At 70.3% G+C, this 57,671-nt stretch carries 50 protein-coding genes (1 of these 50 running past the window's edge); 34 read left to right on the top strand and 16 right to left on the bottom strand.

The features are described from left to right. Both galK and galE read right to left on the bottom strand, forming a co-directional pair. Positions 1–503, bottom strand: partial view of a galactokinase gene (galK, locus tag AFR_RS39820; RefSeq protein ID WP_023562514.1) — the 5' end (the start) only. 634 nt of this gene lie to the left of the window's left edge; 503 of the gene's 1,137 nt are visible here — the first part of the coding sequence; its start codon is at positions 501–503; its stop codon lies off the left edge, out of view. A gap of 13 nt (positions 504–516) precedes the next feature. Beyond that, positions 517–1,494 (bottom strand): UDP-glucose 4-epimerase GalE, encoded by a 978-nt coding sequence (gene galE, locus AFR_RS39815; RefSeq protein WP_023562513.1) that lies wholly within the window; start codon positions 1,492–1,494, stop codon positions 517–519. A gap of 152 nt (positions 1,495–1,646) precedes the next feature. Here galE and trpS point away from each other — a divergent pair, with 152 nt between their 5' ends. The 4 genes from trpS to AFR_RS39795 all read left to right on the top strand — a co-directional run bounded on the left by trpS (position 1,647) and on the right by AFR_RS39795 (position 4,620). After that, positions 1,647–2,672 (top strand): tryptophan--tRNA ligase, encoded by a 1,026-nt coding sequence (trpS, locus tag AFR_RS39810; protein ID WP_023562512.1) that lies wholly within the window; start codon positions 1,647–1,649, stop codon positions 2,670–2,672. A gap of 5 nt (positions 2,673–2,677) precedes the next feature. After that, a complete protein-coding gene (locus tag AFR_RS39805) occupies positions 2,678–3,211 on the top strand; it encodes a 2'-5' RNA ligase family protein (RefSeq protein ID WP_023562511.1) in 534 nt (177 codons plus the stop codon). A gap of 85 nt (positions 3,212–3,296) precedes the next feature. Beyond that, the gene (locus AFR_RS39800) at positions 3,297–4,217 is read left to right on the top strand and encodes a YihY/virulence factor BrkB family protein (RefSeq protein ID WP_041843342.1); all 921 of its coding nucleotides are present in this window, start codon (positions 3,297–3,299) and stop codon (positions 4,215–4,217) included. 7 nt (positions 4,218–4,224) lie between these two features. Beyond that, positions 4,225–4,620 (top strand): hypothetical protein, encoded by a 396-nt coding sequence (locus AFR_RS39795; protein WP_023562509.1) that lies wholly within the window; start codon positions 4,225–4,227, stop codon positions 4,618–4,620. Here the strand turns inward: AFR_RS39795 and AFR_RS39790 are convergent. Next, a complete protein-coding gene (locus AFR_RS39790; protein WP_023562508.1) occupies positions 4,606–5,190 on the bottom strand; it encodes a TetR/AcrR family transcriptional regulator in 585 nt (194 codons plus the stop codon). The two genes, AFR_RS39795 and AFR_RS39790, sit on opposite strands and share 15 nt — an antisense overlap. Before the next feature lie 100 nt (positions 5,191–5,290). Here AFR_RS39790 and AFR_RS39785 point away from each other — a divergent pair, with 100 nt between their 5' ends. From AFR_RS39785 to AFR_RS39745, 9 genes are all read left to right on the top strand, one after another. Beyond that, the gene (locus tag AFR_RS39785) at positions 5,291–6,265 is read left to right on the top strand and encodes a hypothetical protein (RefSeq protein ID WP_023562507.1); all 975 of its coding nucleotides are present in this window, start codon (positions 5,291–5,293) and stop codon (positions 6,263–6,265) included. 64 nt (positions 6,266–6,329) lie between these two features. After that, on the top strand, positions 6,330–6,599 hold the full coding sequence (locus tag AFR_RS39780) for an SCO4848 family membrane protein (protein ID WP_041843341.1): 270 nt from the start codon (positions 6,330–6,332) through the stop codon (positions 6,597–6,599). Between the two features lie 195 nt (positions 6,600–6,794). Then, positions 6,795–7,889 carry a BMP family lipoprotein gene (locus tag AFR_RS39775; RefSeq protein ID WP_041841487.1) on the top strand — a complete coding sequence of 365 codons (1,095 nt, stop codon included), beginning with the start codon at positions 6,795–6,797 and terminating at the stop codon, positions 7,887–7,889. Positions 7,890–8,062: 173 nt separating this feature from the next. After that, positions 8,063–9,610, top strand: coding sequence for an ABC transporter ATP-binding protein (locus AFR_RS39770; protein ID WP_023562504.1), 1,548 nt, complete (start codon positions 8,063–8,065; stop codon positions 9,608–9,610). An 86-nt stretch (positions 9,611–9,696) separates the two neighbouring features. Next, positions 9,697–10,899: an ABC transporter permease gene (locus tag AFR_RS39765; protein WP_148308347.1), complete on the top strand. Its 1,203-nt coding sequence runs from the start codon at positions 9,697–9,699 to the stop codon at positions 10,897–10,899. A gap of 5 nt (positions 10,900–10,904) precedes the next feature. Further along, positions 10,905–12,173, top strand: a complete 1,269-nt coding sequence (locus AFR_RS39760; protein WP_041843339.1) for an ABC transporter permease — start codon at positions 10,905–10,907, stop codon at positions 12,171–12,173. A 44-nt stretch (positions 12,174–12,217) separates the two neighbouring features. Next, the gene (locus AFR_RS39755) at positions 12,218–12,931 is read left to right on the top strand and encodes a cytidine deaminase (protein WP_023562501.1); all 714 of its coding nucleotides are present in this window, start codon (positions 12,218–12,220) and stop codon (positions 12,929–12,931) included. After that, positions 12,928–14,205 (top strand): thymidine phosphorylase, encoded by a 1,278-nt coding sequence (locus tag AFR_RS39750; protein ID WP_023562500.1) that lies wholly within the window; start codon positions 12,928–12,930, stop codon positions 14,203–14,205. Before AFR_RS39755 ends, AFR_RS39750 begins: the two co-directional genes overlap by 4 nt. Before the next feature lie 6 nt (positions 14,206–14,211). Continuing rightward, positions 14,212–14,889, top strand: a complete 678-nt coding sequence (locus AFR_RS39745) for a DUF4272 domain-containing protein (protein ID WP_023562499.1) — start codon at positions 14,212–14,214, stop codon at positions 14,887–14,889. A 101-nt stretch (positions 14,890–14,990) separates the two neighbouring features. Here the strand turns inward: AFR_RS39745 and AFR_RS39740 are convergent, their stop codons facing one another. After that, the gene (locus AFR_RS39740; RefSeq protein WP_023562498.1) at positions 14,991–15,800 is read right to left on the bottom strand and encodes a putative RNA methyltransferase; all 810 of its coding nucleotides are present in this window, start codon (positions 15,798–15,800) and stop codon (positions 14,991–14,993) included. Positions 15,801–15,826: 26 nt separating this feature from the next. On the opposite strand from AFR_RS39740, the gene AFR_RS39735 reads away from it, so the two are divergent. From AFR_RS39735 to AFR_RS39710, 6 genes are all read left to right on the top strand, one after another. Further along, complete coding sequence (locus AFR_RS39735) at positions 15,827–16,894, top strand: adenosine deaminase (RefSeq protein WP_023562497.1); 1,068 nt, start codon at positions 15,827–15,829, stop codon at positions 16,892–16,894. A 445-nt stretch (positions 16,895–17,339) separates the two neighbouring features. Then, positions 17,340–21,014, top strand: coding sequence for a sensor histidine kinase (locus tag AFR_RS39730; protein WP_023562496.1), 3,675 nt, complete (start codon positions 17,340–17,342; stop codon positions 21,012–21,014). Next, entirely contained in the window at positions 21,011–21,415 is a 405-nt protein-coding gene (locus tag AFR_RS39725; protein ID WP_014447580.1) for a roadblock/LC7 domain-containing protein, read from the top strand. The genes AFR_RS39730 and AFR_RS39725 overlap by 4 nt, the downstream gene beginning before the upstream one ends. A 92-nt stretch (positions 21,416–21,507) precedes the next feature. After that, complete coding sequence (locus tag AFR_RS39720; protein ID WP_041843338.1) at positions 21,508–21,882, top strand: DUF742 domain-containing protein; 375 nt, start codon at positions 21,508–21,510, stop codon at positions 21,880–21,882. A gap of 1 nt (position 21,883) precedes the next feature. Beyond that, on the top strand, positions 21,884–22,471 hold the full coding sequence (locus tag AFR_RS39715) for a GTP-binding protein (protein WP_023562494.1): 588 nt from the start codon (positions 21,884–21,886) through the stop codon (positions 22,469–22,471). 534 nt (positions 22,472–23,005) lie between these two features. Further along, positions 23,006–23,524, top strand: a complete 519-nt coding sequence (locus AFR_RS39710) for a DUF4240 domain-containing protein (RefSeq protein ID WP_023562493.1) — start codon at positions 23,006–23,008, stop codon at positions 23,522–23,524. 1,003 nt (positions 23,525–24,527) lie between these two features. On the opposite strand, the gene AFR_RS39705 is transcribed toward AFR_RS39710, so the two are convergent. The 5 genes from AFR_RS39705 to deoC all read right to left on the bottom strand — a co-directional run bounded on the left by AFR_RS39705 (position 24,528) and on the right by deoC (position 31,080). Then, positions 24,528–26,816: a hypothetical protein gene (locus AFR_RS39705; RefSeq protein ID WP_041841486.1), complete on the bottom strand. Its 2,289-nt coding sequence runs from the start codon at positions 26,814–26,816 to the stop codon at positions 24,528–24,530. A gap of 24 nt (positions 26,817–26,840) precedes the next feature. After that, complete coding sequence (locus tag AFR_RS39700) at positions 26,841–27,758, bottom strand: SatS C-terminal domain-containing protein (RefSeq protein ID WP_023562491.1); 918 nt, start codon at positions 27,756–27,758, stop codon at positions 26,841–26,843. A 92-nt stretch (positions 27,759–27,850) separates the two neighbouring features. Continuing rightward, positions 27,851–28,705 (bottom strand): aldehyde dehydrogenase family protein, encoded by an 855-nt coding sequence (locus tag AFR_RS39695; RefSeq protein ID WP_023562490.1) that lies wholly within the window; start codon positions 28,703–28,705, stop codon positions 27,851–27,853. Next, positions 28,698–30,125, bottom strand: coding sequence for an aldehyde dehydrogenase family protein (locus AFR_RS39690; protein WP_023562489.1), 1,428 nt, complete (start codon positions 30,123–30,125; stop codon positions 28,698–28,700). Before AFR_RS39690 ends, AFR_RS39695 begins: the two co-directional genes overlap by 8 nt. Before the next feature lie 4 nt (positions 30,126–30,129). Beyond that, positions 30,130–31,080: a deoxyribose-phosphate aldolase gene (gene deoC / locus AFR_RS39685; protein WP_023562488.1), complete on the bottom strand. Its 951-nt coding sequence runs from the start codon at positions 31,078–31,080 to the stop codon at positions 30,130–30,132. Between the two features lie 62 nt (positions 31,081–31,142). On the opposite strand from deoC, the gene upp reads away from it, so the two are divergent. After that, the gene (gene upp, locus AFR_RS39680) at positions 31,143–31,775 is read left to right on the top strand and encodes a uracil phosphoribosyltransferase (RefSeq protein ID WP_023562487.1); all 633 of its coding nucleotides are present in this window, start codon (positions 31,143–31,145) and stop codon (positions 31,773–31,775) included. Here the strand turns inward: upp and AFR_RS39675 are convergent. Then, on the bottom strand, positions 31,772–32,254 hold the full coding sequence (locus tag AFR_RS39675) for an NUDIX hydrolase (protein ID WP_023562486.1): 483 nt from the start codon (positions 32,252–32,254) through the stop codon (positions 31,772–31,774). The two genes, upp and AFR_RS39675, sit on opposite strands and share 4 nt — an antisense overlap. A gap of 86 nt (positions 32,255–32,340) precedes the next feature. On the opposite strand from AFR_RS39675, the gene AFR_RS39670 reads away from it, so the two are divergent. The 3 genes from AFR_RS39670 to AFR_RS39660 are packed head-to-tail and all read left to right on the top strand — an operon-like array spanning position 32,341 to position 37,548. After that, entirely contained in the window at positions 32,341–35,838 is a 3,498-nt protein-coding gene (locus AFR_RS39670; protein ID WP_023562485.1) for a bifunctional glycosyltransferase/CDP-glycerol:glycerophosphate glycerophosphotransferase, read from the top strand. After that, positions 35,835–36,806 (top strand): GT-D fold domain-containing glycosyltransferase, encoded by a 972-nt coding sequence (locus AFR_RS39665; protein WP_023562484.1) that lies wholly within the window; start codon positions 35,835–35,837, stop codon positions 36,804–36,806. The genes AFR_RS39670 and AFR_RS39665 overlap by 4 nt, the downstream gene beginning before the upstream one ends. A gap of 58 nt (positions 36,807–36,864) precedes the next feature. Beyond that, the gene (locus AFR_RS39660) at positions 36,865–37,548 is read left to right on the top strand and encodes a GOLPH3/VPS74 family protein (protein WP_023562483.1); all 684 of its coding nucleotides are present in this window, start codon (positions 36,865–36,867) and stop codon (positions 37,546–37,548) included. A gap of 22 nt (positions 37,549–37,570) precedes the next feature. On the opposite strand, the gene AFR_RS39655 is transcribed toward AFR_RS39660, so the two are convergent. Next, a complete protein-coding gene (locus tag AFR_RS39655) occupies positions 37,571–39,220 on the bottom strand; it encodes a phospho-sugar mutase (RefSeq protein ID WP_023562482.1) in 1,650 nt (549 codons plus the stop codon). A gap of 27 nt (positions 39,221–39,247) precedes the next feature. Beyond that, positions 39,248–41,236 (bottom strand): serine/threonine-protein kinase, encoded by a 1,989-nt coding sequence (locus AFR_RS39650; RefSeq protein WP_041841485.1) that lies wholly within the window; start codon positions 41,234–41,236, stop codon positions 39,248–39,250. A 208-nt stretch (positions 41,237–41,444) separates the two neighbouring features. On the opposite strand from AFR_RS39650, the gene AFR_RS39645 reads away from it, so the two are divergent. Further along, on the top strand, positions 41,445–43,016 hold the full coding sequence (locus tag AFR_RS39645) for an acyl-CoA mutase large subunit family protein (protein WP_023562480.1): 1,572 nt from the start codon (positions 41,445–41,447) through the stop codon (positions 43,014–43,016). A gap of 228 nt (positions 43,017–43,244) precedes the next feature. After that, positions 43,245–44,504, top strand: a complete 1,260-nt coding sequence (locus AFR_RS39640) for an amidohydrolase (protein WP_041841484.1) — start codon at positions 43,245–43,247, stop codon at positions 44,502–44,504. Positions 44,505–44,686: 182 nt separating this feature from the next. Here AFR_RS39640 and AFR_RS39635 read toward each other — a convergent pair whose 3' ends face one another. Then, positions 44,687–45,847, bottom strand: a complete 1,161-nt coding sequence (locus AFR_RS39635; protein WP_084298282.1) for a DUF4349 domain-containing protein — start codon at positions 45,845–45,847, stop codon at positions 44,687–44,689. A 109-nt stretch (positions 45,848–45,956) separates the two neighbouring features. Here AFR_RS39635 and AFR_RS39630 point away from each other — a divergent pair, with 109 nt between their 5' ends. Genes AFR_RS39630 through AFR_RS39615 form a run of 4 tightly spaced genes read left to right on the top strand, consistent with a single transcriptional unit; the run spans position 45,957 to position 49,321 of the window. After that, positions 45,957–46,592: an MBL fold metallo-hydrolase gene (locus AFR_RS39630; RefSeq protein WP_023562477.1), complete on the top strand. Its 636-nt coding sequence runs from the start codon at positions 45,957–45,959 to the stop codon at positions 46,590–46,592. A gap of 1 nt (position 46,593) precedes the next feature. Next, the gene (locus AFR_RS39625; RefSeq protein ID WP_023562476.1) at positions 46,594–47,511 is read left to right on the top strand and encodes a hypothetical protein; all 918 of its coding nucleotides are present in this window, start codon (positions 46,594–46,596) and stop codon (positions 47,509–47,511) included. A 42-nt stretch (positions 47,512–47,553) separates the two neighbouring features. Continuing rightward, positions 47,554–48,291 carry an SCO6745 family protein gene (locus tag AFR_RS39620; protein ID WP_023562475.1) on the top strand — a complete coding sequence of 246 codons (738 nt, stop codon included), beginning with the start codon at positions 47,554–47,556 and terminating at the stop codon, positions 48,289–48,291. Between the two features lie 43 nt (positions 48,292–48,334). After that, positions 48,335–49,321, top strand: a complete 987-nt coding sequence (locus AFR_RS39615) for a GNAT family N-acetyltransferase (protein ID WP_023562474.1) — start codon at positions 48,335–48,337, stop codon at positions 49,319–49,321. On the opposite strand, the gene AFR_RS39610 is transcribed toward AFR_RS39615, so the two are convergent. After that, complete coding sequence (locus tag AFR_RS39610) at positions 49,285–49,746, bottom strand: gamma-glutamylcyclotransferase (RefSeq protein WP_023562473.1); 462 nt, start codon at positions 49,744–49,746, stop codon at positions 49,285–49,287. The genes AFR_RS39615 and AFR_RS39610 overlap by 37 nt on opposite strands. A 107-nt stretch (positions 49,747–49,853) precedes the next feature. On the opposite strand from AFR_RS39610, the gene AFR_RS39605 reads away from it, so the two are divergent. Further along, positions 49,854–51,254 carry an NAD(P)H-quinone dehydrogenase gene (locus AFR_RS39605; protein WP_023562472.1) on the top strand — a complete coding sequence of 467 codons (1,401 nt, stop codon included), beginning with the start codon at positions 49,854–49,856 and terminating at the stop codon, positions 51,252–51,254. A gap of 27 nt (positions 51,255–51,281) precedes the next feature. On the opposite strand, the gene AFR_RS39600 is transcribed toward AFR_RS39605, so the two are convergent. Then, positions 51,282–51,998, bottom strand: a complete 717-nt coding sequence (locus AFR_RS39600; protein WP_023562471.1) for a DedA family protein — start codon at positions 51,996–51,998, stop codon at positions 51,282–51,284. A gap of 418 nt (positions 51,999–52,416) precedes the next feature. On the opposite strand from AFR_RS39600, the gene AFR_RS39595 reads away from it, so the two are divergent. The 3 genes from AFR_RS39595 to AFR_RS39585 are packed head-to-tail and all read left to right on the top strand — an operon-like array spanning position 52,417 to position 55,804. Beyond that, positions 52,417–54,000, top strand: coding sequence for a circularly permuted type 2 ATP-grasp protein (locus tag AFR_RS39595; RefSeq protein ID WP_023562470.1), 1,584 nt, complete (start codon positions 52,417–52,419; stop codon positions 53,998–54,000). After that, positions 53,994–54,935 (top strand): alpha-E domain-containing protein, encoded by a 942-nt coding sequence (locus AFR_RS39590; RefSeq protein WP_023562469.1) that lies wholly within the window; start codon positions 53,994–53,996, stop codon positions 54,933–54,935. The genes AFR_RS39595 and AFR_RS39590 overlap by 7 nt, the downstream gene beginning before the upstream one ends. Then, the gene (locus AFR_RS39585) at positions 54,932–55,804 is read left to right on the top strand and encodes a transglutaminase family protein (protein ID WP_023562468.1); all 873 of its coding nucleotides are present in this window, start codon (positions 54,932–54,934) and stop codon (positions 55,802–55,804) included. Before AFR_RS39590 ends, AFR_RS39585 begins: the two co-directional genes overlap by 4 nt. Positions 55,805–56,305: 501 nt before the next feature. On the opposite strand, the gene AFR_RS39580 is transcribed toward AFR_RS39585, so the two are convergent. Then, positions 56,306–56,749: a DoxX family protein gene (locus AFR_RS39580; protein ID WP_023562467.1), complete on the bottom strand. Its 444-nt coding sequence runs from the start codon at positions 56,747–56,749 to the stop codon at positions 56,306–56,308. A gap of 76 nt (positions 56,750–56,825) precedes the next feature. Between AFR_RS39580 and AFR_RS39575 the strand changes: the two genes are divergently transcribed. Continuing rightward, positions 56,826–57,398: a TetR/AcrR family transcriptional regulator gene (locus AFR_RS39575; protein WP_023562466.1), complete on the top strand. Its 573-nt coding sequence runs from the start codon at positions 56,826–56,828 to the stop codon at positions 57,396–57,398. The last annotated feature ends 273 nt before the right edge of the window (positions 57,399–57,671 follow it).

The raw sequence follows: 57,671 nt of genomic DNA, 5'->3' as shown, positions 1-57,671 counted from the left end.
TGGTCCATGATCCCGGTCGGCGCACCGACGTAGACGTTCTCGGCCCGCTGCGCCAGCGCCGGACGGTCCGCGACGGGCAGGTCGAGCCCGCCCAGGTCGGCCAGCGCGGTGAGCACGGCCGACTCCAGCGCGGCCGACGACGAGACGCCGGCGCCCACCGGCACGTCCGAGGTGAGCGCGATCCGGGCCGGGGGCACGTCGAAGCCCGCGTCCGTCAGCGCCCAGACCACCCCGGCCACGTACGCCGCCCAGCCCTCGACCGCACCGAGCCCGGTCGACGTGAAGGCCACCGGCTCGGGCTCGAAGTCCGAGCACACCGCCCAGCCAGGCTCGTCCGAGAGGGCGGCTGCGGCCACCACACGCTGCGGCAACGCGAAGGGCAGCACGAACCCGTCGTTGTAATCGGTGTGCTCACCGATGAGGTTGACCCGTCCGGGCGCCGCCCACCGGCCGGTGGGCTCGCTCCCGAACGCTGCGGTGAAGGCTGCGGAGGCGTCATTCATGCCGATGATCAGATCACGCGACGTGGCTGCGGTAGAACGCCCAGGCGTCACCGATCATGTCGGTGAGGGTGTTCTTCTCCGGGACCCAGCCGAGCTCGTCGCGGGCCCGCTGTGACCCCGCCACGAGCGTGGCCGGGTCGCCGTCGCGGCGCGGTGCGATCTCGATCGGCAGGTCGGCGCCGGTGACCTCGCGGGCGGCCTCGACGACCTGCCGGTTGGAGAAGCCGTTGCCGTTGCCCAGGTTGTAGATCTTGTGCTCGCCGGGGGTGGCCGCGTCGAGCGCCAGCAGGTGCGCCCGGGCCAGGTCCTGCACGTGGATGTAGTCGCGGACGCAGGTGCCGTCGACGGTCGGGTAGTCGTCGCCGAAGAGCTGGAGCTTGTCGCGCTTGCCCGCGGCGGCCTGCAGGGTGATCGGGATGAGGTGCGTCTCCGGGTCGTGCCGCTCACCGATGGCGGTGCCGTCGGGGCGGATCAGCGCGCCGGCCACGTTGAAGTACCGCAGCGAGACGGCGGCCAGCCCGTGCGCGAACGTCTCCGAGGTCAGCGCGAAGTCGAAGGCCAGCTTCGTCGCGCCGTACGTGTTGGTCGGTGCCTTGACCGCGCCCTCGGTGATCGGCAGCTCGGTGGGGTTGCCGTAGACCGCGGCGGTGGAGGAGAAGACGACACGCGGCACCTTGGCGGCCCGGATCGCCTCGAGCAGGGCCAGCGACCGCACGACGTTGTGGTCCCAGTAGAGCTCCGGCTTGGCCATCGACTCACCGGCGGCGATCAGGCCGGCGAAGTGCAGCACGGCGTCGAAGCCCGAGCCCGGGGTGAGTACGCTGCCCGCTTCGGAGATGTCCGCCTGCACGAAGGTGGCATCGGGAGCGACAGCCTCGCGGAAACCGGTGCTGAGGTTGTCCAGCACGGTGACCTCGTGACCCGCGTCGAGCAGCAGCCGGCTGGTGACGCTGCCGACGTAGCCGGCGCCTCCCGTGACGAGCAGTTTCACGTCGTGACCTTTCGTAGCGTGAGCTTGACGGACGCGCGAACTCCAGAATAGCTTTCCACCAAGAACGCTCATAAGTCAACACGTTTAAACATCAGACCGAGAGCAGCCGGGCGTTTGACGGAAAGCCCGCAGAGACTGACACAATGGCGCTCATGTCCGACGCCGACCACCGCCCCCGGGTGCTCTCCGGCATCCAGCCGACCGCCGACTCGTTCCACCTCGGCAACTATCTCGGCGCGGTCCGGAACTGGGTGGCGATGCAGGACACCGCCGACGCGTTCTACTGCGTCGTCGACCTGCACGCGATCACCATGGGGCACGACCCGGTCGCCCTGCGAAACCGCACGCGGCTGTCGGTGGCGCAGCTGCTCGCGCTGGGTCTCGACCCCGAGCGCTGCACCCTCTTCGTGCAGTCGCACGTGCCCGAGCACGCCCAGCTCGCCTGGGTGCTGAGCTGCATCACCGGCTTCGGCGAGGCCGGCCGGATGGTCCAGTTCAAGGACAAGTCGTCGAAGCAGGGCTCCGACACGACCAGCGTCGGCCTCTTCACCTACCCGATCCTGCAGGCCGCGGACATCCTGCTCTACCAGGCCGACGCGGTGCCGGTCGGCGAGGACCAGCGCCAGCACCTCGAGCTCACCCGTGACCTGGCGCAGCGGTTCAACACCCGCTTCGGCAAGACGTTCACGGTGCCGTCGGCGTACATCGTCCGGGACACCGCGAAGATCACCGACCTGCAGGACCCGACGGCCAAGATGTCGAAGTCCGCGTCGTCGCCGAACGGCCTCATCGAGCTGCTCGAGGAGCCGGCCCGCTCGGCCAAGAAGATCAAGTCGGCGGTCACGGACACCGGCCGGGAGATCCTCTACGACGAGGAGAACAAGCCCGGCATCAGCAACCTGCTGACCATCTACGCGGCGCTGACCAGCCGGACCATAGACGAGCTGCTCGAGCAGTACGACGGACGCGGCTACGGCGACCTCAAGAAGGACCTCGCCGAGATCGTGGTCGAGTTCGTCAAGCCGATCCAGGAGCGCACCCGGACCTTCCTCGAGGACCCGGGTTACCTGGACAAGATCCTCGCGGTCGGCGCGGACAAGGCCCGGGCCGTCTCGGCGGTCACGCTGGCCGACGCCTACCAGCACCTCGGCTTCCTCAGCCCCTCACGCGGAGCCTGACCCGCGTGGCCGAGGGCACGACGCGCATCGGCGTCGCGATCGACATCCCCGAGCCGTGGGGCTCGGAGCTGACCCGGCGCCGGGGTGAGGCGGGCGACCCGCAGGCCGCCTACACACCGGCGCACGTCACGCTGCTCGGCCCGACCGAGATCTTCTCGGAGGCGCTGCCCGCCATCGAGAAACACCTGGAAGCGGTGGCTTCGGCGCAGGACCCGTTCACCATCCACCTGCGCGGCACCGGGACGTTCCGGCCGATCACCGAGGTCGTCTTCGTGACCCTCGCCGTCGGCATCAGCGAGTGCGAGCTGCTCGCCGGGGCGATCGCGGCCGCCGACGGGATCCACCGCGACACCCGTTTCCCGTACCACCCGCACGTCACGGTCGCTCAGGACGTGCCCAGCGACGCGCTGGACGCGGTCTTCGACGATCTGGCCGGCTTCTCCGCGCGTTTCGACGTCGGGTCGTTCACGCTCTTCTCGCACGGTGGCGAGGGTCCGTGGCAACGCCGCCGGGACTATCCGCTCGGCGGACTTCGTTAGCGAGGCGGCCCCGCGGCCCGAGCCCGTCAAGAACCCCGCCGGGCCTGCAGAGACACCGGCGGATCCATTGGGTACGGTCGGCGGCGTGAACGTCATCGACCGGGCGTACGCGGCGGTCGAGGCCCGGGTCATGGCGCTGCGGCACCGCTCCGCGTATTTCGACCACTTCTGCCGCGCGATCCTGCGGTACGACGAGGTGCTCGGCGGCCGGCTCGCCGCGGCCATCGCGTACTACGGCTTCTTCGCGGTTTTTGCCCTGGCCCTGATCGGATATTCGATCTTCGGTTTCCTGATCAAATCGAACATCGGGCTGTTCGAGATCGTCCAGGAGTTCCTGGGGCAAAACCTTCCCTTCCTCGACGTGCAGGCGATCCTGGACAGCGGCCGGACCGTCGGCATCGTGGGCATCGTCGGCCTGGTCTTCACCGGCATCGGCTGGGTCGAGGCGATCCGCAGCTCGCAGCGGCTGATCTGGCGCCTGAACGAGCAGCCCGGCTACATCGGTGTCCGGCAGGTGGTCGACCTGCTGGTGATGATCGGCATCCTGCTGCTGCTCGCCATCTCGGTGTTCGCGGTCTACGGGCTCGAGGCGCTGCTCGCCTGGATCGCTGACGGGCACGTGTCGTTCCTGCGGTCGGCGGTCAGTCTGATCCTCACCGTCGGCATCAACATGCTGCTCGCCGCGGCACTGCTGGCCGCGGTGCCGCGATTGCGGATGACCGTGCGCCGCATGGCGCCGCCGGTGCTGCAGGTCGGCATCGGCATCACGCTGCTGAACACCGTCGGCAAGTCGTTCGTCGGCCTCGTGGAGCGCAATCCCGCGTACGGCCTGGTCGCGAGTGCCGTCGGCGTGCTCGTCTACCTCTATGTCTTCAACCAGTTGCTGCTCTTCGGGGCAGCCTGGGCGGCGACCAGTCCGCACGGTCGTGTGGTGGACCTGTCGGCTGACGATAAAACTGCCCCGGTGGGGCAAAATACCTGGATTCGGAACGACCGCCCGGAATGATGGGCGCGTGGGCACTCTCGTGACGTTGCACCTGCCGCCGGACTCACCGGTGGCGGACCTGCCGTGGATCATCACCATCGGCGCGCTGGACGACAACGAGGAGTGGGAACCACTGGTCTGCGGGCCCTACGAACGCCCCCATGCGCTCGCACTGGCGCAGGCCGTGGTGGCCGACGAGGACCTGATGGCCGTGGTCGAGCCGTTGCTGCCGCTGGCCGGCGCGGACGCGATCCGCGACGAGATCGAGCTGGCCCGCGCCGGTCACAACCCCGATCTCGACGCCGAGGACTTCGACGCCGACGACGAGCCCCGCCGCACCACGCCGGGCCGCCCGCCGGCCGAGGCCGAGGTCCGGGCCGGCTTCGCCCGCATCGCCGCGAAGCTCACGTCAGCGGGTCAATAGCGTGATCACTCCGGCGAGGTAGGTGTCCTTGTCGGGGAAGCCGACCAGCTGGCGCTGCAACCCGTAGCCCGGGAGCAGACCGAACAGCACGGCCGCCACCGCCTCGACGTCGGTGTCCGGCGGCAGCTCACCGCGCTCCACCGCGGTCCTGGTGATGGCCCGGAACGGCTCGCGCAGCTCGAGGTAACGATTGCGGACGATCGTGCCGATCGCCGGGTTGAGGACGGCTTCACTCCAGACCTGGAGCCCCAGCGGGAAGTTCCCGTCCGGATGAAGCTGCCGATCGATCAGGTCCAGAACTCCACTCACCGCTTCCAGCAGTGGCAGCTTCCGGGCGGCCAGCTCGTCCAATTGAACGACCAGAGCGCCGGCCACCGTCTGGGAGATCGCATTGATGATCTCGTCCTTGGATTTGAAGTACCGGTAGACCGCCCCCACGGAGAGGCCCGCTTCCCGGATCAGGTCCTGCATGGACGTGTTGTGCAGGCCGTTCCGCAGGAAGCAGCGGCGGGCCGCCGCCAGGATCTGCTCGCGGCGGGCGGTCAGGTGGTCCTCGGATACACGTGGCACGTCCCACAGTGTAAAACGAACGCTCGTTCTTGACACCTCGCTGCCTCCGGTCCACGCTGAGGACATCAAAGAGAACGAGCATTCGTTTTAGGAGACAGACATGTCCAGGCTGGCCCTCCTCATCGCCGTCGCTGTAGTCGCCCTGCAAGCCCTGCTGGTGCCGCTGTTCGCCGGCCCCGCCGCCAACCTCGAACCGCGGGACCTGCCGATCGCCGTAGCCGGCCCGGCACCTGCGGCCGACCAGGTCGCCGCCCAGCTCGCCGCCGCCCACCCCGGCGCCTTCGACGTGCGGGTGGTCACCGACCCCGACGCCGCCATCCGCAACCGTGACGTCTACGGCGCGATCGTCCTCGGAGCGCAGGGGCCGTCACTGCACCTCGCGTCCGCGGCGAGCCCGGCCGTGGCGACGCTGCTGACCCAGGCCACCGCTGGTCTCGGGCAGGGCCGGCCGGTCCCGGTGGTGGACGTCGTGCCCACCGACGCGGACGACCCCCGTGGTGCCGGCTTCGGCGCGGGCTTTCTCCCCCTGGCCATGACCGGGATGATCGCCGGGATCCTGACCTTCCTGCTCGTCAAGCGGCGGGGCGCTCGGCTGCTCGCGCTCGGCAGTTTTTCGGTCCTGGCCGGGCTCGGTGGCGCGGCCGTCCAGCAGCTCTGGCTCGGGGTGCTCCCCGGCGACTACCTGAGCAACGCGGCGGTCATGGGGCTCTTCGGGCTGGCGGTGTCCGGCACCGTCGCCGGGCTGGCGGCGGTCCTGGACCGGGCCGGGCTCGCCCTCGGCGCCCTGATCGTGTTCCTCGTCGGCAACGCGCTCTCCGGCGTGAGCTCCGCCGCGGAGTTGCTGCCGCAGCCGTGGGGAGCGGTCGGGCAGTTCCTGCCGATCGGTGCCGGGTCGACGCTGCTGCGCTCGGTCGCCTACTTCGACGGCAACGGTGCCGCGGTCGCGTGGTGGGTGCTCAGCGCGTACGCGATCGGTGGTCTGGTCCTGGTCTCGGCCGGGAGACGCGGTCTGAGCCGGCCGGCCGCCGAGGTCGCGCCTGGTGCCGTGGAGCGTGAGCCCGCACTGGTGAGCTGAGCTCGGAACGACGGCAGGGGTGGCCCGGGTCGGGGCCGCCCCTGCCGCGCGCATACTGCACGGTGTGGTGCTCTCCCGGCGGTGGTCCGCCTTCCTGGTGGTGGTCGGTGTGTGGACCTGGCTGATCTGGCCACGGTTCGGCCTGGCGATCTGGAAGGACGACCGGTCCTTCGCGGACGGGAGCCCGACCGCGTTCCTCTGGGTGCACGCCCTGCTGATCGGCGCCTCGCTCGTCATCGGCACGACGGTGGGCGTGCTGGGTGTCCGCGCGTGGCGTGGAACACGCTCCGCCGAAGAAATCGGCGCACCGGGCGGGCCCGCGCCGAAAGATTAACGGCGGGTTACCTGGCCAACCGGGCATTTCCCGCCCCACGCTTGCTAAAGCGGCGTTCAGGCGCCGGGCCGATCGCGGACAGGTAACGGTGCGCCAACAGTCCGGCCTGATTTCCTGACGACGCCTTGGCCTGCGGCTACGCTCCCGTCCTGAGACGCACCGCGAAGTGCCGGTGCGCTGTGGAAGGAGGGCGTCTTGCGCCCAGTACGTGGGAAGCGAATCGTTGCGATTCTCGCGGCGGGTGGGCTCTCGCTCGCCGCCGCTGCCTGTGGCGACGCCCCTGACGAGACCCCGAGCGGTTCCGGCGCGAGCACCGCGGCGGCATATAAGGCGTGCATGGTCACCGACACCGGTGGCATCGACGACCGGTCGTTCAACGCCTCGGCATGGGCCGGCCTGCAGGCCGCCAAGGAGGCGCAGAGCAGCGTCGACCCGAAGTACGTGGCGTCGACCGCCGAGGCTGACTACGAGCCCAACCTGCGGCAGTTCGTCACGCAGAAGTGCAACTTCATCCTCTCGGTCGGCGGCCTCATGGGCGGCGCCACCGAGAAGGTCGCCAAGGAGAACACGAGCCAGCAGTTCGGCATCGTGGACAGCAGCATCGCGGGGGCGACCAACGTCTTCCCGATGCAGTTCGCCACCGAGCAGGCGGCCTTCCTGGCCGGCTACCTCGCCGCGGGCTACTCGAAGTCGGGCAAGGTGGCCACCTACGGCGGCCTGAAGATCCCGCCGGTCACCGTCTTCATGGACGGCTTCGCCGACGGTGTCGCCTACTTCAACAAGCAGAAGAGCAAGAACGTCGCTGTGCTCGGCTGGGACAAGGCCAAGCAGAACGGCACCTTCGCCGAGAACTTCGGTGACCAGAACAAGGGCAAGTCGATCACCAACACGTTTGTCGCCCAGGGCGCCGACGTGGTCATGCCGGTGGCCGGCGGCACGGGTCTGGGCACCGCGGACGTCGCCAAGGCGTCCGGCGGCAAGGTCTCGGTCATCTGGGTCGACCAGGACGGCTGCAAGAGCGCCGAGCAGTACTGCGACGTCTTCCTGACCACGGTCGTCAAGAACATCACCGACGCCGTCGAGAAGGCCGTCGCCGACGGTGCGTCCGGCAAGACCCTGGGCTCGACCCCGGGCTACCTGGGCACGCTGGAGAACGAGGGCGTCTCCCTGGCGCCGTACAACCAGTTCGACAGCAAGGTCGACGCCGGGCTCAAGTCCGAGGTCGACAAGCTCAAGGCGGACATCATCGCGGGCACCGTCAAGGTCGAGTCGGCCAACGCCCCGAAGTAGTTCGCGGTCAGTTCAGCATTTCGGCCGCCGCGCGGTCGCGGGTTCACCCCGCGGCCTGCGCGGCGGCTCTGCTCAGGCTGCTAACGTCCCCCCGTTGATCACCAGCCTCTCGTCTGCAGGAGATTCCGCTGAGACTCGAACTGCGCGGCATCACCAAGCGCTTCGGCGACCTGGTGGCCAACGATCACATCGACCTGACCGTCGAGCCGGGTGAGGTGCACGCCCTCCTCGGTGAGAACGGCGCGGGCAAGTCCACCCTCATGAACCAGCTCTACGGGTTGCTGCAGCCCGACGAGGGCGAAGTGCTCGTCGACGGCGCGGCGCGGGTCTTCCGCAGCCCCCGCGACGCCATCGCCGCCGGCATCGGCATGGTCCACCAGCACTTCATGCTGGTGCCCGTCTTCACCGTGGCGGAGAACATCGCGCTCGGCGCCGAGAAGACCCGCGGCGGTTTCCTGGACCGCCGCCGCGCCCGCCGCGAGGTCCTCGAGGTCTCCGAGCGGTACGGCCTGCCGGTCGACCCCGACGCCCTGGTGGAAAACCTGCCCGTCGGCGCCCAGCAGCGCGTCGAGATCGTCAAGGCGCTGACCCGCGACGTCGACCTGCTCATCCTCGACGAGCCCACGGCCGTGCTGACCCCGCAGGAGACCGAGGAGTTGCTCGCGGTCATGCGTGGGCTCTCCGACGCCGGGAAGTCGATCGTCTTCATCACGCACAAGCTCAAAGAGGTCAAGCAGATCGCCGACCGGATCACCGTGATCCGGCGGGGCAAGACCGTGGGCACGGCGTCACCCGACACCCCGGAGGACGAGCTCGCCGCCCTGATGGTCGGCCGGGCGGTCAGCCTCGAGGTCACCAAGGCCCCCGCGAAGCCCGGCCGTGAGGTCCTCAAGATCTCCGGCCTGATCGTGGACGACGACCGCGGTGTCCGCGCCGTCGACAGCGTCGACCTGGTCGTCCGGGCCGGTGAGGTGCTCGGCATCGCCGGTGTCCAGGGCAACGGCCAGACCGAGCTGGTCGAGGCCGTGATGGGCCTGCGTGAGCCGCGCGCCGGCACGGTCGAGGTCGACAACGAGGACCTGATCGGCATGAGCACCAAGCAGATCCTGCGCTCCGGCATCGGGTACGTGCCCGAGGACCGCAGCCTCGACGGAGTGGTCAAGGAGTTCTCCGTCGCCGAGAACCTGGTGCTCGACCAGTACGACCGGCCGCCGTACGGCAACGCGTTCCGGCTCAACCCCGCGGCGGTCGGCGAGGCGGCGCGGGAGCGGGTCGAGCAGTTCGACATCCGTACGTCGTCGCCGGACGCCGCGGTGAGCACCCTCTCCGGCGGCAACCAGCAGAAGGTCGTCGTGGCCCGGGAGCTGTCCCGGCCGCTGCGCCTGTTCATCGCCTCGCAGCCGACCCGCGGTGTGGACGTGGGCTCGATCGAGTTCATCCACGGCCGGATCGTGCGCGAGCGGGACGTCGGCACGGCGGTGCTGGTCGTCTCCAGCGAGCTGGACGAGGTCGTGGGGCTGGCCGACCGGATCGCGGTCATGTACAGAGGACGGATCCTGGCCATCGTCTCGCCGGACACTCCCCGCGAGGAGATCGGCCTGCTGATGGCCGGCATCACGGATCCGTCCGCGGTGGCCGTGGCGGACGATGCTCCGGGCATACCGGAAGAAGAGCCGGAGGCCGGCGACGGCGACGGGGTTGCAGAGAAGGGGACCAAGTGACCACCGACGAGCCGGCCGCGCCCGCTCCGGAAAAGCCGGCCGCGGAAAAGCCCGCTCCGCAGAAGCCCGCAGACAGCGACTCCTTCATGAGTCACTTCCTGCACAACCTGTGGTCCGCGAACACGGTCACCGTGACGCTGCTGTCGGTTGTGCTCGCGATGGTCATCGGCGCGATCCTGATCATCGTCTCCGACCCCGCGGTGCTGGAGACGTTCTCGTACCTCACCGCCCGGCCCGCCGACGCGTTCGACGCCAGCTGGACGGTCGTCAGCAACGCGTACGCGGACCTCTTCAAGGGCGCGATCGTCGACCCGGCGACCATCACGGCCTGGGCGAACGGCACCGGCACCTGGCGACAGGTGTTCTTCCCGATCTCGGAGACGCTGACCTACGCGGCCCCGCTGGTCTTCACCGGCCTTTCGGTGGCGCTGGCGTTCCGCGGCGGCCTCTTCAACATCGGTGGCCAGGGCCAGGCGGTCATCGGCACGGTCTGTGCCGCGCTGGCCGGCTTCCTGCTGCCGCTGCCGCCGGTGATCCACCTGGTCGCTGCGCTGCTGGCCGGTGTGCTCGGTGGTGCGCTGTGGGGCTTCGTGCCGGGCATCCTCAAGGCGCGCGCCGGTGCCCACGAGGTCATCGTCACGATCATGCTGAACTACACGGCCAACCTGTTCCTGGGCTGGCTGATCCTGCAGAAGGGCATCCAGGCGACCGGTCGCAGCGACGCGATCAGCGAGCCCGTCGACTCGTCGGCGCAGCTGCCCGCGGTCGGCGGTGAGCTGCGGGTCAACCTCGGTATCGTGCTCGCGGTGCTGGCCACGGCCGGTGTCGCCTGGCTGCTCAACCGGTCGGCGTTCGGCTTCGAGCTGCGCGCCGTCGGTGCCAACCCGGCCGCGGCCCGGACGGCCGGCATCAGCGTCGGCCGGACCTACACCCTGCTGATGGTCACCGCCGGTGCGCTGGCCGGCCTCGGTGGTGCCACCCAGGTCCTGGGCACGGCACACGCCCTGACCACGCAGGTTACGGGCAACATCGGCTTCGACGGCCTGCTGGTCGCCCTGCTCGGCCGCAACCGGCCGTGGGGCACGCTGCTCGCGGCGATCCTCTTCGGTGCCCTGCGCGCCGGCGGTAACCGCATGCAGTCGTTCTCGAGCATCTCCCTGGAGCTGGTGACCGTGCTGCAGGCGCTCATCGTCATCTTCATCGCCGCACCGGCCCTGGTGAAGGCGATCTACCACCTGCGAGCCGCCCGTTCCGCGCGGCTCGGCGCATCGATGGCGAAGGGCTGGTGACCCCGGTGTCGACCGCGACAGTGGAGGACCTGACGGAGGCCACGGCCCCGGCCCGGTTCTGGGACAGGCAGCGGCGTCTCGGTGTCGGCGTGGCGCTGATCGGTGTGATCGCCACGGCGGTCTTCGGTCCGCTCGCACCGTCCGAGACGGCACGGTTCACCCTCAGCGAGGACGCGAACGGCGCCTCGCTCTCGATCAACGGCCAGTTCGGCGCGATCCTCTTCGGCATCGTCGCCCTCGGCGCGGGTGCCGTCCTCCTCGCCGGTGTGGCCCGTAAGCACCAGACGTTCGTCCTGAGCCTGGGCATCCTCGGTTTTGTCCTGTCGTTCCTGTGCTGGCAGGTGGCGGGCAAATTCCTGCCGCTGGTCGACACGGCGAGCGGCACGCTCGAGCTGGCGGTCCCGCTGCTGCTCGGAGCCCTGGCCGGTGTGCTCGGTGAGCGTTCCGGCGTGGTCAACGTGGCCATCGAGGGCCAGTTCCTGATGGGCGCGTTCGGTGCCGCCCTGGTCGGCACGATGGCGACCAGCGTGTGGCTCGGCCTGTTCAGCGCGGCGATCGGCGGTGTCATCATCGCGGCGATCCTGGCGGTGCTGGCCATCCGCTTCCTGGTCGACCAGGTCGTCGTCGGCATCGTGCTCAACCTGCTGGCCCTGGGCATGACGGGCTTCCTCTACGAGCGGCTGATGCAGACCGACGCGCAGTCGTACAACGAGCCGCCGCGGATGCCCGAGTGGCGCATCCCGGGCCTCGCGGACATCCCGGTCGTCGGCCCGGTGCTCTTCGAGACCAACCTGCTGGTCTGGCTGGCCCTGATCCTGGTGTTCGTCATCCACTTCGGGCTCACCCGGACGCGCTGGGGTCTGCGGACCCGGGCCGTCGGCGAGCACCCGACGGCGGCCGACACCGTGGGCATCCGGGTCCGCGGCCTCCGCTACCTGAACGTCCTGCTGGGCGGTCTGATCGCGGGTGCGGGCGGTGCGTACTTCACGCTGGTGGCCACGGGCAGCTTCAACAAGAACATGACCGCGGGTGCCGGCTTCATCGCGCTGGCCGCCCTGATCTTCGGCCGCTGGACACCCTTCGGGGCGCTGGGCGCGGCGCTGTTCTTCGGCTTCGCGCAGAAGCTGGCCACCTATCTCAGCGTGGCGGGCAGCTCGGTGCCGAGCCAGTTCCTCAACATGCTCCCGTACCTCGCGACCATCGTGGCCGTGGCGGGCCTGGTCGGACGCGTCCGCGCGCCGGCCGCCGACGGCCAGCCCTACGTAAAAAGCTAGGGAGCCGCACCGGCCCGGACAGGGCGTGGGGCAGAATCGGCGGCATGGAGATCGACTGGCCCGCGCTGCGGGCTGCGGCCATCGAGGCCATGCGGCACGCCTACGCCCCCTACTCCGACTTCCCGGTCGGTGTGGCCGGGCTGGTCGACGACGGGCGGGTGGTCGTCGGCTGCAACGTCGAGAACGCGTCCTACGGCGTCGGCCTGTGCGCCGAGTGCGGGCTCGTCAGCTCGCTGCACGCCACCGGCGGGGGCCGGCTGGTCGCGGTCGCCTGCGTCGACGCCAACGGCCTGCCGCTGATGCCGTGCGGGCGCTGCCGGCAGCTGCTCTACGAGCACGGCGGCGCCGAGTGTCTCGTCGAGGCGCTGCCCCGGCCGCTGAAGATGTCCGAGCTGCTGCCCAACGCGTTCGGGCCCGACGACATCGAGAAGGTCACCGGGCCGTCCGCGGTGCCGGCCGTGCCCGCGCAGCTGGCCAAGTGGCGGGGCCGCGGGACCGTCTTCGTCCACCCCGACCTCTCCGGTGGTGAGCAGGTCTGGACGGGCTACTGGGAGCGTTCCGCCGGAAGCCCCGGGGAGGGTGACGCGGAGAAGGGCATCCTCGAGGAGGGCCCCAACTTCCCGACCGCCTCGGCCGCGGTGACTTGGGGTCTGACCCGGACGCCCCGGGTGGTCGTCGTGGACACCGAGGGCAGCCTGTCCTGGGCCGGCGAAGGCGAACCCCCGGAAGGCATCGGCACTAGGTGGGAGCAGGCATGAGCGAGTTTGCTGCGGTTGACGTCATTCGGGCGAAGCGGGACGGGCACACGCTGTCCGACGCGCAGATCGACTGGGTGGTCGACGCGTACACGAAGGGTGTGGTCGCCGACGAGCAGATGTCCGCGCTGGCCATGGCCATCCTGCTGCGCGGCATGACGCCGGCGGAGATTGCCCGCTGGACCGCCGCGATGATCGCCAGCGGCGAGCGTCTGGACCTCTCCGCGGTGACCCGCCCGACCGTCGACAAGCACTCCACCGGCGGTGTCGGCGACAAGATCACGCTGCCGCTCACGCCGCTGGTCGCAGCCTGCGGCGCCGCCGTCCCGCAGCTCTCGGGCCGCGGCCTGGGCCACACCGGCGGCACCCTCGACAAGCTGGAGTCGATCCCCGGCTGGCGGGCCGGGCTGAGCAACGACGAGTTCGTCCGGCAGCTCCAGGACGTCGGTGCGGTCATCTGCGCCGCCGGCGACGGCCTCGCCCCCGCCGACCGCAAGCTCTACGCCCTGCGTGACGTCACGGGCACCGTCGAGGCCATCCCGCTGATCGCCAGCTCGATCATGAGCAAGAAGATCGCGGAGGGCACCGGCGCGCTCGTCCTCGACGTCAAGGTCGGCACGGGTGCGTTCATGAAGGACGTCGACATGGCCCGCGAGCTGGCCCGCACGATGGTCGAGCTGGGCAAGGCGCACCAGGTGCGGACGGTGGCGCTGCTCACCGACATGAACACCCCGCTCGGGCTCGCGATCGGCAACGCCGTGGAGGTCGAGGAGTCCCTGGAGGTGCTGGCCGGTGGTGGTCCCGCCGACGTGGTCGAGCTGACGCTGGCCCTGGCCCGCGAGATGCTCGCCGCGGCCGGCCTCGACGCCGACCCCGAGAAGGTTCTGCAGTCCGGCGCGGCCATGGACTCCTGGAAGGCCATGATCCGGGCCCAGGGCGGCGACCCCGACGCGCCGCTGCCCACCGCCCGCGAGACCGAGGTGCTGCGCGCGACGACCGCCGGTGTGGTCGAGAGCATCGACGCGCTCGAGGTCGGGCTGGCCGCCTGGCGGCTCGGTGCCGGACGGGCCCGCAAGGAGGACCCGGTCAGCTTCGGCGCGGGCATCATGCTGAAGGTCCGGCCCGGCGACACCGTGGCCGTGGGCGACCCGCTGCTCGAACTCCGTACCGATGAGGGGTCGAGGATCTCCGCCGCGCTGGCGGGGGCGGACGGGGCCGTGCGGATCTCGCAGAATGCGCCCGCCCCTACGCCTTTGCTGATCGACCGCATAGCCTGATCGGTCATGAAGGCCGCCCCCGATCCCCGAGCGGTGCGTGACGCCAGCCTGGACGAGCTCGAGAGGCTCGGCCTGCCGCTGCCGCCACCGGCGTTCCCGTTGGTGTGGGAGCCCGGCGACGGTGTCGAGCTGCGGGCGACGGGCGAGATCGAGGCGCGGGTGGCGGTTTTGCACGTGGTCGTGGCGCGCTGCTTCGGCATGCCCACCGAGATCGCGATGAGCTGGCTGCTCAGCTCGCACCTCGTGGACTTCGTCACACCGCCCGAGTGGCAGTTCGTGGCCGGCAGCAAGGGTGACCACCGGTCGTTCGTGCTGCACCACGACGCGGTCTTCGCGCTGGCCTGGGTGCTGGGGCTGAGCCGGCACCTCGACCCGACCGCGCCGCCGGAGGACCGGCTCATGCAGCAGATGCCGGACCTGCCGGGCGGCGAGCTGTTCGACCGGTGGCGGTCACGGGCGCTGGTCGCGCCCCGGGACGCGATCGAGGCCGCGGTGCTGCTGGACCTCTACTACTGCCTGGACTGGGCGTTCCAGGAGGCCGAGAAGGCCGGCGCGCCGGTCCCGGGCGAGGTCGACAGCAACGCCATCGGCCAGCGGAGGTGGGGTCTGGAGTGGGCGGTGGTGTTTTCCGGCCCCTATCACGAGGACCCACCGGAATGGGAGGAAGTTGATCTCTCGGTCTGAGGGCCGGGTCAACTTCAAGGTCTGGATCATGTCGTGCCTGGTTGCATGGTGCTGACCGTCGCTCCCGCCGATTGCCGGCTGCGTGCTCGGCAGGGCCCGGCTCACGCCGGGCGGTAGACCGTCACATCCACTGCCGCTGTCACCGTGATGTTCTCTGTTTGCAGGTCGGTGAGGGACACGTGGTGGGCGCTCGGGGTCATGCCGATCAAGGTTCGGACCTCGGCCGCAGTCAGGTGCATCTCGTGGCGCAGGGTCGTGGTGCCTTCGGCCTCGAACAGCGTGCCCAGGTTTTCGCTGACGCGGTCGGGCTTGGCGGGGTCGACGCCGATCAGGCCGTGGGCCTCGACCAGTTCGGCGAGATGATCCTGCGCCGGCGTGACGACGATCAGGGTGCCGTCGGAGTGGAGGACTCGGCGGAACTCCGGGCCGTTGCGGGGTGAGAAGACGTTCACGATCGTCGAGACGCAGACGTCCTCGAGGGGGAGCGGGCTCCACAGGTCGGTCAGGGCGGCGGCGGCTCTCGGGTGGGCGCGGGCGGCGCGGCGCAGGGCCGGCTTGGACACGTCTAGGCCCAGGCCGTACGCGTCGGGCCGGGCGTCCAGCAGGTGCGCCAGGTAGTGGCCGGTGCCCGTGCCCGCGTCGACGATCAGGCCGTCGTCCGGGCGTACCGTCTCGGTCAGGATCTTGGTGATGAAGGTGTAGTGACCGGCGGCCAGGAAGGCCTCGCGGTCCTCGATCATCGCGGCGGTGTCACCCGAGTGGGGCGAACGGCCCGCCGTCAGGTTCACGTAGCCCTGCCGCGCGATGTCGAAACTGTGCCGCCGGGGGCAGCCGAGGACCTGATCGCCGGTCCGCTCCAGCGCCTCGCGGCACACCGGACACCGCAGGTACGGCAATGCTCCGTCGATCATCCGCTGCTTCCCTCTAACATCTGTGGATGGTTGCCATCACCCACGCCGACATCGTCCAGGCCCCGAAAGCGCTGCTGCACGACCACCTCGACGGTGGACTGCGGCCGGCGACGATCGTCGAGCTCGCTGCCGGGATCGGGCACGAGCTGCCCGAGACGGATCCCGAGCGGCTGGGCGACTGGTTCGTGGCGGCGGCCGACTCCGGCTCGCTGGAACGCTACCTGGAAACGTTCGCGCACACCGTCGCGGTCATGCAGACCGAGGAGGGCCTGCACCGGGTGGCCAAGGAGTGCGCCCTCGACCTCGCCGCCGACGGCGTCGTCTACGCGGAGGTCCGCTACGCGCCCGAGCAGCATCTGGAGCGGGGTCTCACCCTCGACGCGGTGGTCGACGCCGTGCACGCCGGCTTCCGCGAGGGCTGCGCCGAGGCGGCCGCCCAGGGCAACCAGATCCGCATCGGCACGCTGCTGACCGCGATGCGGCACGCCGCCCGGTCGCAGGAGATCGCCGAGCTCGCCGTGCGCTACCGCGACACCGGGGTGGTGGGCTTCGACATCGCCGGCGCCGAGGCGGGCTTCCCGCCCACCCGGCACCTCGACGCCTTCGAGTACCTCCAGCGGGAGAACTTCCACTTCACCATCCACGCCGGCGAGGCGTTCGGGCTGCCGTCGATCTGGCAGGCCATCCAGTGGTGCGGCGCCGACCGGCTCGGTCACGGCGTCCGGATCGTGGACGACATCACCGGGACGAGTCTGGGGCGGCTCTCGTCCTACGTCCGGGACAAGCGCATCCCGCTCGAGCTGTGCCCGTCGTCCAACGTGCAGACCGGGGCGGCGCCGTCGATCGCCGAGCACCCGATCGGGCTGCTGCACGACCTCCGCTTCCGGGTCACCGTCAACACCGACAATCGCCTGATGAGCGGCACGTCCATGTCGCGGGAGATGGCCCTGCTGGCCGAGGCCTTCGGCTGGGGCTGGAGTGAACTCCAGTGGTTCACGATCAACGCGATGAAGTCGGCGTTCATCCCGTACGACGAGCGGCTGGCCATCATCAACGACGTGATCAAGCCGGCGTACGCGAAGTTGCTGTCCTAAAGTCCGCTTTTAAGCGGCATTGGCGACACGTCCGTACTTTCGTCTCGCGAAACTGGCGATTCGGCCAGCCACCTCATCCTTTCGGACAGATTGCTGTCTCAAACACTGCACAATCCGGCATCTTGCCTTGCCGTCCGGTCACGTGCGAGCAATCGTCTGTGCTGCCGCGATCGATGGTGGATCGGGCCGGACGGTGTGCGCGGGAACCCCGTGACACCGCCCAGGGTGAGTGACTTTGAGAGATGCAGTCATATACGAGCAGTGATGACCGACCGGCGATGTTCAACTCTTCGGACGCAACATCGCATCACACAAACGGTCCGGGTCAGGCTGCTCTTTCTCTTTGACACTCGTCGTGATGGAATCTCGGGGGCCCGACCGGTGAGTCGGCCGTGTGCGGTGCCCGGTGATCCGAAGGCCGGGTCCGAATCAGGAGGACGGTGACGTGAGCAAGCGCCCCAAGACGGCGAGCGGTGTCATGTCGCGTCTCCGCCGGCCGGCCGGCCGGCTGCGGGATCTGCCGATCTGGTCGAAGCTCGGGCTCATCATGCTCGTGCCCACCCTGGCGACGGTCATCGTCGGCACCAGCGGCCTGATCGACCACATCAACGAGGCCAGCAACGCCGAGCGCGCCCGCACCCTGTCGGTGCTGTCGCAGGCCGCCGGTGGACTCGTCGATCACCTGCAGAACGAACGTGCCTTCGGTGTGATGATCGCGACCACCAAGCCGAACACCCCGGAACGCGCCGCGGCCGACACGGCCTACAAGCGCGAGCACGCGAAGGTGGACGCGGCCAAGCTGCCCTACTCGCAGCAGAAGGCCGCTCTCGACGACGTCCCGAGCCAGGTCGCCACGCTCCTCCTGCGGCTGGACCGCAACCTCGAGGAGCTGCCCTCGACGCGCAGCCAGACGGCGAACGGCAAGCTGGAGCCCAAGGCGGTCGAGGACGACTACAACCCGCTGATCGAGGACCTCCTCAACGTCCGCGACGCGTCGGCCCAGCTCGCCCAGGACACCACGCTGAGTGACCGCCTGCGCGTTGTCGCCGCGGTCGCCCGCGCCAAGAACTTCATCGCCCTCCAGCGCGACGTCGGCCACAAGGTCCTCCAGAACAACGACTTCACCCCGACGCTCCGGCGTCAGTTCCTGGAGACCGACACCGGTTACACGATCGCCACGTCGTCGATGCGTCAGGTCGCCACCAACGACGAGCGCGCGCTCTTCGACCGGGTCGTCAACGGTCCCGCGCTGCGCGGTGCGACCAACCTGACCGGCCCGCTGCAGAACCTCGGAGCCAACCGCTCCAAGGAGATCGCGTTCAACCGCGAGCAGTGGGAAACCGCGATGATCGGCTACAACGACCTGTTCCGCAGCGTGGAGAACCGCCTCGACGTCCAGATCGTGGAACGGGCGACCGAGATCCGCGACGACGTGCAGACCCGGGTCTTCATCGAGACCAGCGTCCTGCTCGGCCTGCTCCTGCTGGCCATCGTCTTCGCCTGGCTGGTCGCCCGCTCGATGGCGCGCTCCCTCCGCGAGCTGCGTCAGGGTGCCCTCAACGTCGCCCAGTTCGGTCTGCCCCAGGCGGTCGAGCGGCTGCGTGACCCCGCACTGACCGGCTCACTGACGCCGGCCCAGGTGGCCGACCAGGTCGCCGAGCCGCTGCCGGTGCGCAGCCGGGACGAGTTCGGGCAGGTGACCGAGGCGTTCAACGCCGTTCACCTCGAGGCCGTCCGCACCGCCGCCGAGCAGGCCGCCCTGCGGTCCTCCGTCGCGACGATGTTCGTCAACCTCGCCCGCCGCTCGCAGATCCTGGTCGACCGGCTCATCGGTCACCTCGACCGTCTCGAGCGCGGCGAGGAGGACCCGGACCGTCTGGCCGAGCTCTTCCAGCTCGACCACCTGGCGACCCGGATGCGCCGGAACGACGAGAACCTCCTGGTTCTCGCCGGCGCCGACTCGACCCGTGTGCAGCGTGAGCCCGCCGCCCTGATCGACGTGCTCCGCGCCGCCCAGTCCGAGGTCGAGCACTACACGCGCATCGAGTTCGGCATGATCGACCGGGACATCGAGGTGTCCGCGCACGCGGTCAACGACATGGTCCACCTGGTCGCCGAGCTCTTCGACAACGCGACCGCGTTCTCCCCGCCGAACTCCCACGTCATCGTCGAGGCCCGGCGCCTCGGTGACGGCGCGGTGCTCTCGGTCGAGGACCGTGGCATCGGCATCAGCCGCGAGCAGCTGCGCGACCTCAACGAGCGGCTGGCCAACCCGCCCATGGTGGACGTGGCCGTCTCCCGGATGATGGGCCTGGTCGTGGTCGCCCGCCTGGCGACCCGGCACGGCGTCAAGGTCGAGCTCCGGCCGGCCGACACCGAGCGCGGCACGGTTGCGGACGTCGGTCTGCCGGTCAGCGTCATGGTGATGTCGGCCTCGGCCAACCGCCTGGCGCCTGCCGCGCACAACCCGTACGAGCAGCAGCAGCAGCAACGGCCGCAGTTCGCCGAGCCGCCGCTGGCCCTCGAGAGCGGCTCCAACGGTCGCGGTGGATACCCGGCCGGACGTCCGTTCGACCCGAACCCGCCGATGCCCGCCGGTGGCATGCTCGGCACGGGTGGCAACCGCTCGGTTCCCGCCTGGTCCGACCTGACCGGCGCGCCCTCGAACGGCTTCGAGCCCAGCGCCAACGGCTTCGGTGGCCCGTCGAACGGCTTCGGCGGTCCCAACGGCTTCAGCAACGGCTCGAACGGATCGAACGGCTCGAACGGTGCCAACGGCTTCCACGGCCCGCGCAGCAACGAGCCGATCCCGCCGCTGCCGCAGTCGCCGGCCGGCCCGCAAGGCTTCAGCGGCCCCGACGGCCTGCCGCAGCGTCGCAACGGTGAGAACCAGCGCCCCGAGGACACGGGCTCGTACGGTCACACCATCCCGCGTCAGCTGCCGGCCAACCCGGAGACGCAGAGCCGCAGCCCGTTCGTGCCGCCGGTGTCGGCGCCCCCGGTCCCGCCGGTCTCCGCGCCGCCGGTGCCGTCCGCCCCGCCGTACGGTGGTGGTCGCCCGGTGTCGTCGCCGCCCGCCTCGGGTCCGCCGGCCTCCGCGCCGCCGTACCAGCGGCCCGAGTCGGCGCCGCCCGCGCCGCAGTCGGCCGCCTCGGCCCCGCCGGCCTGGCCGCCGGTCACCACCGACCGCGAGTCCGGCCACACGCCGCACGTCCCGGAGAGCCTCGCGGCCGCCCTGGACATGACGGCAGAGCTTCCGCGGTACCGCGCGGACCGGGGTGCCACCGGTTCGCAGCCGCAGGTCGCCCGTCCGACCAACCCGCAGAACGGCACCCCGCAGTCCGAGGCAGAGCGGTCGGCCGCGGCCGCCGCAAAGGCCCACGAGGCTGCGGAAGCCCAGGCAGCCGCCGCTCAGGCGACCGCCGCCGCGCAGATCGCCGCGGCCCAGGCCGCTGCTCGTCAGCGCGCCGCGGGTGACTCGCAGGGTCAGTTCGCCGACGAGACGATGGAGCTGCCGATCTTCCGGGAGCTCGAGTCCGCCTGGTTCACGACCGCACGGCCCAACGAGCCCGCGAAACAGCAGGCACCCGTCGAGCCGAAGCCGAAGCCGGCCCCTTCCGAGGGTCCCGACTCGGTGGTCACGACCCAGCGCTTCTCGACCGGGGAGCCCGCCCGCTCGGCCGGTGTGCCGCAGCAGGCTGCCTCGCCGGAGAAGCTCAACGGCGAACCCGCGTTCGACCGCGAGCCGGCCCGCGACCGGGACCCGGCGACCGTCGGCGCTGCCTCGTCCGCCGGTGCGGTCAACGGCAACGGGTCCGGCCCGTGGCAGACTGCCGCCGACGACGGCTGGCAGGCGGCCCGCAAGGCCGCCGAGATGCCCGTCGACACGACGACGACGGCCGGGCTTCCGCGCCGTACGCCGATGGCACAGCTCGTCCCGGGTGGTGTAGACCGGGCCGAGACCTCCGTTCAACGCCGCACTCCCGAAGCGGTCCGTGGGCTTCTGTCCGCGTACCACCGTGGTGTGCAGCGGGGTCGCACGAAGGAAAATTCGACCAACCCGGAGGAGACTCCGGGAGGGCAGCAGTCCTCGCAGGCTGGCAAGGAGCATGAAGCATGACAAGTACGCAGGATCTTGGTTGGCTTCTGGCCAACTTTGCCGACCGCGTTCCCGGGGTGGCGCACGCGATCGCGGTCTCCGCCGACGGTCTGCTTCTCGCGGCCTCCAGGGACCTTCCGCGGGACCGTGCCGACCAGCTGGCGGCCATCGCCTCCGGCCTGGTCAGCCTGACCCAGGGCGCCGCACGGTGCTTCGAGGGCGGTGCGGTGCTGCAGACGGTCGTCGAGATGGACAACGGGTTCCTCTTCCTGATGTCGATCTCCGACGGTTCGTCGTTCGCCGTGCTCGCAGCCCGCAGCTGTGACGTCGGACAGGTGGGCTACGAGATGGCGCTCCTGGTCGACCGGGTCGGCGAGGCGCTCACGCCCGCGCCGCGCTCCGCGGCTGGAGTGCTCGGCTGAACGGATGGTTAGCCGGCTCCGACCGGCATCTGTCCAAACGCTTGACGACAAGAGACACTTCTATGGGCCAAGGGATGGGGTGAGCGGTGACGATGCCCGAACGCGATGAGCCGACCGGCGCACTGGTCAGACCGTACGCCGTGACCCGTGGCCGAACCCGGCCGAAGCTTGAGATCGCGCTGGAAGCGCTTGTCGAGACGACCGTGCGTGGCCGTTCCACCGGAACGGGCAGGGGCGGGACAGAACACCAGTACATCGCGGCGATGTGCGACGGCGGCAGAGTTCAGTCGCTGGCCGAGATCGCCGCACGCATGCAACTACCGCTCGGGGTGGCTCGAGTGATCGTCGCAGACATGGCCACCGATGGCCTAGTCGCGGTGTACGAGCCGACATCGCTGGAGGATGAATCCGATGCGGTGGGTACGGAACTGCTGGAAAGGGTGCTGAGTGGACTTCGCAGGCTCTGACATGTCGCGCCGGCCGGCCGCCGGGCGTGTGACATCGGCGAAGATTGTCATCGCCGGTGGCTTCGGTGTCGGTAAAACGACGCTGGTGGGGTCGGTCTCTGAGATCACCCCACTGACCACTGAGGCGATCATGACCTCCGCCGGTGTCGGCGTCGATGACAACCGGCAGGTGCCGGGGAAAACGACGACGACGGCGGCAATGGACTTCGGCCGTATCAGCATCGACCGGGATCTGATCCTGTACCTGTTCGGAACACCGGGCCAGACACGTTTCTGGTTCATGTGGGACGAACTGGTCCGGGGCGCCATCGGTGCCGTCGTGATGGTGGATACGCGTCGGCTCGCCGATTGCTTCGCCGCCATCGACTTCTTCGAGCACCGACGGTTGCCGTACCTGGTCGCCATAAACTGCTTCGACGGTATGCAGTACCACAACGCCCAGGACGTTCGCGACGCGCTCGCGATCTCCAGTGACGTCCCCGTGGTGAGCTGCGACGCCCGTAACCGCGAGTCGACGAAGAACGTACTCATCTCGCTAGTCGAGTACGTCCTGACCATGCGTCGCTCGCGCGCGGTAGCGCCCGCCTGACAGGCTGCTGAAAGTCCCGCTCTGCCCGCCAGAGCGGGACTTTTGCACGCCCAAACTCCACCCCGACCGCTCCCAGATCACCCGCATGTCCGGCGGTCGACGCCCGGCCGGCCGGTACGGGTGGCGGCTCTTTAATCCCCCGGCACAACCAGACCTTGCCGTCCGCCTGCCCACAGCCTCGCGGACCACGTCGCCCCACGCCCCATCAGCCACGCCACCACGTCCGCGCGCGAAGCCCGGACCCAGGCTCGATGGCACACTGCCCCGCCGCGATGCCGCGATGCCGCGATGCCGCGATGCCGCGATGCCGCGATGCCGCGATGCCGCGATGCCGCGATGCCGCGATGCCGCGATGCCGCGATGCCGCGATGCCGCGAACGCTGAACGGCCCTGAAGCCGCCCGGACGATCCTCAACCGGGCCGCGGTTGAGCCACTCACCGCCTGGGCCCAGGAACGGCTCACAGGCACGCTCGCGGGCCGCCACCGGCCTTTGTGAGCTTGTCGGTGGCTCCCGCTACCATCCGCGCGTGACGATGTTGCCGACGCCGGAGCACGAGGACCGATTCTGGTCCCTCCTCGAGGAAGCCTGGGCACCCCAGAGCAAAAAGACCAACAAAGCGCGCCGCAAACTGGCCGAACGCCGCCCAGGCAAGGACGTGGACGTCGAAGACCTCGAGGAAGCCTGGGAAGACGTCCAGGAGCACCTCGAAGCCGCATGCGCCGAGCTCACGACCGAGGAACTCACCGACCTCGACCGCGTCGTGGAACGCAAGCTCTACAACCTCGACCGCGCAGACCTCCAAGAAGTCACCGACGGCTCCGACGACGGCTTCTTGTACGCCCGCGGCTTCATCGTGGCCATGGGCCGCACCTACTACGAAGCAGCGAAGGCCGAACCCCGCCTCGCCGTCCCCGATGCTGAGGCCGAGGAGATGTGCTACCTCTTCGCGCACCTGAACCAGAACCGCTTCGGCACGTTCCCAGAAACAAACTCCGGCATCAGCCGCGAATCCTGCTCCAACCCCACAGGCTGGCCCACCCTCACCAACTGACCCCAACCCGCCGGCCACGACGGCCCCGCCCTCACCCGAGCCGAGCACGCGTCGAGTCGAACAGCCACCGCTCGCCAACCTCTGCCCGCACCAGATCTCCCCAACGTGCGAGCAGGCGTGGCGCAGGCCCAGCCACCGAGCAGGGGCCTGGAACATCAGAGAAAGCGCCCGACAGCAGGCACCGGGCCGGCCCGGGCCCGGCACCGGGCGCCGGGAGTTGGGCGCCGGGAGTTGGGCGCCGGGCACCGGCAGCGGGCACTGGGAAGCAGGGACCGCAACCGGCGAGGTGCGCCGCCTGACCCCCCACCCACCCCGGCCTGCCCAACAAAATCCCCCGGCAGAACCACAACGCGGAAGCCAGACCACAAACCGCAAGGGGACCGCCCACCCCGGCCATCCACCCAGCAGCGAGCAACCAAGAACCCACCGCAAGAAATAGCCATGCAAGGTTGGGGGCCGGGGGTGACCAAGAACGGCATAAAACGCTCCACAGCCGTCTTGGTCACCCCCGGCCCCCAACCGTCCACCGCAACCAAACCCAAGCACTCAGGCCGCAGCCGACGACCACCTCCGAGGCTCGGGGTTCTGGGGAAGCGAAGCGCGGGGTGTGGGGGCGCGGGCGTCGGCACCCGGGGTGTGGGGCAGCGGGATGTGGGGCCCGGGGTGTGGGGGCGCGGGGCGTCAGCACCCGGCGTGTGGGGGAGCGGGGTGTGGGGCGCGGGGTCTGGGCGCGCACGCAGGCCGCACGGTGTGGGATTGCGAAACTCGGCGGCATTGGCGGGGCGGGGTGTGGGGCTGTGGTGGCGCGAGATGCTCGCCGAGCTCGCCGCGGACGGGACCCTGGCGGCGGGTACGCGGCTGCCATCCCCACGACGGGCGCTGGCTGCAAAGCATGATCCTGGCCCGGGCCGCCCAGGCGACTGCTCACTGTCGCAACTTCGGGGCCCGCAAACGACAGCGGCCACGCCCCCAGCTGGGAGCGTGGCCGCCGTACGCGTGCTTGTCAGCTGCTGCGGTACCCGGCGTTGCGGAAGTCCTCGGGCGTTCCGCCGTCGCGGCTGAAGTCCCAGCCGCCGGCTGATTCGCGGCCGGGGCGGCCGCCGATGGCGTAGCCGCCGATTTCTTGGCCTCGGCGCCAGCCGCGGAAGTAGCCGGTGGTGTGGGCGGCGATGCTGGCCGCGTCGCGGACGATGCGGAGGGGGCGTTCTTCGCGGAGCGGGGAGCCCGGGACCAGGTTGGCCTGGGGTACACGCTTCGGAAGACCAGCGGAGGTTTCTGCGGCCACCGACGGGGTGGCGGCTTTTTCAGCCGCGCGCCAGCCGGTGTCGGACGCGTTGGCCCATTCGAGGTTGTCGGAGGCTTCTTCGTCGTGGCCGGTGAACCAGGCGGAGCGGGCCGCCGCGAAGATCAGGAGGTCGCCGTCGCCTTCGGCCGGGACCGGGGGTGTGGTGCTGCGGTCGAGGGCGGTGAGGGTGGTGCGGCGGGCCATGGCGGCGCGGCCGTTGCGGCCGGGGCGGTCGTCGACGAGGCGCAGCGGGGGTGGTTCGGAGATGGCGGTGACGTCGGCGGGGGTGTTGGCCAGGCCGCTGAGCTGGGATTCGACCAGGCGGAGGGCTGGGGGCTCCTTCGGCATGTCCTGCCACGGCGGGCGGACACGGCCGTCGGTCGGCGGGCTGCTGACCGCGGCGGCCGGCGGAGTGGCGGCGTCGTCGTTGGTGTTCATGAGGGGCCAGTTGGCGCGGGAGCCGGGTTCTGGCATGTCCTGCGTCGACCGCTGGGCGGGCATGGGCAGGGAGTAGTCCGTGGCACCGTTCGCGGCTGGGGACTGCGGGGTGCTGCGGGTGCTCGGTCGCGGCGGGATGACTGTGCGCTGGCGTTCGGCGCGGGCGTTGCTCATCGCGGCGTTGGTCAGGGTGGGGCGGAAAGGCTGCCCGGAGTCGGCGGGTGGCACCGACGACGGGCGGGAGCCCGGCACGATCGGTGTCATGCCCGGCGGGGGCGGCGGGACCGAGACGGGGCGGCTGGCCGGGCCCGGGTTCGGGGTGCGGCTCGGGAGGCCTGCGGCCGGGGCGACCGGCGGCGGTGTGACGGGCCGCGGTGCCATCGGCGGGGGCATGATCGGCTCGGGGGCGACCGGCGGGCTGGTCAGCGGTCGCGGCATCGCGGGTGCGTTGCTCGCGGCGGCGGGCTCGGGGCGGCCGCGGCGGCCCAGTCGTGTGCCTGTGTCGGACGGGCGCAGACGGGTGCCGGTGTCGGAGGGGCGGCTGAGTCGGGTGCCTGTGTCGGACGGGCGCGCTGCCGGGGCACTGGCGGCGGGCTCGGCGGCACGGCGGGAGCCGGCTTGGCGGCGACCGGCGGCACCGGTGGCCGACTGGGTGCTGATGCGGGCGACGAGCGTGCCGACGAGAGCTTCGCAGGCGGAGTCGCACGAGCGCACAGCGCCGATGGCGTGGCGGACCGTGTCGGCGGCGGCGGGGGACAGCGACTTGTTGACGCCTCCGCGGCGCGGGGACTCGCTGATGGCCACGACCAGGGCGGTGACGGCGGCGACGACCTGGTCGTCGGTGCCGGCGCCGGCGCGGGTGAGTTCGGCGGCGACGTCCTCGGCGACCTGTTCGGCGTCGTGGCCGCGGCCGGTGAGGCGTCCGGGCTCGGGCAGCGCGTCGAGCACGGCCAGGGCCAGCGGATGCGCCGGGTCCGGGTAGGCCCTCAGCGCGGCCGGGTAGAGCTCACGCAGGACCTCGCGCAGCGCGGAAGCCGCGGAGTGTCGCCCGTTGAGCATCGCGACGTGTGCCGCGAGGACGGGCTTGTAGCTGATCAGCTCGCGGGGAGCCGGGATGGTGGCTGCGGCGATCACACCGGCCTGCAGCGCGCGGGCCAGGCCCACGGCGCGGCGGGCGGCCGGGGGCGCCGAGATCTCGTCGGGGGACTCGTCGTCGGCGAACCGTTCGGCGAAGTCGTCGGTCGAGTCGTCGTCGGCAACGACCAGGGGACGGCCGGCTGCGGTGAGCAGCGACGTGACCATGTGGTCGTCGCTGTCGGCGGCGACCGCGGCGTCCGCGAATCCACTCGTCCGTTCCACGAGAAGCGTGCCCAGCTGGGCATAACCCGCAGGGTCGTCGCTGATCTCGTGGACGCCGAGCAGCCTTCCCGCGTCGTCCACCACGGCGATGGTCAGTTGCGATCCGGCCGTAGCCGAACGCACCGTCTCATCAGCCGACGCCAGACCGCAGTACACGCGCACGAGCGCCACGGCGTCGTCCTCCTCCCCGGGACTGCTGTATTCGGCCAAGGACTGATAGTCCCCGCTGACGGGTCAGTCGCGCCAGTCCACAGCGGCAGAGATCTTGCCGATAATCGAACGCCAACCCAGACTCGCCTGTTGTGCCCCGATTTTACGGAGCTTCCGGCGTCCGAAGAAACCGCCCATTCCGCCACTCTCCGCGGACCGGAGGGACTCGTCCAGGTCGTCGAGCGGTGAACCGGGCGCCAGGGCCAGGATCACCGGCTTCAACCGGAGCCCGTGACCCAGGTCACGGGCCACCTCGCCGGCGGCGATGAGCAGGGGCAGGTCCCACGTGTCGTGCCCGCCCCGCAGGTTTTCCACGACGAGGTCCAGCTCGTAGCGGTCGTCGGCGGCCGGGTCGATGTCGGACGACTGTACCCGCTCGGCGACGGTCGCCCAGGTGTCGAGCTGTGCGAGGTCGTGCGGAGCACCCGATCGAATGAAGGAGACCAGCGATTCGGGGGTCTTGAAGGTGAGCAGCTTGCCCTTGTGGCTGAGGAAGATGGGCACTTCCTCGTCGGCTTCCTCGGCTTCGGTCTCGTCCGGCTCGTCGGCGAAGTCGGCCGCGTCGGGCTCCTCGACGACCTCTCCGTCCTCGGTGACGACCTTGTTGTCCGACTTGCGGTCGGCCTTGGAGTCCGTCTCGCCCTCGGCGACCAGCGCCGAGAACTCGTCGTCGACGATGACGCCTTCCTCCTCGGCGCGGCGGGCCGCGGCGCGGCGCTCACGGGCGTCGAAGGGGTCGTCCTCGTCGGTCTGGATCTCGGTCGGCGTCAGCTCGGAGGCGAGCCTGTAGGCCCGGAGCGTGAGTCCGACGCCGCCCGGCATCGCGATCTCGATGGGGGCGATGCGTACCTCGTCCCACAGCTCACGGCCGGAGAGACCATCCTCGACGACGGCCTTCTCTTCCTTGACCGTCGAGCCCTCTTCGGGCGACTGGCTGGTCACGGTGACCTCCGGGTTGGTTCAAGCGAGCTGTTCGGACGGGTGAGTCTGGGCACACACCTTAGTGGGCGCTGCTGAAAGGTGGCAGACCGAGGTCAGAAACCCTTCGGGTGCCACACCGTCTTGGTCTCCAGCAGCGCGGTCATCGGGTGCAGGCCGGGGTCGGCGGTGAAATCGGGTGTGTCCACCGGTGGGCGGAGCACCCGCTTGAGGTTGCCGGCCGCGGCTCGTTCCAGGTCGGCGGCGAGTCCGGTGTCCGCCACGCCGGTGAGGTCGAGCGCGTTGACGTCGTCGTGGGACGCCAGCCAGGGCGCGGTCTCGGCGGCGTGTCCGGTGAGAATGTTCACCACACCGCCGGGCACGTCGGACGTGGCCAGCACCTCGGCCAGCGTCACGGCGACCTGGGGGCTCGCGGCGAGCACCACGACCGTGTTGCCGGTCACGATGGCGGGCGCGATGACGCTCACCAGTCCCAGGAACGACTCCGGTGCGACCACGCCGACCACGCCGGTCGGCTCGGGCGCGGAGATGTTGAAGAACGGGCCGGCGACCGGGTTGGCTCCGCCGTGCACCTGGGCGATCTTGTCGGACCAGCCTGCGTACCAGATCCAGCGGTCGACGGCGGCGTCCACCTCGGTGGCCGGAACACCCAGGGTGACGAACTCGCCCCGCCGCGCCTCGATCATCTCGGCGATGCGGTAGAGCACCTGACCCCGGTTGTACGCGGTCGCGCCGGCCCATTTCGGCTGCGCCTTCCGGGCGGCCACGACGGCGTCGCGGGCGTCCTTGCGGGAGGCGAGGGCCACGTTGTCGCCGTCCACGAGATAGGTCCGTCCTGATTCGCTGCGCGGGAACGCCCCGCCGATGTACAGCTTGTAGGTCTTGCGGACGCCGAGCCGTGCGGGCGCGGTGACGGCGGCGACCTTGGCCGGCTTGTCGGACTTAGGCAAGGTAGGCCTCCAGGCCGTGCCGGCCGCCTTCGCGACCGTATCCGGACTCCTTGTAGCCGCCGAACGGCGACGTCGGGTCGAACTTGTTGAACGTGTTGGCCCACACCACGCCGGCGCGCAGCTTGTCGGCCATGGCGAGGATCAGCGAGCCCTTCTCGGTCCAGACACCGGCCGAGAGACCGTACGGCGTGTTGTTCGCCTTCTCGATCGCCTCGTCGGGTGTGCGGAAGGTCAGCACCGACAGGACCGGGCCGAAGATCTCTTCGCGGGCGATGCGGTGCGCCTGGGTCACCCCGGTGAAGATCGTGGGGGCGAACCAGAAGCCCTGGGACGGGAGCTCGCACGGCGGCGACCAGCGCTCGGCGCCCTCGGACGCGCCGATGTCGGACAGCTCGCGGATGCGGGCGAGCTGGGCCGCCGAGTTGATCGCGCCGATATCCGTGTTCTTGTCCAGCGGGTCGCCGACCCGCAGCGTGGCCATGCGGCGCTTGAGTGCGGTGAGCACCTCGTCGTACGCGGACTCCTGCACCAGCAGTCGTGAGCCCGCGCAGCAGACGTGCCCCTGGTTGAAGAAGATGCCGTTGACGATGCCCTCGACGGCCTGGTCGATGGGCGCGTCGTCGAAGACGATGTTGGCCGCCTTGCCGCCCAGCTCGAGGGTCAGGCGTTTGCGGGTGCCCGCGACGGACCGGGCGATCTGCCGGCCGACCTCGGTCGAGCCGGTGAACGCGACCTTGTTGACGTCGGGGTGCTCGACGAGCGTCCGGCCGGTCTCGCCGGCGCCGGTGATGATGTTGACGACGCCCGGGGGCAGGTCGGCCTGGCGGCAGATGTCGGCGAAGAAGAGCGCCGACAGCGGCGTGGTCTCGGCCGGCTTGAGCACGACGGTGTTGCCGGCGGCCAGGGCGGGGGCGATCTTCCAGGCCAGCATCATCAGCGGGAAGTTCCACGGGATGACCTGGGCGGCGACACCCAGCGGCTGCGGGTTGGCGCCGAACCCGGCGTACGCGAGCTTGTCGGCCCATCCCGCGTAGTAGAAGAAGTACGCGGCGACCAGCGGCAGGTCGACGTCGCGGGACTCCTTGATCGGCTTGCCGTTGTCGAGGGACTCGAGCACGGCCAGCTCGCGGGAGCGTTCCTGGATGATGCGCGCGATCCGGAAGAGGTACTTGGCGCGTTCGGCACCGGGCAGCGCCGACCAGGGGCCGAACGCCCGGCGCGCCGCGGCGACGGCCAGGTCGACGTCCTCGGCACCGGCCGACGCGACCTCGGCCAGGACCTCTTCGGAGGCGGGGTTGACGGTCTTGAAGACGCCGCCGGACGACGACGCGGGAACGAACTCGCCGTTGATGAACAGGCCGTACGAGGGAGCGATGTCGACGACCGAGCGGGATTCGGGTGCGGGTGCGTATTCGAACATGGCCTCAGTCCAGCGTGAAGTAGTCCGGGCCGGCGTAGTGGCCGGTCGTGAGCTTGGTCCGCTGCATGAGCAGGTCGTTGAGCAGCGAGGAGGCGCCGAAGCGGAACCAGTCCGGGTCGAGCCAGTCGTCGCCGACCGTTTCGTTGATCAGCACGAGGTACTTGATGGCGTCCTTGGTGGTGCGGATGCCGCCGGCGGGCTTCACGCCGACCTGGCGGCCGGTCTGGGCCCGGAAGTCGCGCACGGCCTCGAGCATGACCAGCGTCACCGGGAGCGTCGCGGCGACGGGCACCTTGCCGGTGGACGTCTTGATGAAGTCGGCGCCGGCCAGCATGGCCAGCCAGGACGCCCGCCGGACGTTGTCGTAGGTGCCGAGCTCGCCGGTCTCCAGGATCACCTTGAGGTGGGCGGAGCCGCACGCCTCCTTGACCGCGACGATCTCGTCGTACACGTGGTCGTAACGGCCGGAGAGGAACGCGCCCCGGCTGATGACCATGTCGATCTCGTCGGCGCCGCCGGCGACGGCGTCGCGGGTGTCGGCCAGCTTGACGTCGAGCGGGGCCTGCCCGGAGGGGAAGGCCGTGGCGACGCTGGCGAGGTGGACGCCGGTGCCGGCCAGGACCTCGGCGGCGACCGGGACCATCGCCGGGTAGACGCAGATCGCCGCGACGCTCGGGCAGGTGGGGTCCGAGGGGTCGGGGCGGACGGCCTTGGCCGACAGCGCGCGGACCTTGCCGGGGGTGTCGGAGCCCTCCAGCGTGGTCAGGTCGACCATGCGGATGGCGAGGTCGATCGCGGCCGCCTTGGCGGTCGTCTTCACCGACCGGGTGCCGAGGGATGCCGCCCGCGCCTCGACCCCGACCTTGTCGACCCCGGGCAGTCCGTGCAGGAAAGATCGGAGGTTGAAGGCGGAACCGGACACGTCGGGCAGCCTCGACGTCGCTGTCGCAGTCATGAGAGGGATTCTACGCGGCCCTCCGGCAGTTGATCTTGGAGAACCCCGGTAGGTTGATCGGCGTGGACGTACTCGTCGTTGATCACCCGTTGGCCCAGTCCCGACTCACCGTCATGCGTGACGCCGAGACCGACTCCGGAGCCTTCCGCGCCGCCCTGCACGAGCTGACCACCATGGTCGTGTACGAGGCCGCCCGCACCTTCGCCGTCGAGCAGTTCCCGATCACGACGCCGGTCGCGCCGACCGAGGGCACCCGGCTGGCCAACCCGCCGCTGATCGTGCCGGTGCTGCGGGCCGGTCTGGGCATGTCCGACGCCGCCCTGGCCCTGTTGCCCGAGTCGTCCATGGGTTTTGTCGGCCTGGCGCGCGACGAGGCTACGTACGAGCCCCGGGCGTACATGGAATCCCTGCCCGGTGATCTGTCGGGTCTGCCGGTGCTGGTCCTCGACCCGATGCTGGCGACGGGCGGCTCGCTCGTGCACTGCTGCCAGTTGCTGGTCGACCGTGGCTGCACTGACGTCATCATCTGCTGTGTGCTCGCCGCTCCCGAGGGCATCGAGCGGCTGCGCGACTCCGGTCTGCCGCTGCGCCTGGTCACGGCCAGCATCGACGAGGGCCTGAACGAGAAGATGTACATCGTGCCGGGCCTCGGTGACGCCGGTGACCGCCAGTTCGGCGGGATGCCGCGCTTCTAGGAGAAGCTCCAGCTCTGGGCCTTGCCGTCGGCGAAGGGCATGACGCCGTGGAAGGGCCGGGGCTCGTCGGCGAAGACCAGCGGCAGGAAGTGCCGGTCGGACTCCCACATCGGCAGCTTCCCGGCGAGGACGTCGGCGATGTCCATCCAGTGCAGGCTGCCCTCGTCGTTGCCGGCCAGCGGCGTGCCGCTCCAGGCCGGTACGCGGAAGAGGAAGCCGAACCAGTTCTCGCCGTTGCGCCCGAACCCGGGCCAGGAGATCGTCCCGGCGAGTTCCACGGAGAGTGACTCCAGTCCGGACTCCTCGCGGATCTCGCGGCGCATCCCGGTGACCACGTCCTCGCCGGGTTCGAGCTTGCCGCCGAGACCGTTGTAGTAGCCGTAATGGATGTCGTCGGGGCGTGTGTCCCGCCGGATCATCAGTACCTTCCGGCGGTCCGGGGAGGTCACGTAGCCCAGTGTCGCGAGGATCGCTTGCACGGCGGTGCACCTTAATACATCGGGTGAAAGTCACTCACATAGACGGTGTCTGTGTTGCGGGTGAAGCGGAGCCCTATCCTGCTGGAATGGCGAGTTCCGTGCTGAGCATCGTGGTGCCCATCTACAACGTGGCGCCCTACCTCGACGAATGTCTCGAGTCCATCGCCATCCAGACGCGGGGTGAGCTCGAAGTCATCCTGGTCAACGACGGTTCGAAGGACGACAGCGGCGACATCGCCGAGCGGTTCGCGGCCAAGGACTCCCGCTTCAAGGTGGTGCACAAGGAGAACGCCGGTCTCGGTGCGGCCCGCAACACGGGCCTCGAGCACGTCACGGGCGACTACCTCATGTTCATGGACAGTGACGATGCCCTGCCCGCGTACACCGCGGAGCTGCTCGTCGGGATCCTCGAGAAGACCGGCTCGGACTTCTCCTGCGGCAACGTCATGCGGCTCAGCAGCAAGGGTCTGATCCAGTCCGGCATGCACCGGGACATCTTCCAGAACACCAAGCTGCGCACCCACGTCGACCAGCAGCCCGCCCTGCTCGGTGACCGGACGGCGTGGAACAAGGTCTACCGCAAGACCTTCTGGGACGCGCAGGGCCTGCGGTTCCCGGAGGGTGTGCTCTACGAGGACACCCCGGTCACCGTCCCGCTGCACGTGCTGGCCAAGAGTGTCGACGTCATCGACGTGCCGATCTACTACTGGCGGGAGCGCGAGGGTGACGACAAGTCGATCACCCAGCGTCGCGAGGAGCTCAAGGCCTTCACCGACCGCCTGGAGAACTGCTGGCAGGTCAGCCGGCTGCTCGGCGAGTCCGGCCACCACGCGACCAAGCGCCTGTACGACGAGACGGTGCTGACCGGCGACCTGAACCTCTTCGTCAAGGTGCTGCCGATCGTCGACGACGAGTACAGGCGCGTCTTCATGGAGCGCACCAACGACTACCTCGACACGATCGACCCGGAGGCGATCCTCGAGCTGCCGGCGAACCAGCGGGTGCTCTGGACGCTGATCCGCAACCGGATGCTGCGCGAGGTCCTCGAGCTCGTCCCGGTCATGCGGAAGCAGCGGCGGATCGCCCGCAAGGGCCTGCGCCGCTACCACGACATGGACCTGTACCACGAGAAGCTGCCGCAGCTCCCGCCCGAGCTGTTCGCCGCCGGTACGCCGCGCCCCCGCACCAAGGTGCACGACGTCTCCTGGCGCGACGGCAAGCTGCACATCCGCGGGCACGCGTTCATCCCCGGGCAGTCCTCGCCGCGGCCGTGGAGCACCTCGCGGCTGATCTGGCTCAAGGAGGGTTCGGGCCGGCGGACCAAGCGCACCCCGCTGATCACGCGGCGCTGCATCGACGCGACCGCGGACCACGGTTCGCCCCAGAACACCTACGACTGGTCCGGCTTCGACGCCGTCATCGACCCGCAGTCCCTGCGTACCCCCGAGGGGACCTGGAAGAACGGGACCTGGACCGTGGTGACCGGCGTGGTCGGTCTGGGCCGGATGAGCAAGGGCTCGCTGGAGATGGGGCAGCCCGCCAACCCGGTCAAGCTGACCGGCCTGGACGTCGGCGACGACGTCCGGATCACACCGTTCGTCAAGCAGGGCCGGCTGCGTGTCCGCGTCGAGCGAGTGCCGGCGCGCCTGACCGGCGGCCGTCTCAACGGTGATCACCTCGAGGTCGAGGGCCGGCTCCACAGCGACGCCCTGGTCACCAGCGTGACGCTGTCGCGGATCGACGGTCTGACCTGGCGGCGGTACCCGGTCGAGCTCGACGGGGAGAAGTTCCGCTTCCGGATCCCGGTCGGCGACGTGCAGCGCGAGGGGCTGACCTATCAGCCGCTGCGGATCGCCGAGCCCACCGACCGGTTCCGGATCGAGCTGGCCGTCGGCACCAAGCGCAGCGGTGTGGTCGCCTGCGGCATCGCCGACGACTTCAGGTGGGACCCGATCGATCTCGGTGCGCTGAGCGTTCACGTGCACGCCGCGCTCTCCGGTGAGGCCCAGCTGGTCGCCATGCCGACCGGCCCGGTGCTGACCGGGGTGAGCACGGCCGACCGCAAGTTCCGGTTCACCGGCCGCGTCCCTGGTCAGGTGGGCCAGTTCAAGTTGGTGCTGCGGCCGTTCAACGCCCGCGAGACCTGGAGCTTCCCGGCCGAGGTGGCCGCCGACGGCACCTGGTCGGTCGAGGTCGACCCGATCGCGGTGCCCAACTTCGACGCCCACGTCCGCATCCGTACGGGCATGTGGAACGTCCTGTACCGCGACGGCAACGGCCCGGTGCAGCCGCTGCCCGCGGTCGCCGAGGCCATGGCCTCCCTGCCGTTGCCGCTGGCCGGTGACTCGCCGCGGGTCTCGCTCGAGTGGCTGACCGACGAGCGGGTCGTGCTGCGGGTCCGCAGCGCGCTCACCGACGAGGAGCGTGGCCGCGCCAACCAGTCCCGCCTGCGCGAGAAGGAGTATCCGTCGCTGCGCGAGCAGCCGTTGCGCGACGTCGTGCTCTACAACAGCTTCACCGGCCGGCAGTACTCCGACAGCCCGCGGGCCGTCCACGAGGAGCTGGTCGCGCGCGGTGCCAAGCTCGAGCACCAGTGGGTCACGACCGACGGTCAGGCGCCGTTGCCGCACACGGCCGACCCCGTCGCGCTGTGGAGCCGCCGCTGGTACGAGTCCCTGGCGACCTCGCGGTACATCGTCACCAACCAGCACCTGCCGGAGTGGTTCAAGCGCCGCCCGGGCCAGATCGTCGTGCAGACGTGGCACGGCACGCCGCTGAAGAGGATCGGCTTCGACATCGCGGACGTGCAGTTCACCGACCGCCGCTACCTGGAGAAGCTGGAGCTGGAGGCGCCGAACTGGAGCTTCCTGGTCTCGCCGAACACCTTCAGCACGCCGATCCTGCGCCGCGCCTTCAAGTACGACGGCGAGCTCATGGAGATCGGTTACCCCCGGAACGACCTGCTGTTCAAGGACCGGGCCGAGATCAAGGAGCGGGTCCGCAAGGCGGCCGGCATCCCCGAGGGCAAGAAGCTCGTCGTGTACGCCCCCACCTGGCGCGACGACGAGTACAGCGGCGGCAGCTATCAGATCTCCATGAAGATCGATATCCTGGACGCGGCGGAGAAGCTCGGTGACGACCACGCGCTGCTCGTGCGCCGCCACCCGAACGTCGTCGACGAGATCCCGGGCAACGGCGACGGCTTCGTCTACGACATGTCGACCTACCCCGACATGGCGGATCTGCTGGCAGCGGCGGACATCCTGATCACCGACTACTCCTCGGTGATGTTCGACTTCGCCAACACCGGCCGCCCGATGCTGTTCTTCACGTACGACCTCGCGCACTACCGCGACGAACTTCGCGGGTTCTACTTCGACTTCGAGCAGGAGGCCCCGGGCCCGCTGCTGTCGACGTCGGAGGAGGTGGTGGCGGCGATCAGGGACATCGACGCCATTGCCGCCCGCTACACCGACCGCTACCGGGCTTTCGCCGCCAAGGGCTGCGACCTGGACGACGGCGCCGCCACCGGGCGCCTGATCGACGGCATGCTGGCCGCCGGAAAGCAGGGAAAGACGCGATGAGCGAACCGACGAAGGCGACGTTCTTCCACAAGGTCCGCCGCCGGATCGCCGGGAACCCGACTCCTGACGCGCGCCTGCTGAAGGCCCTCAAGGAGCAGTCGACCGAGGCGAAGAAGCAGGCCGCCGAGGTCCGCAAGCACGAGCAGTCGACGACCAAACTGCTCACGGACATCCGCTGGGAGATGCGCGAGCAGCGCAAGTACCTCGAGGGTTTCCGGGCGCTGGCGGCCCGGGACACCTTCGCCGAGATCCGCGAGTTCACCGACGCGTGCCAGCTCAACTTCGAGGACACCGTCCGCAAGGTCGCGCAGGAGCGGATCAGCCTGGCCCGTTTCGGCGACGGCGAGCTCAAGACGATGCTGCGGCCGGAGTTCAACCTGCGCTTCCAGCCCTGGTCGGCCGGGCTCGCCGGTGACCTGCGGCAGGTGCTGCGGATGGACGGGTACGACCGCGACAAGCTGATGGTCGCCTTCCCGTACACGTTCCGCAACGTCCACTGGACCGGCGTCTGGCTGGACATCTGGCCCGAGGTGAAGCCGCTGCTGGACACCTCGCTCACCTGGGGGATGGCGCACGTCTCCCGCCCGCAGTACTTCCACCACCTCGGCCGCCAGGGTGTGCAGCTGTGGCGTGACGTGTGGGACGCCAAGGAGATCGTCATCGTCACCGGTGAGGGCTCCCGCTTCGTTCTCGAGCCGGCTCTCTTCGACAACGCCAAGTCGGTCGAGTTCGTCTATTCGACGGCCGTCAACGCGTACGCCGACCTGCCGCGGCTGATGCCCCTGCTGGAGTCCCAGGACCCGGAGAAGCTGTTCCTGATCGCGCTCGGCCCCACCGGCACCCTGCTGGCGGCCAAACTGGCGCAGGCCGGGCGCTGGGCGATCGACATCGGGCACATCAGCGAGAGCTACGCCAACGTGTTCGAGGGCGGCAAATGGCCCGAGGACATGGGCGTCCTCAAGAAGTAGCCGATAATCGGGACGGCTGGTCGTTGCTCAGGTGACACCGGCCACTATCGTTTTCGCCATGACCTCCATCGCGCTCGCTGAGGAACTCCTCCTCCTCGCGTACGACGACCAGACCGGCAAGGCGACCGGTTCCCGCATCGGGCTCGACCTCGGCATGTCCGCGGCCGTGCTGGTGGACCTCGCGCTGGCCGGCCGGATCGCCTACGTGAACGGGAACCTGGTCGTCAACGACCCCACACCGATCGGTGACCCCATCGCCGACCTGGTGCTCGCCAAGGCCGCGGCGGACGAGCCGCACACCCCGGCGCAGTGGGTCCAGCGTCTGCGGCACAACCTGCGCAACCGGGTCCTGCAGGACCTGATCGCCCGGGGCGTCGTGCGCGACGTGGACGAGACCCAGATGGGTCACATCCACGTGCACCGTTATCCGACGGCCGACCCGGCCTACGAGGCCGAGATCCGCAAGCGGCTGGCCGAGGCGCTGATCACCGATGCGCCGCCGGACGAGCGGACGGCCGCGCTGGCCACCCTGCTCGTCGCGACCCGGATGGAGCCGGCCCTGCGCCTGCCCCCGGAGGAGGCGGCGCGCGCCCACGACCGGCTCGAGCAGATCGCCAACGGCGCCGGCTTCTCCGGCACCGTGAACATCGAGGACTCGATCGTGCGCCCGAGTGTCGCCCTGGTGGTGGCCACCCTGGGCCGGGCGATCCAGGCCGCCCTGGGGGCCCCGAAGACCCTGTGACGGCCCCCGGGGCAGCCTCGGGTCAGTCCAGGCCGAGCGCGGTGGCGATCTCCGGGCGCAGGCCGCGGGTCAGCGCCGCCTCCGCGCGGAGCCGGGCCGCGGCCAGGTCACCCTGGGCGACCGGTTCGACCACTTCCAGGTACGCCTTGAGTTTCGGCTCGGTCCCCGACGGGCGGATCACCACGCGGGCCCGGGAGGTGCGCAGGGTCAGCACGTCGGCATCGGGCAGCCGGTCCTCGACACCGGTGACCTCGTCGCCCAGCAGGGTGGCGGGCGGGCCGGTGCGCACCAGGGCCATCGCGCGGGAGATCTCGGTCAGGTCCTCGACCCGCACCGAGAGCTGCCCGGTGCGGTGGACGCCGAACTCCAGGTCCAGGTCGTCGAGACGGTCGGCGAGCGACTTGCCCTCGGCCTTGAGCGCTGCCGCCATCTCCGCCACCATCAGCGCGGCCGTGATGCCGTCCTTGTCGCGGACCAGGTCGGGGGCGACGCAGTAACCGAGCGCCTCCTCGTACCCGTACGCGAGCTTCTCGGCGCCGCGGACGATCCACTTGAAGCCGGTCAGGGTCTCCGCGTACGGGACGTCGCGGGCGGTGCAGAGCGCGCGCAGCAGGGTGGACGAGACGATCGTGGTCGCGTACGTGCCGGAGACGCCGCGGCGGATCAGGTGGTCGGCGAGCAGGATGCCCAGCTCGTCACCGGTGAGTGGCCGCCAGGTGCCGGGCTCGTCGCCGGGCAGGGCCACGGCACAGCGGTCGGCGTCGGGGTCGTTGGCGATGGCCAGGTCCGCGTCGACACGTGAGGCCAGGTCGAGCAGGAGGTCCATCGCGCCCGGCTCCTCCGGGTTGGGGAACGCGACGGTCGGGAACTCCGGGTCCGGTTCGGCCTGCTCGGCCACCACGGCGGGCTCCGCGAATCCCGCCCGGGCGAAGGCCGCGGCGAGCACCTTGCCACCGACACCGTGCAGGGGCGTGTACGCCACCCTCAGGTCGCGCGGGCCGGCCGGGACGACGGCTGCGGCACTGTCCACGTACCCCTGGAGGATCTTGTCGTCGAGGACCGTGCCGGGAGCACCCAGCGGGACCTCGGTGACCGCGCCTACCGCCTGGATGGCGGCCTCGATGCCCGCGTCGGCGGGCGGGACGATCTGGGCGCCGGCGCCGCCGGGCCCGCCGAGCTGCGCGCCCAGGTAGACCTTGTAACCGTTGTCCTGGGGCGGGTTGTGGCTCGCGGTGACCATGACCCCGGCGACCGCGTCGAGGGCCCGCACCGCGTAGGCGAGCACCGGCGTCGGGAGCGGCCCGGGCAGCAGCAACGCCTCGCGCCCGGCCGCTGTGGCGACGCGGGCGGTCTGCCGTGCGAACTCCTGCGAGCCGTGCCGGGCGTCGTACCCGATGACCAGCGGTCCCTGGCCGCCCTGCGCCGCCAGCCAGCCGATCAGACCGGCTGCCGCGCGGGTGACGACGGAGAGGTTCATGCCGTTCGGCCCGGCACGCAACCGGCCTCGCAGACCGGCTGTCCCGAAGGTCAGCGGTCCGGCGAAGCGGTCGGCGAGCTCACCGGCGCTCTCCGGGAGCCGCGCGAGCAGCTCCCGGATCTCGTCACGCGCGGCCGGGTCGGGATCGTCGGCGAGCCAGGTCTCGGCCAGCCTGCGAAGGTCATCGGTTGCCATGCTCTGTGGATAGCACGGCCGGGCGGGTCAGCTCGCCTTGAGGGCGAAGGTCTTGGCCATCTCGTCGAAGTACTGCTTGCTGTCGGCGAACTGCGACTCGGTGGTCGTGAGGTAGAACGAATACATCTTGCCGCCGCTGGTGGTCTGCCGCCAGATGCCGTGACGCATGCTGTCGCCCTCACCGCAGGTGTACTCGAACTGAGCGGCCGGCAGGCCCGAGATCTCCTCGTCGGTCGCGCCGAGGTGCTTGAACGGCTTCGGGCAGGCCTTCGACTTCTTGAGTGTGCCCGGCGCCGTGGTCTCGACGAACTTCTTCGGCGCGATCGAGCCGGGCTCGATCAGCACGCGGACCTTGGTCGACTTGTCCTCCGGGTCGATGTAGTCGACCCAGTTGCCCGTCGCGGCGCGGGTCCAGCCCTTCGGCACCTTCACCGTGACGGCCTTGTCGCCCTTGTAGTCCTGCGTCGGGAAGGACGCCGGCACCACCTGGTCACCGGCCGTGGGCTGGTTGGGCGGCGTGCCGGGGTCGTCGTCGCCACCGGTCAGTGAGATCACCAGCACCAGCAGGACGATCACCGCGAGGGCGCCGCCACCGGCGATGAGCTGGGTGTTGCGCGGCCAGCCCTTGACCGTGGTGACGGCCTGCTCGGTGGTCCGGCGGACCGTCGTGACGGTCTTGTCGATCATCGCCCGGCGCTTCGCGGAGGGACTGGTCACGACCGTGCCGGGCAGCGGGTCGCGGGCGGCCCGGGCGCCGTCCCACTGCCGCCGCGGCGGCAGCACGCTGGTCTCGTCGCTCTCCGAGGAGCCCGACGGCGGGATGACGCTGGTGCGGTCGTTGGAAAGCGGAGGCGGGGGCGGGTAGGCGCCGGTCGGCGCACTGGCGGCCGCGGCCTCCGGGGCACGCCGGCGGCCACCACCGGAAGCCGGCGGCGAAACCGGTGCGGTGGCGTCCTCGTCCTTGAGCTTGGCCAGCCGCCCGGTGAGCGACTCACCGGGGGCGAGCATGGCCCGGCCGCCGATCTGGCCGCTGGGCTTCGGCTGCTGCGGAGGCGGGATGGGCTGCGTCTCGGCCGCCGGCGGCCGCTGCGACGGAACCACCGAGTAGGGGTCCGTCATCATGTGCGGCGGCGCCTTGCTGGCCAGTGGGCCTGCCAGCTGCTGGCGGAGCATCGTGCGCGCGGTCGGCACGTCGAACCGCCGGGCGGGGTCCTTCTCGAGCAGGCCCATCAGGACCGGGGTCAGCGAGCCCGCCCGGACCGCGGGGGTCGGCGGGTCCTCGACCACGGCGTGCATGGTCTCGATGGGGTCGCCCTTGTCGAACGGCGGGCGGCCCTCGATCGCGGTGTAGAGCGTGACGCCGAGCGAGAACAGGTCGCTGGGCGGGCCGAAGTCGCTGCCCATCGCCCGCTCGGGCGAGATGAAGTGCGGCGAGCCCAGCACCATGCCCGGCGTGGTGAGCTGCACGTCGGTGGGCATCCGGGCCACACCGAAGTCGGTCAGCACGCAGCGGCCGTCGGTGCAGATCAGGACGTTGGCCGGCTTCACGTCACGGTGCAGCACGCCGTGCGCGTGCGCCACCTCGAGCGCGCCGAGCAGCGCGATGCCGATCTTGGCGACGACGCGCGGGGCGATGGGCCCGTCCTCGATGACCATGTCGGCGAGACTGCGGGCCTCGAGCAGCTCCATGACGATCCACGGGCGGCCGTTCTCGTGCACCACGTCGTAGACCTGGACAACGGCCGGATGCTGCAGGGCGGCCGCGGCGCGGGCTTCGCGCATCGTCCGCTCGTACATCGAGTCGCGGTCGCTGGGGGCCAGGCCGGGCGGGAGGATGACCTCCTTGATGGCCACGTCACGGCGCAGCAGCGTGTCCGCCGCACGCCAGACTGTGCCCATGCCACCGTGGCCGACCGCGGCACGCAAGGTGTACCGCCCGCCGATGAGCGTGCCCGGGGCTGCGCGTCCGCTGGTCGGAGCAGAGTTGCCGCCGCTCCACGTCGGAATCTGAGTCACGTGAGATGCCACCGAAAGGGGTGTAGGGGGCTGTCGGCCAACCCCGCTATCTTGCCCGTTCCGACCCCACTTCGGAAAGTCGCTACGGGGGTGTTCTCTCGAACTCGACCGTGGGTAGCCGTGTTGTCGCGTACGGTGGAACTTTTCGGACGGAGAGTGCAAAATCCCTCACACTCACGCCGCTTAACGCTGCTTTAGGATCGGGCTTGTGAACGCAGAATCCGGGTTCGAGATCAAGCCTGTCTACGACGGCGGCGACGTGGCACCCGGCCTCGACGAGAGGCTCGGCGAACCCGGCTCGTACCCGTACACCCGCGGCGTCTACCCGACGATGTACACCCAGCGCCCGTGGACCATGCGGCAGTACGCCGGCTTCGGCACGGCGGCCGAGTCCAACGCCCGCTACCACCAGCTGCTGGCCGCCGGGACGATGGGCCTCTCCGTCGCGTTCGACCTGCCCACGCAGATGGGCTACGACTCCGACGACCCGATCGCGCACGGCGAGGTGGGCAAGGTCGGCGTCGCCATCGACTCGATCGACGACATGCGGCAGCTCTTCGACGGGATCCCGCTCGACCGGGTCTCGACGTCGATGACGATCAACGCGCCCGGCTCGCTGCTGCTCCTGCTCTACCAGCTCGTCGCCGAGGAGCAGGGTGTCCCCGGTGCGGCGCTGACCGGCACGATCCAGAACGACATCCTCAAGGAGTACATCGCCCGGGGGACGTACATCTTCCCGCCGAAGCCGTCGTTGCGCCTGGTCGCGGACACCTTCGCGTACTGCCGGGCCGAGGTGCCGAAGTGGAACACCATCTCGATCTCGGGCTACCACATGGCCGAGGCCGGGGCCACGCCCGCGCAGGAGATCGCGTTCACCCTGGCCAACGGCATCGAGTACGTCCGCGCCGCGATCGCCGCCGGTCTGGCCGTCGACGACTTCGCACCCCGGCTCTCGTTCTTCTTCGTCGCCCGCACCACGGTGCTCGAGGAGATCGCGAAGTTTCGGGCCGCCCGGCGGATGTGGGCGCGGATCATGCGTGACGAGTTCGGCGCGAAGAACCCGAAGTCGCTCATGCTGCGGTTCCACACCCAGACCGCGGGTGTGCAGCTCACCGCCCAGCAGCCCGAGGTCAACCTGGTCCGGGTCGCGATCCAGGCGCTCGGTGCGATCGCCGGCGGCACCCAGTCACTGCACACCAACGCGTACGACGAGGCGATCGCCCTGCCGACGCAGAAGTCCGCCCGGCTCGCTCTGCGCACCCAGCAGGTGCTCGCGTACGAGAGCGGTCTGGTGGACACCGTGGACCCGTTCGCGGGCTCGTACGTCATCGAGGCCATGACCGACGAGGTCGAGGCGCACGCCACGGAGCTGATCGAGCGGGTGTTCAGTTTCGGCTCGTCGGTCGAGGCGATCGAGCAGGGCTTCCAGAAGCAGGAGATCGAGTCCTCCGCGTACCGGATCTCGCAGGAGATCGACGGCGGCGAGCGGGTCGTCGTCGGGGTCAACCGGTTCCGGGTCGACGAGGAGGAGAAGTACGAGCCGTTGCGGGTCGACCCCGCGATCGAGGCCGACCAGGCGGCCCGGCTCGCGACACTGCGGTCCACCCGCGACAGTCCCGCCGTCGAGGCGGCCCTCGCCGACCTGCGGAAAGCCGCCGAGGGCACCGAGAACGTCCTGCCGCCGATGCGCGAGGCCTTGCGCCTGCGTGCGACCGTGGGCGAGGTCTGCCACACATTGCGCGATGTCTGGGGCGTGTATCACCCCGTAGAACATTTCTGATGGGGTAGTCACCGAGTCAGGATTGAACCGCGTCACCTCCGCGATTCGTTACACGTTGTAGGAGGTGGTGATCCGATGCCGCCCGCAAAACGCTCTTATCAGGGCTTTGGTGACACAGCGCGAGTTGATCAATACGGGAATGACGTTGCACAGCGTCACCTATTGAGGTCTAAGCTGTCGCGCGTTGCGGAAACCGGCGCAAATGACGAGAGCGATAGAGAATCCGACGTGACGAGTGCATTGACCGTGCCCGACAGCTCACACCTGGGCCCCTTCCCCGGCCCGCCGCCCGGCGCTGACCCGCTGCCCGGCCAGCTCGACCGCTGGCTCACCGCCCGGGGCGCCGAGCTGGTGGCCATCCGGCGGCACATCCACGCACACCCGGAACCGTCGAACGCGGAGTTCGAGACCGCGGCGCTGGTCGCCCGGGAGCTCGCCGTGGCCGGGCTGAGCCCGCAGCTGCTGCCCAAGGGCAACGGACTGATCTGCGACATCGGCGAGGGCGACCGGGTGATCGCCTTCCGCGCGGACCTCGACGCCCTGCCGCTGCAGGACACCAAGGACGTGCCCTACCGCTCGACGGTCGAGAAGGTGGCCCACGCCTGCGGTCACGACGTGCACACCACCGTGCTGCTCGGCCTCGGCCTTGCGCTCGCCCAGCTCAACGAGCAGGGCGAACTCCCCGGCCGCGTCCGGCTGATCTTCCAGCCCGCCGAGGAGTGCGTCCCGTCCGGCGCCCCCGAGGTCATCGCGTCCGGAGCCCTCAAGGACGTCGCCGCGATCTACGCGCTGCACTGCTACCCGCAGCTGCCGGCGGGCCTGGTCGGCGTCCGCTCCGGCCCGTTCACGGCCGCGGCCGACACCATCGAGGTCAAGCTCAGCGGCCCCGGCGGGCACACCGCCCGGCCGCACCTGACCGCCGACCTCGTCCACGCCCTCGGCCGGGTCATCGTCGACGTGCCCGCGCTGCTCGACCGCCGTGTCGACCCGCGCGCCGGCGTCTCCATGGTCTGGGGAGCCGTCCACGCCGGCCAGGCGTTCAACGCCATCCCCGGCGAGGGCACGGTCCTCGGCACGGTCCGCATCCTCAACCGCGAGGCCTGGCGCGAAGCCCCCGAACTGATCACCAAGCTCATCCGGGACGTCGTCGCCGCGACCGGCGCCGAGGTCGAGGTCAAGTACAACCGCGGCGTCCCGCCGGTGATCAACGACCGCATGGCGTCGGCGGTCATCGCGGGCGCGGCCGGCGCGGCACTGGGCGCCGACCGGGTCGTCGAGGCCGAGATCAGCATGGGCGGCGAAGACTTCGCCTTCTACCTGGACAACGTCCCCGGCGCGATGATCCGCCTCGGGACGGGGACACCGGGCTCCGAGGTCAAATTCGACCTCCACCAGAGCAACTTCGACGTCGACGAGAAGTGCATCGGATATGGCGTCCGGGTGATGGTGCATACCGCGTTGGCCGCTCTGTCCACCGCAGCTTTTTAAAGGCGTTTTTTTGCCACGGTGAGCGGTGGCTCTGATCGTCGCTCCCGCGGGGACCGGGCGCGGGTGACCACTTCGCTGGCGCTCCGTTGACGGCCACCCGCACCCTGCCAGGTGCGTGAGTGGTGGCGCTTCAAGAACAAGAACCGAGCCCTGCCGCCTTGCTGAGGCGGCAGGGCTCGGTGCTATTCGGAGGCTTTCTGGTCAGGCCCGGCCGAGGGCGCCGGCGGTGGTGCCGGCGGGGCCGACTGCTGGGACGGTGGGGTCGACTGCGGCGCGGACCGGGTAGCCGGCGGGGCCGACTGCTGGGCCGGTGGGGCCGACTGTGGCGCGGACCGGGACGCTGGCGGGGCCGACTGGGGTGCGGGCTGTGGGGGGTACGGGGGGAAGCCCGGGTGTGGGGTGGCGTAGGCGGGAATGGGTGGGATCGGGCGGACCGGGCGGGTGGCGCGGTAGCGGCGGTAGGCCCAGAGGATCGCCCAGGCCGGGAGGCCGATGGCGAGCAGCCACGGCAGCAGCCAGCCGATGACCGTGAGCAGAACACCCAGGGAGGCCAGCAGACCCTTCCAGCCGTTCTCCAGACCCGAGAGGAAGCCCGGTGCGCTCTCCTCCTCCTGCGCGGCCGCGGCCTGCGGGTCGAGCAGGATCACGGTGATCGTGGACAGTGACGTCAGGTCGGCCAGGCGGCGCTTCTTGGCCTGCAACGACGCCAGGTCCGACTCGCGGGTGGCGACCTCACGTTCGAGCATCACCAGGTCGGACAGTGATTTGGCCTGGCCGAGCAGCTTGCGCCCGCTGTCGACCCGGGCCGTCTGGGTGGCGATCCGGGCGTCCAGGTCGATGGTCTGCTCGGTGACGTCCTCGGTGTTGATGCCGCGGTTCTCCTCGGTGCCGAGCTTGGCGAGCTGGTCGACCGCCGAGGAGAACTTGTCGGCCGGCACCCGCAGCTCGAGGGTGGCGTCCGAGGAGCCGGAGTTGCTGTTGCGCTTGTCGCCGCCGATGAATCCGCCCGCTGCGGTGGCGATGCCCGACGCCCTGGCCGCGGCGATGTTGACGTCGTCGACGCGTACCGTGATGGAGCCGGTGTAGATGATCGAGCGTTGGTCGACGGCCAGGTCAGGGGCCTGGGCGGCCTGGTCCTTGCCCTGTTCCGGTGCTGCTCCGGCGTTGCTGTCGGCCTCGTCCGCGCCGCCGGCCGCGGGAGCCTCGGCCGCCGGTCCGGCCCGGTCGGCGGTGCTGCCCGAGCTCGATTGGGTGTCCGAACTATCGCCGCAACCCGCGAGTGCGAGTGTCACGGCCAGTCCGGCGGCACCGAGTGCCGCCGTGATTCTTCGTCCTGCACGCATGAATCCTCCGATCCCCGTTGAGGTCTGCCCCCTGGGACGTGCGGCGCTCGTGCCCCGGTTCCGGCAGACTGCGAGGTGAGCGGTCACGATTCAGCACCGGAGGGGTCCCGTGCGCGTCACGAAGTTCACGCATTCCTGTCTGCGTCTCGAAGGCGACGGCGCCGTCCTGGTCGTCGACCCGGGCGCGTTCAGCGAAAGGTCCGCCCTGACGGGTGCGGACGCCGTCCTGATCACGCACGAGCACTTCGATCACCTGGACGTGGACGGGCTGGCCGACGCGCTCGCCCGGCATCCCGGCCTGCGGGTCTACGCCCACCCGGACGTGCTGCCCAAGCTGACGGCGTTCAGCGACGTGGTCACGGCGGTCGAGCCCGGCACCAGCTTCACCGCGGCGGGTTTTGCCGTACGGGCGTACGGCGGGGAGCACGCGATCATCCATGCGGACATCCCGCAGATCGCCAACCTGGGGTTCCTGATCTCGGACGGGACCGGCTCGGTCTACACGCCGGGTGACTCGTTCACGGTGCCCGACGAGCACGTCGAGACGCTCTTCGTGCCGCTGAACGCGCCCTGGATGAAGCTGAGCGAGGCGATCGACTTCGTCCGGGCGGTCCGGCCGGAGCGGGCCTTCGCGCTGCACGACCACCTGCTCACGGAGACCGGCGCCCAGGTCTCGGACGGGCACCTGGAACGTCTCGGCGGCACGAAGTACGCGCACGTCGCACCCGGCACGACGATCGACTGACGTGCCGGAGAGCACCGAGGAGCTGATCCGGGCCCTCTACGAGGCGCCGCCGGACGGTTTTGTCGCGGGTCGCGCCGCCGTCGTGGCCGAGGCGAAGAAGGCCGGGGACAAGGACACGGCCAAGCGGCTGGCCGCGCTGCGCAAGCCCACGGTGGCCGCCTGGCTGGTCAACCTGCTCGCGCTGCGCCGCCCCGAGCTGATCGACGAGCTGGTCGAGCTCTCCACAGCGTTGCGTTCGGCCCAGCGGGGCCTGCACGGTGATCAGTTGCGGGAGCTCTCGACGCAGCGCCGCCAGGTGGTGTCCGCGCTGGTCAACGCCGCGCAGAAGCTGGCCGTCGAGGACGATCCCGGGCTGCGGTCGGTCAAGCTGCCGATGGCCGAGGTGGAGGCGACGCTGACGGCGGCACTGGCCGAGCCGGAGATCGCCGAGCAGGTCCGCAGTGGACGTCTCGTCAAGGCCGTGAGTTACGCCGGCTTCGGTGAGGTGCCCCGGCCGCGGCTACGCCTGGTGACCGCCGAGGACACCCCGGACGAGGAAGCCGACGAGGAGAAAGAGGAGGAGCGTCCGTCCGCTCTGGACGGGCGTAAGGCCCGGGCCGCCGAAAAAGCACGCCAGGAACGCGCCGAGAAACGCCGTGAGCTCAAGCGGGAGCTGACCGCCGCCCGGGCGGCCGACACCAGGGCCCGCGCCCGCCTCGAACGGGCCGAGGAAGCCGAACGTGACGCAGCACACGCTGTGGACGAGATCGAGGAACAGCTCGCCGAACTCGAGCGGCAGCGGATCGTGGCGCAGGCGGAGGTCTCCCGGCGCAAGCTGGCGCGACGCTCCGCGGAACGTGACGCCTCGGCCGCCCGGCGTCAGGTCGGCGACGTCGAGGCGGCGATCGAAGACATCGATGCCGATGAACCGGATCATTAGCCGGTTTTCCTGAACCGTCCGGCAGGAGCAGAATCTCCATACGTGACCCCCGAACAGGCAGCCGCCAGAGCCAAGCCGGGACTCGCCAAGCTCGTCGGAGCGTTCGCCGAGTCCCCGCAGACGCTGCGCCGTGCCCGGCTGATGGGGCTGTCCGGCTGGGCCTACCACGTGTCGGCGCGGGCGGGTGCTCTCGGTGACGTCCGCCCCGAGACGGTCGCCGCGGCGATCGGCTTCATCGCGCCCGATGCCGTCACCGACGGCTGGGAGGCCGCGGCCAAGACCACCCCGCCGGTCGAGGTGGCCACCTGGCACCTGCACGAGCTGTGCCGGTGGGGTGTGGACGAGCTGGGTGGTTTCCCCCGGCTGAGCCGGCTCCTGGAGCTGTCCAAGCGGGTGGTGTCCGCCGTCGACGCGGCCGGTCTGCCGCTGTTCGCGGCCTGGCGGGCGATGCCGGTGCCGGAGACGTCACCCGGCGCGCAGGCCGCGGTCATGCTGCACCTGCTGCACGAGCACCGGCTGGGCGTGCACGTCGTCGCCGTCCGGGCCAGCGGGCTCACACCGCTGCAGGCGATCATGGCGGGCCCCGACGGCGAGACCGACGCGGTGGCCTTCGGCTGGCAGCCGCCCTACCCGTCACCGGGGCCGATAGTGCGCCGGCTGATGTGGGCCGAGTCGGTCGCCGACTCCCTCACCGGTCAGGCGTACGCCCAGCTCGACCGGGCCGAGCGCGTCGAGCTCTGCGGTCTCCTCGAGTCGCTGTCCCACCGCCTGTCCCGCTGAAACACGCTTGGCCCGGGCGCGCCGCCCGTGCTCAGATGCCGGGGTGACCGAACTCCCCGAGGGCTGGCGCACCCGCCGGCCGACCCTGGACGACGTGCCCGAGCTGCTGCGTCTGGTGCACGCGAGCGACACGGCAGCCGTCGGTGAGCCCGACTTCACCCTCGACGAGGTGCGCGAGTCGCTGACCGCCCCGAACACCGACATGTCGCGTGACTGCTGGGTCGCGCTGGACACCGCGGGTGGGATCGTCGGCTGGGCGTACCCCGGCAACACCACCGGCCGTGACCGCGAGTTCGTCGAGGTGTACGCCTGGCCGCAGCGCGGTGAACCGTCCCTGCGGCCGCTGCTGGCCCTGCTGCTGGACCGGGTGGTGGGACGCGGGCGCGAGTTCGGCCACGACCCGTACACGGTGCGGGCGGGGGCGGTGCCGGGGGAGAAGGAGTGGATCGCCACGCTGACCGGGGCCGGGTTCGGCTTCCTCAAGCAGCACGCCCGCATGACGATCACGCTGGCGGACACACCGCACACCGCGCCTGAGCCGCCGGCGGGGGTCACGGTCCGGCCGCTGCGGCACGACGACGAGGACGAGCTGCGCCGCTTCCACGCCACGATCGAGGAGGCGTTCCGGGACAGCGACCACCAGTCGACGGATTACGAGACCTGGCGGTCCCAGATCGCCGCTGAGTCGAGCATCGCCTGGGACGAGTGGTTCGTCGGCGAGGTCGACGGCGCGTGGGCCGGGGTGCTGCAGTCGTCCGACACCGGCATCGACGGCAACGACGCGTGGGTGCGGGCGCTCGCGGTGCTCCGGGGGTACCGGAAGAGGGGTGTGGGTGCGGCCCTGCTGCGGAGGGCCTTTGCCGTTTATGCGGCCAAGGGACGCGCGACGGCCGGGCTCGGTGTTGATCTGGCCAACCCGACGCAGGCCGCGCGGCTCTACCGCGCGGTGGGGATGCGCCCGCTGTACGAGGCGAACATCTATCAGCGGACCGTTCAGACCTCGGGTGAGGACGTCCGGGTCGGGCGCTGACGCAGGTCGGCGACGTAGTCGTCCGGGGCGCCGGCCTTCTCGGCCGCGTTGGCGATCTCGGAGAGATACCACGCCGTCGGCATGCCGCCCTCGTAACCGTCGAAGACGTAGACCCAGGCGCTGAACTCACCCTCGAGCGTGGAGACACGCACAGTGAGCTTCTGGTACGCACCGGCGGTGACGCCCTCGACCTCGTCGAGCTGCGCGGCGTCCCACGGGTGGACGTCGTAGAGCGAGACGAAGACCCGGTCGCCGGGCGACTCCACGATCGTCGTGACCGCGCCCTCCCAGCCCATGTCGCCTTCGCCGGCGAACGTCAGGCGCCAGCCCTCCACCCACCCGACGCCGACCATGGGCGAGTGCGGGCAGTAGGCCCGCATCCGGGCCGGATCGAGGTTTGAGCCGTACGCGGCGTAGTGACCCACGGCGATGACGATAGCCCGGACGGCCGGTGGTGGAGAATACGAGGTGTGCGTGTCGGCACATTGAAGGCACGAAAGCGACAGAACTGCGCAATGGAGGTCGGAGTATCGTGAGCCGGATCGTGATCATCGGCGGTGGGCCGGGCGGGTACGAGGCGGCACTGGTCGCCGCACAACTCGACGCGGACGTCACCCTCGTCGAGGCCGACGGGGCCGGCGGCGCGTGCGTCCTCTCCGACTGCGTCCCGTCGAAGACGTTCATCGCCAGCTCGGAGGTGGTGACGGGCTATCGGCACAACGAGCGGTTCGGCATCCGCTCGGCCGGTCTCGAGGGCGTGACGGTCGACGCCAAGGCGGTCAACGACCGCGTCAAGAAGCTCGCGCTGGCCCAGTCGGGCGACATCCAGGCCAAGCTGATCAAGGCCGGGGTGGACGTCGTCACCGGCCGGGGCAAGCTCGGCGAGGACACCCTCGGTCACACCCACCAGGTCCTCATCACCCCCGCGGGCGGTGACCCGTACGCCGTGGACGCCGCGACCGTGCTGATCGCGACCGGTGCGACCCCGCGCGTGCTGTCGTCGGCCGTCCCGGACGGCGAGCGCATCCTCGACTGGCGGCAGGTCTACGACCTCGACGAGCTCCCGACACACCTGGTCGTGATCGGCTCGGGTGTCACCGGTGCCGAGTTCGCCAGCGCCTACCTGGCCATGGGTGTGCAGGTCACGCTCGTGTCCAGCCGTGAGCGGGTCATGCCGCACGAGGACGCCGACGCCGCCATGGCGATCGAGCGGGTCTTCCGTGAGCGCGGCATGACGATCCTCAACCAGTCCCGCGCCGACTCGGTGGTCAACACCGGCGACGGCGTCCTGGTCACCCTCTCCGACGGGCGTACGGTCGAGGGCTCCCACGCGCTGATGGCCGTCGGCGCGGTGCCGAACACCGAGGAGCTGGGCCTGCGGGAGTACGGCGTCGACGTCGCCGACGGCGGTTACGTGACCGTCGACCGGGTGTCGCGCACCAACGTGCCGGGCATCTACGCCGCCGGTGACTGCACGGGTGTGCTGCCCCTGGCCAGCGTCGCCGCCATGCAGGGCCGGATCGCGGTCTGGCACGCCATGGGTGAGGCCGTCGCGCCGCTGCGGCTGCGGACGGTCTCCGCGAACGTCTTCACCGACCCGGAGCTGGCCACCGTCGGCGTCTCGCAGAACGACGTGGACGCCGGCAAGGTGCCCGCCCGCCAAGTCATGCTCCCGCTGACCGGCAACGCCCGGGCGAAGATGGCCGGCCTGCGTGACGGCTTCGTCAAGCTCTTCTGCCGCCCGGCGACCGGTCAGATCGTCGGCGGTGTGGTCGTGGCGCCCAAGGCGAGCGAGCTGATCCTGCCGATCACGATGGCGATCGAGAACAACCTCACCGTGGACCAGCTGGCCCACACGATCACGATCTACCCGTCGCTGTCCGGGTCGATCGCCGAGGCCGCGCGGCAGCTCATGCTGCACGAGCTGCAGTAAGCCGGGGGCGGTCTACCAGCGGAGGTTTTAGTAGCGGATGCGCGCCGGGCGGTCGTCCGGCGTCTCATCCGCCTTCTCGTCCGCCTTTTCGCCGGCGTTGGCGCCCTTGCGGCCGCCGAAGAGCGCCAGGATCCAGCCGGCGGTGCCGAAGATGATCGCGGCGGTCGCGGCGATGGCGAACAACCGCCAGGCCGACTGCGTGATCGCGGTGCCGCCGACGTGCCCGACCAGCCCGCCGTAGGTGGCCCAGCCGATCGCCGCGGCGCCGTCGTAGATCACGAATAGCTTGATCGGGTAACCGCTGCGGCCGGCGTGGTAACCCGCGGCCATCCGCCCGCCCGGCACGAAGCGGCAGAGCAGCAGCACCAGCGGGCCGGGGCGGCGCAGGCCGCGGGTGAACCGCTCGGCCGCCCGCTTGGTCTTGGACTCCGGCTTGTCGCCGTGGTCGTGCTTGGGCGCGAAGCGACCCCGCAGGGCGCTCAGGCGGCCGCTGAGCCAGTGACCGCCCACGTGCCCGGACGACCGGCCGAGCACAAAGGCGATGGAGTCGCCGGCGAACATCCCGAGCGCACCGACCGCGATGACCAACGGCAGGTTCAGGTTGCCGTAGACGGTGAGTGCGCCGGATGTGATCATGATGGCCTGGATCGGCACGACGGGGACCATCGCGTCGACGGCGAGGAACCCGAAAAGAGCAAGGTACGCCCAAGCCGGTGTTGCCATCACGGTCAACAATTCGGTCATCGGTCGGCCACCTCGCGGCTCCAGGGCACACGGCATTGTCCGTGCGCGCCCCTGAGAATGAGCTGAGTACAGAATGCGCCTTGATCAGGCCCAGCTCACGGTGATGCCCGACACGGTACGTGCTGCACGTTGCGGTCGTGGTCGAAGGCGCGTCGCATTTCTGCCAATCTCTGTGGGTACAGACGTGGATCGGGTGCTTCTGATGGGGGCCGCGCACGCGTACCGTGGGGGCAGTCCCGATACGCCGGGTCCCCCGTTCTCGGTGTCTCGGGCGAGCGGCGCCCGTCCGGCCACCCGTGCGGATGTGTTGCGCCAGGGCCGTCGGTAGGTCCCGTACCGGCGGCCCGCCTCATGCCGGCCGTGTCCCGGCTGTGTCCACTGTTACCCGCGCGCAACGAGTCGCCCGTAGGGTCAGGCCATGGCGGATCTTTTCGAGGAGTACCGCCTCGGCCCCGGCTGGGACGAGATGTTCAGCGAGCTCGGCATGCCCCGTGAGACCTACGAGGCCCTGCACGCCACGCTGCAGCCGCTGTCGAGCGCTGAGCTGGGCGTTCGAGCCGAGGTGCTGGCCCGGGCCTTCCTGGACCAGGGCATCACGTTTGCGCTCAAGGGCGTCGAGCGGCCCTTCCCGCTGGACATCGTGCCGCGGATCATCGCCGCGGCCGAGTGGCGCAAGGTCGAGCTGGGCGTGGCCCAGCGCATCCGGGCCCTCGAAGCCTTCCTCGCGGACGTGTACGGCGCCGGCCAGGTGCTGGCGGACGGGGTCGTCCCGCGGCGGATCATCGCCACCAGCGCCCACTTCCTGCGGGCGGCGGCCGGCATCAACCCGCCCAACGGTGTCCGCATCCACGTCGCCGGTGTCGACCTGATCCGTGACGAGCAGGGCACCTTCCGGGTGCTCGAGGACAACGTGCGGATCCCGTCCGGTGTCAGTTACGTGATGGAGAACCGCCGGGCCATGGCCCAGGTGCTCCCCGAGGTCTTCGCCGCCTCCAGGATCCTGCCCGTCGAGTCGTACCCCGGGATGCTGCTGCGAGCGCTCCGGGCGGCCGCGCCGGTGGGCGTCAGCAACCCCACGGTCGTGGTGCTCAGTCCCGGCGTCTACAACTCGGCGTACTTCGAGCACGCGCTGATCGCCCGCGAGATGGGCGTCGAGCTGGTCGAGGGCCGCGACCTGGTCTGCGTCGGCAACGACGTCGCCATGCGGACCACCGCCGGTGAGCAGCGGGTCGACGTCATCTACCGGCGCATCGACGACGACTTCCTCGACCCGGTCCACTTCCGGGCCGACTCGGTCATCGGCGTGGCCGGTCTGCTCAACGCCGCCCGCGCCGGGCGTGTCACCATCGCCAACGCGGTCGGCAACGGTGTCGCCGACGACAAGCTCCTCTACACGTACGTGCCGGACCTCATCCGGTACTACCTCGACGAGGAGCCGCTGCTGCCGAACGTCGACACGTACAGGCTGGACGAGCCCGGTGTGCTGGAGGACGTGCTGCCCCGCGTCCGCGAGCTGGTGCTCAAGCCCGTCGACGGCGCCGGTGGCGCAGGCATCGTGATCGGTTCGCAGGCCACCGAGGCCGAGCTGGCCGCCGTGACCGAGAAGATGGTCGCCGACCCGCGGGGCTGGATCGCCCAGCGTGAGGTCAAGCTGTCGATGGTGCCGACCCTGATCGGCAACCGCCTGCGCGGGCGCCACGTCGACCTGCGGCCGTTCGCGGTCAACGACGGCGACAAGATCTGGGTGCTGCCCGGCGGCCTGACCCGGGTCGCACTGCCCGAGGGCGCCCTCGTCGTCAACTCGAGCCAGGGCGGCGGCTCCAAGGACACCTGGGTGCTCGCGGACGCCGACGACACCGTGCCGTTCGAAGTGCCGCACCTGCCCGCCGACCCCGCACCCCTGCCCCGGGCCGGCAGCCCCGACCCTGGCCCGGCCGCCGGCGGCGGCGAGGCCCAGCAGCAGCAACAGCAGCAACAACAGCAGGGAGGGCCGCCGTGCTGAGCCGGATCGCCGAGTCGCTCTACTGGATCGGGCGGTACGTCGAGCGGGCCGAGGACACCGCCCGCATCCTCGACGTACACCTCCAGCGCATCCTCGCCGACCCGTGGACCAGCGAGGACGCGGCCTGCCGCTCCCTGCTCGCGGTCATGGGCATGCCGATGGAGGACGAGCCGTTCACCTCCGCGCGGGTCGTCGGCCTGCTCGGTCTCGACGAGCGCAGCCCCAGCTCGGTGGTCGGCGCGCTGGCCGCCGCCCGCGAGAACGCCCGCGGCGCCCGTGAGACCGTCTCGTCCGAGATGTGGGAATGCCTCAACTCCACCTGGCACGGCCTGCCCAACGCGCGGCGCCGCGTCGAGCAGCAGGGCGTCCACGCGTTCTTCCGCTGGGTGCGCGAACGCTGCGCCGTGATGGCCGGCCTCACCGACGCCACCATGAGCCGCGACGAAGGCTGGCTCTTCCTCGTCCTCGGCCGCAGCGTCGAACGCGTCGACATGACCGCGCGACTGCTGCGCACCCACGAACGCGCCGGCGGCAGCATCCCGTCGTGGCTGACGCTGCTGCGGTCCAGTGGGGCCTGGGAGACGTTTCTGAGGACGTACAGGGGCTCGCTAGATGATCGTCACGCGGCCGAGTTTCTCCTGCTGGACCGGCTCTTCCCCCGCTCGGTCTTCGCCGCCCTGTCCACGGCCGAAAGCTGCCTCACCGACCTGGAGCCCGACCCGGGCCGCGCCGGCGTGGCCACGGACGCCCAGCGCATCGTCGGCCGCGCCCGCACCAACCTCGAATTCCGCGGCGCCGACGAGCTGATCGACGACCTCGCCCCAGTCCTGGCCAGCCTCGAAAAAACCTGCTCCCAGGTCAACGAGGCCGTCTCCCGCCGCTACTTCCGCCAGACCACAGCGGTCAACTGGGTACGGGGAGCAGTAGTCGCATGAGCACTCCGTTGGTGGACAGCTGGCGCCTCAAGATCCAGCACAAGAGCGGCTTCGACTACGCCGGCCCGGTGTCCTCGTCCTACAACGAGGCCCGCATGTGGCCCCGCAACGAAACCCACCAGGCAGTCCTGGACGCACGCGTCGAGGTGTGGCCGCCCGCCCGCACGTACCGCTACGAGGACTACTGGGGCACGGTCGTCACAGCCTTCGACGTCCACGCCAAACACGAAGCCCTGACGGTGACCGCCACCTCAACCGTGGAGACCCTCCCCCCGGGCGACCTGATCGACCAGGGCGAAGGCGCCGCCTGGGACGAACTGGCGCTCCCCGAGAACAGGGACCGCTGGTACGAGCTCCTGCTCGCCACCAAACGCACCGGTCTGGACGGCGAACTCACCGGAATCGCCGCCGACATCCGCGGCGCGCACGCCACGCCGCACGCCGCTGCGCTGGCTGTCTGCGAATTTGTCCGAGGTGAGGTCGCCTATCAGGCCGGGGCGACCGGCGTGCAGAGCGACGCCCTGCATGCGTGGACGCAGCGGAAAGGCGTCTGCCAGGACATCAGCCACCTGACGGTCGGCCTCCTGCGCGAGATGGGCATGCCCGCCAGGTATGTGTCCGGTTATTTGCACCCGTCCCCGACCGCGGCGATCGGCGACAGTGTTGTCGGCCAGAGCCACGCCTGGGTCGAATGGTGGGTCGGCCGCTGGACCGCCTTCGACCCGACCAACGGCGTTCCGGTCGGCGAACGGCACGTGGTGGTGGGCCGCGGCCGGGAGTACGGCGACGTGCCGCCGCTGAAGGGTGTTTATGCCGGCCCGCAGAGCACCGGCCAGGGCGTCGAGGTCACGATCACGCGCCTCCGCTGATATCGGGGCTCGACGATGTCCGCCCCGGGTTAGCCGCTTGTTTTGGGATCGGGCTGGGCGCGCCATTCTCGGGTGCAGGGCTCACGATCTACACGTCGCGCATGAGGTTCTGGCTGCTCTAGCAACGCGTCGGCGTTCTGCGCCGAGTCTGCTCGACTTGTTCAGGCTAGGGCCCGGGTGTGGCCGCATGCTTACGTTTGTCCCGCTCGACTCGGCAGCGGGCAGGCACGGGCTGGCCCGACTTCCTTGAAGTTGGGCGGTAGGCGGGCCTCTGCTGCCCGACTTCCTTGATGTTGGGCGGTAGGGGGGCCTGACCCCGCGCTTCGCTTGAGACTGCCCGACTTCCTTGATGTTGGGCGGTAGGCGGGCCTGACCCCGCGCTTCGCTTGAGACTGCCCGACTTGCTTGAAGTTGGGGGTAGGTGGGCCCCTGACTGCCCAACTTCAAGGAAGTTGGGCAGCGGGCCGTGCGGTTGTGGCCGTGTGTCGCTGGCCGCATGTTTCAGACGAGGGCGATAGTCAGGGCGACGCCGATGTAGAGAAGTTGTTCGGCGGTGCGCAGGGGGAGCCGGGTGACCGGTTCGTCAGCCAGGGTGATCCGGTGGCGGGCCGCGTAGACGTTGGCCGGGAACATCGCCACCATCAGCAGGGCGAGGCAGACGGCCGCGAGGCGGTAGGTCGCCGGGAGCAGCAGTCCGACCGCACCGGCGAACTCCAGCAGACCCGTGATCGTGACCAGCAGGTCGGGACGGGGCAGCCGCGGCGGCACCATGGCGATCATGCCCGCGCGCCGGCCCAGGCCGAAGTGGGCGAGCCCGGTCAGGAAAAACATCAGCGCGAGACCGACACGAAGCGCTGTCACCCAGCTGTCGAGCGCGTCGACACCGAGCAGTCCGAGCAAGCGGGCAAGGCCGGTGCCGGCGGCCAGAGCGATGAGGGTAGCCATCTCTTCCTCCAAACTTGTCATTGCCAAGATGCACTCCTCATCGCCATCTTGTCAATGGCAAGATATGCTTGGCGGCATGGCGAAGGAGACGTACCACCACGGTGATCTACGCCGGGCCCTGCTCGCCGCCGCCGCGGAAGCCATCACCGAGAGCGGCCCGGCAGCCCTGAGCCTGCGCGACCTCGCCCGCCGCGTCGGGGTGTCACACGCGGCGCCGACCCATCACTTCGGCGACAAAAAAGGCCTGCTCACAGCCCTGGCTACAGAAGGCTTCGAGCGCTTGTCCGCCGCCCTGACCGAAACCCGCGCAGCGACGGGAAGCTTCCTCGAACTGGGCGTCGCCTACGTCCGCTTCGCGACAACCCACCCCGCACACTTCCAGGTGATGTGGCGCCCGGACCTCTTCCACGAGGACGACGAAGCACTGCAGGCCGCGCAGGAGCGTGCCGGCGATGCGCTCTACGGCGGAGTCGCCGATCTCCCCGACGGCTGGGCCGGCAATGGCGCGTCGTCCGTGGAGGAAGCAGGGCTGGCTGCTTGGTCGTTGGCGCACGGCTTCGCGACGTTGTGGCTCAGCGGCGCCATCCCCCGAACCACCGAAACCCCCGACGAGGCAGCCCGCGCCGTCCTCCGCCAACTGACCCGCTGACCTACTCGAGGCCGTTCTGAGCCGCCGGCGCCAGCAGACTCCGCTAGACCCACCTTCGCCGAAGTTGGGCTTCGGCGGATCTGGCGGCCCCGACTTCTTTGGAGTTGGGGTCTTGGTTCGCGTGGTGGGCCCGACTTCCGTGGAGTTGGGGCTTCGGCGGGCCCGGTGACCCCGACTTCCTTGAAGTTGGGGTCTTGGTTGGCCTGGTAGCCCCGACTTCCTTGAAGTTGGGGTCTCGGCGGGCCTGGTAACCCCGACTTCCCTGAAGTTGGG

The sequence above is a fragment of the Amorphoplanes friuliensis DSM 7358 genome (assembly GCF_000494755.1).
Lineage (GTDB): Bacteria > Actinomycetota > Actinomycetes > Mycobacteriales > Micromonosporaceae > Actinoplanes > Actinoplanes friuliensis.
The sequence above is the reverse complement of the archived record's forward strand: the minus strand, read 5'-3'. Positions and strand labels throughout refer to the sequence as shown.

What these genes read in the sequence shown, in the direction of transcription:
- trpS (WP_023562512.1), top strand. Translation starts at nt 1,647, where the DNA reads ATGTCCGACGCCGACCACCGCCCCCGGGTGCTCTCCGGCATCCAGCCG.
- AFR_RS39785 (WP_023562507.1), top strand. Translation starts at nt 5,291, where the DNA reads ATGTCCAGGCTGGCCCTCCTCATCGCCGTCGCTGTAGTCGCCCTGCAA.
- AFR_RS39765 (WP_148308347.1), top strand. Translation starts at nt 9,697, where the DNA reads ATGAGTCACTTCCTGCACAACCTGTGGTCCGCGAACACGGTCACCGTG.
- AFR_RS39755 (WP_023562501.1), top strand. Translation starts at nt 12,218, where the DNA reads ATGGAGATCGACTGGCCCGCGCTGCGGGCTGCGGCCATCGAGGCCATG.
- AFR_RS39750 (WP_023562500.1), top strand. Translation starts at nt 12,928, where the DNA reads ATGAGCGAGTTTGCTGCGGTTGACGTCATTCGGGCGAAGCGGGACGGG.
- AFR_RS39745 (WP_023562499.1), top strand. Translation starts at nt 14,212, where the DNA reads ATGAAGGCCGCCCCCGATCCCCGAGCGGTGCGTGACGCCAGCCTGGAC.
- AFR_RS39740 (WP_023562498.1), bottom strand. Translation starts at nt 15,800, where the DNA reads ATGATCGACGGAGCATTGCCGTACCTGCGGTGTCCGGTGTGCCGCGAG.
- AFR_RS39735 (WP_023562497.1), top strand. Translation starts at nt 15,827, where the DNA reads ATGGTTGCCATCACCCACGCCGACATCGTCCAGGCCCCGAAAGCGCTG.
- AFR_RS39725 (WP_014447580.1), top strand. Translation starts at nt 21,011, where the DNA reads ATGACAAGTACGCAGGATCTTGGTTGGCTTCTGGCCAACTTTGCCGAC.
- AFR_RS39720 (WP_041843338.1), top strand. Translation starts at nt 21,508, where the DNA reads ATGCCCGAACGCGATGAGCCGACCGGCGCACTGGTCAGACCGTACGCC.
- AFR_RS39715 (WP_023562494.1), top strand. Translation starts at nt 21,884, where the DNA reads ATGTCGCGCCGGCCGGCCGCCGGGCGTGTGACATCGGCGAAGATTGTC.
- AFR_RS39710 (WP_023562493.1), top strand. Translation starts at nt 23,006, where the DNA reads ATGTTGCCGACGCCGGAGCACGAGGACCGATTCTGGTCCCTCCTCGAG.
- AFR_RS39690 (WP_023562489.1), bottom strand. Translation starts at nt 30,125, where the DNA reads ATGTTCGAATACGCACCCGCACCCGAATCCCGCTCGGTCGTCGACATC.
- deoC (WP_023562488.1), bottom strand. Translation starts at nt 31,080, where the DNA reads ATGACTGCGACAGCGACGTCGAGGCTGCCCGACGTGTCCGGTTCCGCC.
- AFR_RS39670 (WP_023562485.1), top strand. Translation starts at nt 32,341, where the DNA reads ATGGCGAGTTCCGTGCTGAGCATCGTGGTGCCCATCTACAACGTGGCG.
- AFR_RS39665 (WP_023562484.1), top strand. Translation starts at nt 35,835, where the DNA reads ATGAGCGAACCGACGAAGGCGACGTTCTTCCACAAGGTCCGCCGCCGG.
- AFR_RS39660 (WP_023562483.1), top strand. Translation starts at nt 36,865, where the DNA reads ATGACCTCCATCGCGCTCGCTGAGGAACTCCTCCTCCTCGCGTACGAC.
- AFR_RS39655 (WP_023562482.1), bottom strand. Translation starts at nt 39,220, where the DNA reads ATGGCAACCGATGACCTTCGCAGGCTGGCCGAGACCTGGCTCGCCGAC.
- AFR_RS39635 (WP_084298282.1), bottom strand. Translation starts at nt 45,847, where the DNA reads ATGCGTGCAGGACGAAGAATCACGGCGGCACTCGGTGCCGCCGGACTG.
- AFR_RS39600 (WP_023562471.1), bottom strand. Translation starts at nt 51,998, where the DNA reads ATGACCGAATTGTTGACCGTGATGGCAACACCGGCTTGGGCGTACCTT.
- AFR_RS39595 (WP_023562470.1), top strand. Translation starts at nt 52,417, where the DNA reads ATGGCGGATCTTTTCGAGGAGTACCGCCTCGGCCCCGGCTGGGACGAG.
- AFR_RS39585 (WP_023562468.1), top strand. Translation starts at nt 54,932, where the DNA reads ATGAGCACTCCGTTGGTGGACAGCTGGCGCCTCAAGATCCAGCACAAG.
- AFR_RS39580 (WP_023562467.1), bottom strand. Translation starts at nt 56,749, where the DNA reads ATGGCTACCCTCATCGCTCTGGCCGCCGGCACCGGCCTTGCCCGCTTG.
- AFR_RS39575 (WP_023562466.1), top strand. Translation starts at nt 56,826, where the DNA reads ATGGCGAAGGAGACGTACCACCACGGTGATCTACGCCGGGCCCTGCTC.